Here is a 53,661-nt window from a genome sequence, read left to right on the forward strand (position 1 = left end):
CCGCCGTAGCCGCGGCTCCACATCACCGCCGGGGCGATCACATGCATCAGCGCCAGCAGAGCCCCGACGCTGACGACCATGAAGATCGCCAACCAGCGAAACTGGCGGCAGCGCTGGCGGAAGCGGTCGATATCGGCCTGGCTCAAGGTCGGTCTCCGAGGTTCGAAACGTGTCTCATCTTTAATCTTGACTTAAAGACGCGCCGTTCGCAACTTTATATCTGACTTAAACGAAACGCGAGCGCCCGCCATGTCCGCCGCCATCGAGACCCACCGCCTCACCCGTCGCTTCAAGCGCCATCTGGCCGTCGACGCCGTGTCGATGACCGTGCCCGAACGGGCCGTCTACGGCTTCCTCGGCCGCAACGGCGCGGGCAAGACGACGACGCTGAAGATGCTGCTCGGCCTGATCCGCCCGACCGAGGGCGCGGCCCTGGTGTGCGGCGTCGACGTCGCCCGGGACCGCCTCGCCGCGGCGCGGAACGTCGGGGCCCTGCTCGAGGCGCACGGCTTCTACGGCAACCTGTCGGGCCGCGAGAACCTGGACCTGACCCGAACCCTGCTCGGCCTGCCGGCCACCGAGATCGACCGGGTGCTGGAAGTGGTCGAGATGACCGCCCACGCGCGCCGCCGGGTCTCGGACTATTCCCTCGGCATGCGCCAGCGGCTCGGCTTGGCCCGCGCCATGCTCGGCGCGCCTCCGGTGCTGGTCCTCGACGAGCCGACCAACGGCCTGGATCCCGACGGCATCGCCGACATGCGCCGCTTCCTGCGCGCCCTGCCCGAGCGCACTGGCGCCACCGTCCTGCTCTCCAGCCACCTGCTTGGCGAGATCGAGCAGACCGCCACCCACGTCGGCATCCTGAGCCACGGCAAGCTGGTGCTGGAGGGCGCGCTCGACCGCCTCAAGGCCGACTTGGCGCCCGAGATCGCTTTCCAGACCGACGACAAGGTCCGCGCCTCGGCCCTCGCCGTGGCCCGCGGCTTCGAACTGGCGGAGACCGACGACGGCCTGGTCGCCCGGCTCCGGCCTGGCGAGGACGCCCGCACCGCCTCGGCGGCCCTCAACCGCGCCCTGATCGAGGCCGACATCGCCGTCTTCTCGATCGGTCCGCGCGCCCGCTCGCTGGAGGGCATCTACCGCGAGGTTTCAGCCCCGGCGCCCGCCGTCCAAGCCCAACCGGAGTACGCCTGATGCTCGCCGCCCTGACCGTCGAAGCCCGCAAGCTGAATCGCTCGCTGGCCGCCCTGCTGGCCATCGCCGCCCCCGCCCTGATCGCCGCCTTCACCTTCTTCAACATGCTGCGCGGCAAGGAAGGCCAGCCGTGGGAGATGTGGCTGATGAACGCCTCAGGCATCTGGGCCTTCTTCATGCTGCCGATGAGCGTCACCGCCCTCACCGCCCTGGTCGCCCACATGGAGCACGGTCCCCGGTCCTGGGACCACCTGCGCGCCCTGCCCCTGCCGCGGTGGAAGCTCTACGCCGCCAAGGCCGTCTGCGTTCTGGGCGTGATGGCGGTGATGAGCACGTCCGTCCTGCTGATGACCTGGGTCGCCGTCCACCTCGCCGCCGCCGTCAAGCCGGAGTTGACGCCCATCGGCCCCGTCGAGCTGGCCAAGCACGCCAAGGCGCTCGGCCTGATGTTCGTGGCCTCCCTGCTGCTGGTCGCCATCCAGCTGTGGACCGCCCTGCGCTACGCCAGCTTCGTGCCCGGCCTGGTGCTGGGCATCGGCGGCACCTTCTTCGCCGTGGTCGCCACCTCCGCCAAACAGGGCGTCTTCCTGCCCTGGCAGATGCCGGTGAATATCCTGATCAGCTCAGAGGCGTGGCGGGCCCAGACGGCGTTGGCCCTCGGCGGGGGCCTGGGCGCGGTCGCATTGGTCGCGATGATCCTCCACCTGTCGCGACGCGAGGTGCTGTGAAGCCGCGTCCATCCGCATAAGGCGAGCCAGGGAAGCGGGGCCGGTGGTCAACACGATCATCGGCTCGACTCCTGCAATTGCGAACCGTTAGCAGGTTCTCCCACTTGGCCGCGACTGGCAAGCCCCGATATGGTCCAGCCCTCAACGGAGTCTCCCAATGCGCACTGACGGCAAGCTGGACTATCTCGAACTGCCCGGCGGCGATCTGCCCGCCGCCAAGGCCTTCTACGCCGCGGCCTTCGGTTGGACGTTCCAGGACTACGGACCCGAGTACGCCGCCTTCGACGAGGGCATCGACGGCGGCTTCGACGCTCAGGCGGACGCCATCACCCAGCCCCTGCCCGTCCTGTTCGCCACCGACCTGGAGGCCATGCTGGCCCGGGTCGAGGCGGCGGGCGGCGTCGTCATCAAGCCGATCTTCGCCTTCCCCGGCGGGCGCCGCTTCCACTTCCGCGATCCCGCGGGCAACGAACTGGCGGCCTGGTCGGAGACCTGACGCCTTGCCCAAGTCGTGCGGCGACTGCGGCCTCTGCTGCAAGCTGATGGGGGTCGCCGCCCTCGACAAGCCGGCCGGCAAATGGTGCGCCCACTTCGGCAAGGCTCGCGGCTGCTCCGTCTATCAGGACCGGCCCTCGGACTGCCGCGTCTTCAACTGCCTGTGGCTGCTCACTGACGCGCTCGACGAGACGTGGAAGCCGAGCGTCGCGGGCTTCATCCTGCACAGCGAACAGGGCGGAAACCGACTGATCGTCGAATGCGATCCGGCCCGGCCGCACGACTGGCGGCGAGAGCCCTACCAGGCGACCCTGCGGCGTTGGGCCGAGGCTCCGGGCCAGGAGGTTCTGGTCTTCGCCGGCCGCCGCGGCGTCCGGCTGGACGCCGCCGACGAGCCGGTCAGGCGCGTCTAGGTCCCGGCGCCGCCCGTTATTGGATGTCGACGGACTGGGCGATGCGTTCGGCCAGAGCGCGGTCCGCCCCCTCCAGGCTCATCGTCCAGACGTGGATTTCACGCGGCGCGTCCGGCCGTTGGAAGAGGTGCTCCATGGCGCGGCGCTGGCCGTCCTCGTTGGCGATGACCGACGCCCGGCCGCCGGCCTCGACCACTTCGCCGCTGTAGATCGGGAACTGCGACGCCGGGCCGGCATAGACCATCACGAACGATCGCTCGCCCCGGCGGATCGTATAGATGCGGAAATCGGGCCCGGGACGGCCGGTGACGATCTCGAAGCCCTGCGGCAGATCGACAGAGAACGGCAGGTCCGCGCGCGCAACGGAATCGAGCACGGTCACGCCCGGGGCCGGCGGCGCGGCCGCGGCGGGCGCAGCCGTGGCCGGACGGACTGGAGCAGCCGGCGCCGTGGCGCGCGGCGCCGTCGAGGGCGCGGCGGCCGGCGGACGGGTGGTCGTTGCGGGGGCCGTAGTCGCGGGGGCCGCCGTCGGGGGCCGGGTCGTCGTCGCCGGGGCGCTGGCGGCCGGAGGCGTAGCGGCCGGACGCGTCGTGGTCGGCGCCGAGGTCGAGGGCCGGGTCGTGGCTGGGGCGCTGGCGGCCGGCGGCGTAACAGCCGGCCGGGTTGTCGACGGCGCCGTCGTCGTGGGAGCTACCGTCGTCGGCCGGGTCGTCGGAGCCGAAGTCGTCGGAGCGGTCGTCGAGGGGCGAGCCGGGGCCGGGGCCGGGGTCGCCGGCGCGGTCGCGGTCCGCGCAGCCGGGCGCGCGGGCGGGGCCTCGTCCTCATCCTCTTCGGGGGCCGGCGCGGGGGCCAGATACTCGGCCGGGCGCGGCGGGCCGCTGTTCAGGTTGCGGGTGAAATCGGCGCTCGGGGCCGCCGGCGCCGTGGTGCGCGGCGCGGTCTGGGTCGTGGCGGGCGGCGTCGTCTGGGGACGTGGCGCGGCCTGGGCGGCGTCTCCCGACAGGAGCAGAAGGGCGGCGGCGGATACGGCGATGCTCATGGCCGGCAGCTTCGCGCCTCAGCCCTTCGACGGCAAGGCCCTCAACGTAAAGGCGACCTCAACTGTAACCAGGATGGCGTCAGGCGACGGGCAGTTCGACCCAGAAGGTCGCGCCTTCGCCGGGCGTCGAGCTGACGCCGATCGTTCCGCCCTGCAGCTCGACGAGGCGCTTGGCCAGGGCCAGCCCGATGCCGTGGCCCTCGACGGTCGAGCGCTCGAGGCCCAGACGGTTGAAGGGCTCGAACAGCTGGGCCTGTTTCTCCGGCGACAGACCGGGGCCGCGGTCGGTGACCTCGATGCGCACGCCGTCGTAGATCTTGGTGGCGCGGAATACGACCGATCCGCCGGCGCCGCCGTATTTCACCGCATTCGAGGCGAAGTTGGCGATCACCTGGTTCAGACGTTGCGAGTCGGCCAGGGCCACCAGGCCGTCGCCTTCGCTGATCACCTGCAGGCGGATGCCCTCGGCCTCGGGGCGCAGGGCGGTGGCGCGACGCACGTCTTCCAGCACGCCGGGCACGTCGGTCGGCCGCAGCTCGACTTTCACGGCGCCGCTCTCGGCGCGGGCGACATCCAGCAGATCGTGGGCCAGGGCTTCGACCTGACGCGCGGTCTTGACCAGCATCTCGGCCATCTCGGCCTGGGTTTCATTGACCGGGCCGAGCTGGCCGGCGCGCCACAACTCGCCGATGCCGATGACGCCGCCGACCGGGCTCTTGATCTCATGGGCGACGTTGGCCAGCAGGCGCGACTTGGCGGCCGAGGCGCGCTCGGCGCGCAACTGGCCGGCCTTGGCGCGGTCCGACAGGCGGTCGCGCTCCTCCAGCAGGGAGGCGACGAGCAGGATGGGCATGCAGCCCAGCAGCACCATCAACTGCGCGAGCAGGGCCTGGTCGGCCAGGTTCGGCCCGGCCGAGACGAAGGGCCCCTCGCCCGCCATGGTACCGCCCACCGCTGTAACGGCGACGATGACCAGGCCGGTCGCCACGCCCAGCACGCGGAAGCGGGCCGCGAACAGGATCAGCAGCGGAATGACCACGAAGCCGACCTGCACTTCGGACTGGAAGAACACGATCAGGCAGACGGCGATCAACAGGCCCAGCAGGATGGCCGCCTCGGCCATGCGCAGCGGTTTGCGAAGCAGGACCAGTTGGCGGCGGCTCAGCGCCAGGCCGAAGGTCCCGATCACGGCGATGCCCAGGGCGTGGCCGAACCAGTAGGTCTGGAACGAGTTCAGGAAATTGGCCCCCTCCAGCGCGTACAGCGCGGCCGCCGACATGAGGGCCGCGGGCGCCGGCGCAAGCACAGCCGCGCTGAGCAGGAAGCGGCAGGCGCCGTCCACGCTGGCCAAGTTGAGGGTCGGCGCAAAGCGCCGCGCCAGCACCACTGCGGCCACGATCTCGAGCATGTTGGCGGCGGTGAAGACCGTCGTCAGCAGATAGGAATTGCCCGCCAGCAGCTCGCCCGCGGCGATGCCGGTGGCCAGCAGCCCCCCGAAACAGAGGTCATAGTAGACGCCCCGGCCGCTGCGCAGCCAGACCGCCACCGCCACGCCGCCGGCGCCCCACAGGGCCGCGACCAGGCCCGCGGTGCGGGCGAAATGCAGGGCGACGACCACCAGGATCATCACCGAAATGGCGGTGAAGATGGGCAGCAGCGGCTCGCGGAAGAAGGCCGCCGCACTGTTCGTATAGACCGGCGCCCCGGCGCGCGGAGGTGCGGACGCCGCGGGCGGCGCCGTCACCGGCTTGGTCGGGGCGAGCACGCGGCTCATGGTCATTTCGGCTTCCGGGGAGGCGAATGTCCCCTTCGTCCTAGCGCGCGCTTCCTAATATCCCCTGAAGTTTCAGGCGGCGGCCTCGGCCAGCACCCGGTCGAACTGTCGCACCGCGGCGGCCGCTCCGTCCGGGTGGCCCCAGACCGCCGAGCTGACGGCGACGAAGTCCGCCCCCGCCCGCGCCAGCAGCCCGGCGTTCTCGACCGTAATCCCGCCGATCGCCACGCAGGGGACTTCCACCGTCTCTTGCCAGATGCTCAGGATCTCCGGCTCGGGACGATGCGTCGTCTCCTTGGTCGCGGTCGGGAAGAAGGCCCCGAAGGCGACGTAGTCCGCCCCCGCCTCGGCTGCATCCATCGCCAGTTCGCGGCTGTCATGGCAGGTCACCCCGATCATGGCGTTCGGCCCCATCGTCCGGCGCGCTTCGGCGTAGGAGGCGTCCTCCTGTCCGACGTGCACCCCGTCGCAGCCCGACTGCTTGGCCAGATCGGGCCGGTCGTTGAGGATCAGCGCCACCCCATGCGCCTCGGCCACCGGTTTCAACGCCGCCACCGCCGCCAGGACGGCCGCATCATCCACGCCCTTCAGCCGGATCTGCAGCGCCGCCACATCCCCGGCGTCCAGCGCCTCGCCGAGAACCTTTGCGAACCCCTCCACATCCGGGATCGACGGCGGAGTGATCAGGTACAGCCGACAGGGCGGACGCTCGGGGATCTGGGGTTCTCTGGCCATGTCCCGGGGAGTGCGACGGCGCGGGGGCGGCGTCAATCCTTTGGCTTCACCGCCCCTTTGGCTTCACCGCCGACGGTGAAGCCATGGCGGCGGCTCTCGGCTTCTCGCAACGGTCCAACAGGCGCGCGCGGCCGCCAAGGGCGACGGTGAAGGCCGCCTCACCGTCAAGCTTTATGCGAACGACTTGCATTCGCCCCGACTGCTCTGATATGGAGAACCATTCTCAGTCTCAGGTCGAGTCCCGTCCTTGTACGTCTGTAACTGCAACGGCCTCCGCAAACGTGACGTCGCCTCGGCCATCGAGGCGGGCGCCACCCGTCCGCGCGACGTCTTCGCCAGCCACCAGTGCCAGGCGCAGTGCGCCAAATGCGTGTGCGAGATGCGCCAGATGATCCAGGAATCGCAGCAGGCCTTCGCCCTCGCCGCTGAATAGTCCTCGCGCCCCTGCGCAGGAAAATCATTCGCATTTTCAATATGCTGATAAGTGTTCGCAAGTGAACACAAGCCCGTTTTCCGTGGTATTGAACCGTATGCACGCGGGTGATCGCTAGATCGTCAGACGACGATCGCGCCCGTGTCGGAAGACGATCATGAAGGGCGATCCCGCAATCATCCGCACGCTCAACGCGGTGCTCACCAACGAGCTGACGGCGGTTAACCAGTACTTCCTGCACGCCCGGATGTTCGAGAGCTGGGGCCTCAAGCACCTCGGCGAGATCATCTACCAGGAATCGATCGGCGAGATGAAGCACGCCGACAAGCTGATCAAGCGCGTGCTCTTCCTCGACGGCCTGCCCAACCTGCAGGACCTGCACAAGCTGCGCATCGGCGAGAGCGCCCTGGAATGCCTCGGGGCCGACCTTGAGCTCGAGCTCGGCGGCCGCACCACTCTGCTGGCCGGCATCCAGCAGTGCGAAGCCGCCCAAGACTACATCAGCCGCCAGATTCTGACCGAGATATTGGCCGACACCGAGGAGCACATCGACTTCCTCGAGTCGCAGCACATCCTGATCAAGCAGCTGGGCGAACAGAACTACCTGCAGTCCGCCATGACCGAGATCGCGCCGGACAAGAGCGCCACCGGGAACTGAGCCGCGTCCACATCATTCCGGTCCCGACCACGGAAGGGACCCGGAATGACCAGCATTGACGACGCCTTCGACGACGCCCGCGACGCCGCGGCCGGCTTCCTCAACGCCGAAGAACGCGACATGCGGCACGTGGCGCTGGGCGTGGCGCTGACCGTCGGCTTCGCCATCGCCGCCACCGTCCTGGCCCGCCGCACGGTCACCCCGCGTCCGGACAAGCTGAGCGACGACGACGCCCCGATTACCGAACGTCCCCGCGGCCCGCTCAGCCTGGTGCTGCCGGCGGTCTTCTCGGCCACCACCCTCTCCGCGGTGCGGGTCTGGAACGCTCCGCCGGCGCGCGAACGCACCGCCGCCATGGGCCTGTGGGCCGCCGCCCAGGCGCTTAACGCCGTCTGGATCGCCATGCGCCCGGCCAGCCGCAGCCTGCAGATCGCCGCCGCCATGTCGTCGGCCGGCATGGCCGCCGCCTTCGCCCACGAGGCCCGCAAGCTCGACGCGCGCGCCGGCAAGCTGGCCGCCCCGACCGGCGGCGGCGTTCACCTCGCCAACCTGGTCCAGGGCAAGTCGCCGGACGCCAGGCCGACCGTGCACTGAGGCGCCCCACCTTGCCTGACGGCCCGCCTTCCTCTAGGGAGAGCGCCCGATTTCGCGCGCGCCGGACGGTCCGATGACGCGCGCTTCCAACCCTTCCGAGATTCCATGAAGATCAACGGCAACACCATCAAGCCCGGCATGGTCCTGCAAGTGAACGGCGGCCTGTGGGTCGTCACCAAGGCCAGCCACGTCAAGCCGGGCAAGGGCGGTGCCTTCGCCAACGTCGAGGCCAAGAACCTCGAGACCGGCAACAAGCTGAATGAGCGCTTCCGTTCGGAAGACAAGGTGGAGCGCGTCACGCTCGAACAGCGCGACTACTCCTACCTGTTCGACAACGGCGACAGCCTCGTCTTCATGAACGACGAGAACTACGAGCAGATCGAACTGCAGAAGGAATGGGTCGGCGAAGAGCGCATCCCCTACCTCCAGGAAGGCATGAAGGTCGTCATCGAGTCGCACGAAGACCGCCCGATCGGCCTCGAACTGCCGGAACAGGTCACCCTCGAAGTCGTCGAGACCGAGCCGACCGTGAAGGGCCAGACCGCCTCGTCGTCCTACAAGCCGGCCATCGCCAACAACGGCGTCCGCATCATGATCCCGCCGTACATGGGCGTGGGCGAGAAGATCGTCGTCGACACGACCACCGGCGAATACGTCCGCCGCGCGGACTGACCGCTGCGCGGAGTGGTTGGTGATTGGTGATTAGTGATTGGCCGCGTCTTCGATCGCGTCCCCGCTGTAGCCACTAATCACTAGCCACTCATCACTTCACCGGCTCCGTCGGGGCCGGCTAGCGTACTGAACTTCTCCGCACCTCCGGGCGACACGCCTTTTCAGGAGCTGCGGACCAGGAGATTCCCGATGGCCCTCGCCTCCGCCCTGCTGCAAGTGATGATGGACGCGGTCCGCAAGACCGCCCGCCCGATGCTGCGTGACTTCGGGGAGGTCTCGAACCTCCAGGTCTCGCGCAAGGGTCCGGGCGACTTCGTCACCGCCGCCGACATCAAGGCCGAACAGACCCTGTTCGAGCTGCTGACCAAGGCCCGTCCCGGCTACGGCTTCCTCGGCGAGGAGCGCGGCATGGTCGAGGGCACCGACAAGTCGCACACCTGGATCGTCGACCCGATCGACGGCACCACCAACTTCATGCACGCCATGCCGCACTTCGCCATCACGGTGGCGCTGGAGCGCAAGCACCCGGACGGCACGGCCGAGATCGTCGCCGGGGTGACCTACAACCCGGTCATGAACGAGATGTTCTGGGCCGAGAAGGGCAAGGGCTGCTACCTCAACGACGGCCGCATCCGCGTCGCCGGCCGCAAGGACCTTTCGGAGAGCCTGATCGCCACCGGCCTGCCCTTCATCGGCAAGACCGGCCACGCCCAGGCCATCAAGGACATCCACGCCGTAGGCCAGCGCGTCGCCGGCATCCGCCGCCTCGGCTCGGCCGCCCTGGACTTCGCCTGGGTCGCCGCCGGCCGGTACGACGCGTATTATGAGCGCAACCTCAACCCGTGGGACGTGGCCGCAGGCGTGCTGTTCGTCACCGAGGCGGGCGGCGTGGTGACCACGATCGACCAGGACGGCGACCCGGCCAAGGGCGCTCAGATCCTGGCCGCCAACCCGGACATCCACACGGCCCTCCGCAAGGTGCTGCAGGGGGGCTAAGCTCCCGCGATGCTGATCATCGCCCATCGCGGAGCCTGCGGCGAACGGCCGGAGCACACCCGGGCGGCCTATGAGCTGGCGATCGACCAGGGCGCGGACGTCATCGAACCGGACCTGGTGATGAGCCGCGACGGGGCGCTCATCGTGCGTCACGACGTGGAGATCGGCCAGACCACGGACGTCGCCGACCGTGCGGCGTTCCGGGAGCGTCGCACGACCCGCCCGGTCGACGGCCTGCCTCTCACCGGATGGTTCGCCGAGGACTTCACGCTCGCCGAGCTGCAAACCCTTCGCGCCCGCGAGCGCATGCCCCTGCTCCGCCCGGCCAACACGGCGTGGGACGGCCGCGAGCCGATCCTGACCTTCGAGGAGGTGATCGAGATCGCCCGCCGGGGCTCCGCGCGCACCGGCAGGACCGTCGCCGTCGCGCCCGAGCTGAAACACCCCACGCACCTGCGCGCCGCCGGGCTCGACCTCGAGGCGACCTTCGTCGCCGCCCTGGAGCGCCACGGCCTGACCGGCGCCGACGCCCCCGTCATCGTCCAGTGCTTCGAGCCGGGGACGTTGCAGCGCCTGCGCGCCCGCGTCGCGACGCCGCTGCTGCAACTGATCGCCGCCGTCGGTGCGCCGGCCGACCGGACGGGAGAGCCCTTCGCCGCCCTGACCACGCCGAAGGGCCTGGCCCGGGTGGCGACCTACGCCGACTGGATCGGCGTCGACCTGGCCCTGATCGAGCCGGAGCCTGACCTCCCCTCCTCCCTGATCGCCGACGCCCACGCGGCGGGTCTCAAGGTCGCGGGCTGGACCTTCCGGGCCGAGAACCTGGTCCTGCCGGAGCTGGACCGCCTCGGCGACGATCCCCTCGCCCACGGCCGCCACCCCGAGCGCTTGGCCCGCTTCGCCACCTACGGTCTGGATGCCGCGTTCACGGATCAAATCCCCTGATCCCTTCTCCCCTTGCGGGAGAAGGGATCAGAGCGCAGCGAGGTCGGATTAGGGGTCGAAAGGCGGAACCGCCGCGACAACCCCTCATCCCGTCAGCCCTTCGGGCTGACACCTTCTCCCGCAAGGGGAGAAGGGCGCTTACTAGGGCGTCACCACCTGCATCGTCGCGCCCTGCAGTTCCGGCAGGGCCTCCAGCTGCGGGCGAACCGTGGCCAGGTCGCCGACGACCACCAGGGTCATCTTGTCCAGCGGGAGATGGGCGGCTGCGGCGGCCTCCATCTCGGCCGGAGTCACCGCCAGCACGCCAGGGACGTATCCGTCCATCCAGCCCCGCGGCAGGCCCATCATGTCGCTGTAGGCCAGCTGTCCGACGATCCCCGGGGCGTTGGCGTTGCTGAGCACGAAGATGCCCGACAGGTAGGTCTTGGCCCCGGCGTTCTCGGCCGCGCTCGGCGCCTCGGTCTGCAGGCGGCGGATCTCGCCGAACACCTCCTTCAGCGACTCGCCGGTGACGGCGGTCGTGACGTCGGCGTTGAACACCCACGAGGTCTCCTGCGGGTCCTCGTACGCCAGGCCGCTGCCCGGCGAGTAGGTGTAGCCCTTGGCCTCGCGGATGTTCTTGGTGATCCGCGAGTTGAAGGAGCCGCCCAGCAGGGTGTTGGTCACCCGCATCTCCAGGTCGTCCTGGCCGCCGATGGCCGGGGCCGGGAAGGCCAGGCGCAGGGTCGACTGGGCGGCGCCCGGACGATCGACCAGCAACACCTGCATCGGGGTGTCCCGGGTCGCCGGCGCGGCGGTCGGGCCATCGCCGGGCGCCCAGTCGCCGAAGGCCTGCTCGATCGCCGCCTTCATCGCCGCCGTATCGAACTGACCGGCGACGTAGAGACGGGCGCCGCGCGCGCCGTAGTTGGCGGCGTGGAAGGCCTTGGCCTGCTCGACCGTGAAGCCGGCCAGCTGGGCGTCGGTCGGGAAGACCCGGCCATAGGGGTGATCGGCGCCGTACTGGGCCTGGGCCAGGGCGACATCGGCCTGGGAGCCCGGCGTCGAGCGGGCCACCGCCACCTGGCGGGCGCGACCGTCACGAACGCGGCCGAACTCGCTGGCCGGGAAGGTCGGACGGCGCGCCACGTCGGAGATCAGGCCGACGGCCGCCGGGCCGTGCTCGGACAGGACGTTGATGCTGACGCCGGTCTCGAACTGGTTGACCGAGGTCTGCAGCCCGCCGCCCATCGAGGCCGCGGCCTGGGCCAGTTGCGGACCGCTGCGCGAGCCCGCGCCCTCGCGCAGCATGTCGGCGGTCAGGTCGGCGATCCAGGTGTCGGCGCCGTCGTCGATATTGCCGGTCGGCACGCGCAGGCTGACCACCGTCTTGGGCGTCAGGCCGTACGGGATCAGCGTCACCTGCAGCCCGTTGCGCAGGGTGTAGGTCTCCATCTGCGGCAGGCTGAACGGTTTGGGCGCCCCCACCGCCGGCATCGGCGGATAGGCGCTCTGGGCCAGCACAGGGGCGGCCGAGGCCAGCAGGGCCGCCGACAGGACGCCGGCGAGGCCGAAGGTCAGACGGCGGGTCATTGGGCGCCTCCCTGGGCGTTGGCGGCCGGGGCGGCGCCCGGTTCGATGAGCAGGATGGTGCGATTGGTCGGCCGCAGATACTCGCGGGCGACCTGCTGGATCAGCTCGGGCGTCACCGCCGCGAAGCCGGCTTCCAGCTGGTTGATGTTGGACGGGTCGTTGTCGAACAGGGCCGAGGTGGCCAGCAGATCGACCAGGCCGAACCGCGTCGACTGGTCGACGATGCCGTACAGCTGCGAGCGGATCTTGGTCCGGGAGCGGTCCAGGTCGGCCTGGCTGACCGGCTCGTTCTGGATTTGCGCGATAACCTCGTCGACGGCCGCGGTGACCTCGTCGGCCGGGCGGTTGGCGTCATGCATCAGCGCCACGGTCCACTGCATCGGACCGTTGTAGTTGTACATGTTGCCCAGGCCGAAATTGATGCCGGACTGCACGCCCGACGTCAGCTGCTTCTCCTGCACCAGCTTCTGGTACAGCCGGCTGTCCGCCCCCTGCCCAAGCAGCTGGTCGATCATGCCCATGGCGAACCATTCCGGCGTGCCGCGTTCCGGCACATGCCAGCCAGCGCTCCAGGCCGGGCGCGGGGCCAGGGCGTCCTGGCGGACCACCTGCTTGGCCTCGGTCTGGCGGGGCTCCGAGATGTCCGGCAGCACCACCGGGGCGCCCTGCGGGATGACGCCGAAATAGCGGTTCACCCAGGCCTTGGTCTGGTCGATGTCGATGTCCCCGGCGACGACCAGCACGGCGTTATTCGGCCGGTAGAAGCTGTCGTGGAAGCTCTGGGCGTCGCCGACGGTGGCGTTCTCCAGGTCGGTCAACTCGCCGTAGAAATTGTGCGCGTTGTACCAGTTGGTGTTGGCCGCCTGCGGCAGCCACAGCCAGGGCCAGCCGCCGTAGGGCTGGTTGATGACGTTGACCTTGACCTCATTGGCCACGACGCCCTGCTGGTTGGTCAGGACCTCCTGGTTGATCACCGGCCGGGCCATGCGGTCGGCCTCGCCCCACAGCATCGCCTCCAGCGCGCCGGACGGAACCACCTCGTAGTAGTTGGTGAAGTCGAACCGGGTCGAGCCGTTCATGACCCCGCCCGAGTTGGTCACCAGGTCGATGAACACGCCCTTGCCGGCGTTCTCCGAGCCTTGGAACAGCAGGTGTTCGAACAGGTGGGCGAAGCCGGTGCGGTCGCGCGGCTCGATGCGGAAGCCGATGCCGTAGTAGACGCCCACGGTCGCGGTCGGCACCGACGGCTCGCGCAGCAGCACGACCTTCAGCCCGTTATCGAGCGTGTAGTAGACCGGATCGACGTGGAAGCCGCGCGAGGCGGCCTGCGTCGGCGGCGCGGCGGGGGTTTCGGCAAGCGCCGCGGCCGGGGCGGCCAGCCCCAGGGCTGCGGCCATGGCCAGGGCCGGCCAGGCGGCTGAGAGTCGTAGCGACATGATCCCTCCAGAGGTTTGAAGGGATGTCACGGCTTCACAGACCGACGGTCAAGCCGCGAGGCCTAACATGTCAGGATTGTAATCCCGTCGGTCTGCAATCCGATCGCGGGAGCCGCGCCCCGGAATGTACGTGTATTCTCCGCAATCACAACCGGCGGTTGACATCGGCCGCGCGACGGCGAACGGTGCCGACGTCCCCAGAACTGAGGGGACAGTCAGACACGACACTGGAGATCAACGATGAAGCTTCCGCGTATCCTGACGATCGCCGCCCTGGCGCTTTCGGTCGCCTCAGTGGCGTCCACCGCCTCGGCCCAGACCAACTACTACGTCGGCCCGCAGGGCTACGGGTTCATGTACACCTATTACATCGGCGGCCAGCTGGTCTCGACCCAGTACCTGGGGTGCAACGGCTGGGAGTCGTGGGACGGCTATAACGGCTGGCCGGACCTGACGATGGGCGACAGCTACGACTACGTCGAGTGGGAGTGCTGATTATCGCGTGAGCGGGACGGCGCGGCGACCGCGCCGTCCCAATGCGTCTAGCCTGCAATCTGGCCGAAGTCGGCGACGCGGCCCATGACGGCCCGGACCTGCCCCAGCAGCTTGAGACGGTTCTCGCGCTCGGCGGGCGCGTCGGAGTTGACCATCACCTTGTCGAAGAAGGCGTCGACCGGCGCGCGCAGGGCGGCCAGGGCCTTCATGGCGGCGGCGAAGTCCTCGGTCTCCAGCGCCGCGTCGACGGCCATCTGGGCCGCGGCGACGGCGAAGGCCAGCGTCGCCTCCTCCGCCGGCTGGCCCGGCAGGCCGGTCTGGACCATGCCGGTCGGCAGCGGTCCCTTCTTCTCCTCGGCGCGCAGGATGTTCGAGGCGCGCTTGTAGCCGGCCAGCAGATTGGCCCCGTCGTCCGTGGCCAGGAAGGCGTCCAGCGCCTCGACCCGGCGGACGATGCGGACCAGGTCGTCGTCGCCAAGAGCGAACACGGCGGCCACTAGGTCGTGCCGCTGGCCCTGGTCACGGAGCAGGACAGTCAGGCGGTCGGCGAAGAAGGAGCCGAGCTCGCTGACGAGCGACAGACCATCGACCTGACGTTGGACGTTCGCGGTCTTGGACAGCTGCGCCCTAGCCGGAGCGAAGGCGTCATCGGCCAGCCCCAGACGAACGTCGTTGTTGAGGATCAGGCGCAGAACCCCCAGAGCCGCGCGGCGCAGGGCGAACGGGTCCTTCGAGCCCGTGGGCTTCTCGTCGATGGCGAAGAAGCCGACCAGGGTGTCGAGCTTGTCGGCCAAGGACACGGCCACCGTCAGCGGCGCGGTCGGCACGGTGTCGGCGGGGCCCTGCGGCTTGTAGTGGTCGCGGACGGCGTCGGCGATGGCGTCCGGCTGGCCGGCGGCGCGGGCGTAGTAGCCGCCCATGACGCCCTGCAGTTCCGGGAACTCGCCGACCATGCCCGAGGCCAGGTCGGCCTTGGCCAGGCGGGCGGCCTGTTCGGCCTGATCCGGATCGGCGCCGACCAGCGGGGCGATCTCGCGGGCCAGGAAGGCGATGCGCTCGACGCGCTCGGCCATGGTGCCCAGCTTGGCGTGGAAGGTCACGCCGGACAGCTTCTTCAGCCAGGCGTCGAAGCCGACCTTCTGGTCCTCGTCCCAGAAGAAGCGGGCGTCGTTCAGGCGCGCGCTCAGAACCCGGGAATTGCCGGCGGCCAGGGCCTTGCCGCCGTCGGAGGCCTCGACGTTGGCCACGACCACGAAGTGCGGGGCCAGGCCGTGTTTGGCCGGATCGCGGACGGCGAAATACTTCTGGTGCACCTTCATCGACAGGCGCACCACCTCGGGCGGCAGGTCGAGGAACTGCGGGTCCATGTCGCCCAGGATCGGCGTCGGCCATTCGGCCAGGCCGGCGACCTCATCCAACAGGCCGTCGTCGTCGACCAGGGCCAGGCCCTTGTCCGAGCAGACCTTCTGCGCCGCCTCGAGGATGCGCAGCTTGCGGTCGGCGACGTCCAGCAGAACGAACTCGCGCTCCAGCTTGTGGCGGTAGTCGGCGAAATCCTTGACCGCGAACGGCTTGCCCGAGCCGAGGAAGCGGTGGCCCTCGGTGACGTCGCCCGAGGGCACGCCGTCGATCTCGAACGGAACCACCTGGCCGTCGAACAGGGCGACGATCCGCTTCAGCGGCCGCACCCAGCGCAGCGTGCCCGTGCCCCAGCGCATCGACTTGGGCCAGGGGAAGGTGCGCACGATCTGATCGACGATGGCCGGGATCAGGGCGGCGGTGGACTGGCCCTTCTGGCTGATGACGGCGAACAGCACCCCGTCGCGCTCGACGAGCTGTTCGCGGGTCAGGCCGGTCTTGCGCAGGAAGCCTTCCAGCGCCTGTTCCGGCGCTGAGGCCTTGGGCCCCTTCAGCTCTTCTTCGCGGTCCGGCGTCGCGGCCGGCAGGCCCTCGATGACCAGCGTCAGCCGGCGCGGCCCGGCGTAGGTGGTCAGCGCCTCCCAGCCCAGGCCGGCGGCCTTCAGCCGTTCCGTAACCATGCGCTCGAGATCGCGCGCCGCCCCGGCCTGCATGCGGGCCGGGATTTCTTCCGAGAAGAGTTCAAGCAGGAGCTGGGGCATCAGGCGGTCTTGTGTCGGATCGAAAGGCTGAGGACCGCGACGTCGCGATCCTTGGCTGAGAAGAGGATGTCGAGCTCGAGGTCGGCAGCGGACAGGGCGGCCGTCTGCAGGAGATCGAAATAGGGCTGTTCGAAATTGAGCGTGCCGGACAGGCCGAGCTCGTTCTCCACCAGGTCGCCCCAGCCCGGGTGCGACGCGAAGACGGCGCTGGCCAACAGGACGTCGAACGGCACGGGCTCCGATCGCCCCTCCAGGAAGGCGTGGGCGTCGCGGACCGACCATTCCGGCGAGGCCGGGTTGGTGATCTCGTGGCGCAGTTCCAGGGCGCGGTTGCTGAAGCTCACATGCCCCGCCAGCAGGGTGGCGGCCTTACCCCGGCGGTCGACCAGGCTGATGATGTGGTCGCTCACGCCGATTTCCGTTCCTGCTCGACGTAGGCGGTGGCGCAGGCCTTACACAGGTCGCGGATGCGGCCGATGTAGCTCTGGCGTTCGGCGACGGCGATGGCCCCGCGGGCGTCCATCAGGTTGAACAGGTGCGAGGCCTTGAGGACCTGGTCGTAGGCCGGCAGCACCAGCGGCTGGCCCTGCGGCCCGGTCATGGCCAGCAGGCGCGAGACCTCGGCGACCATGTCCTCGAACCGGCGCTTCAGGCCGTCGACGTCATAGCCGTGGAAGTTCGCCTCAGACTGCTGCCGCTCGTTCTCGAGGAAGACCTCGCCGTAGGTCGTGCCTTCCTTGGTGAACTTCAGGTCGTAGACGTTGTCGACGCCCTGGACGTACATCGCCAGACGCTCCAGGCCGTAGGTCAGCTCGCCCGAGACGACGTCGACCTCGATGCCGCCGACGCCCTGGAAATAGGTGAACTGGGTCACCTCCATGCCGTCGCACCAGACCTCCCAACCCAGGCCCCAGGCGCCCACGGTCGGGTTCTCCCAATCGTCCTCGACGAAGCGGATGTCGTGCAGCTTGGGATCGATGCCGATCGCCGCCAACGAGCCGAGGTACAGTTCCTGCAGATTGTCGGGGTTCGGCTTGAGAAGTACTTGAAATTGATAGTAATGCTGCAGCCGGTTGGGGTTCTCGCCATAGCGGCCGTCGCCCGGGCGACGGCTCGGCTGGACGTAGGCGGCCTTCCACGGCTTGGGCCCGAGCGCGCGCAGCACCGTGGCCGGATGCAGCGTCCCGGCGCCGACCTCGATGTCATACGGCTGAAGCAGGGCGCAGCCCTGTTCGCCCCAGTATTTCTGAAGCGTCAGGATCAGGTCCTGGAAGGCGAGCGGTTCGGTCGTCACGGGTGTTCGCAGTCGCAAAAAAGAGAGGCGCGGACCCTAGACGGGGCGCTATCCGCGGGCAAGGCAGCGGCGTCCCTTCTCCCCTTGCGGGAGAAGGTGGCAGCCGAAGGCTGACGGATGAGGGGTCGACGTAGCGGCCGCCGCATCCACCCCTCACCGACCTCCCCCGGGTCAGGCCCGGGGTCGGCCACCTTCTCCCGCGAGGGGAGAAGGAATTTTAAGGGCGGCCGACTACCTTCCCCCCATGAAGCAGATCGACCAGATGCGCCGGCGGGCCGCGCGCTATCTCGACGTGGAGCTGGTCTCCGTCGCCCCGGCGCGCGGGATCTTCTCGCTCAGCTTCGACGACTTCCCGGCCAGCGCCTGGACCGAGGCCGGGCCGATCCTGGCCGCCCACGGGGTCAAGGCGACCTACTATGTCTGCGGCGGGCTGGCCGACGGCGTGAACATGGACCGGGACCAGTTCCAGGTCCCGCACCTGCAGGCCCTGCACGGCGCCGGACACGAGGTCGGTTGCCACACCTTCGGCCACACCAGCGCCCTGCGCATGGACGCCGAAGCCCTGCGCATGAGCCTCGACGTCAACGCCGCATGGGTCGCCGAGCGGCTGGACGGCCACCGCATGACCACCTTCGCCTGGCCATTCGGCGACGCTACGGTCGGGGCCAAGGCCGTGGTTCGCCGCCGCTTCGACCTGGCTCGCGGCGTTCGCGACGGGATCAATGCCGCCCGCGAGGACCGGGCCCTGATCAAGTCCATCGGCCTGGAGAGCCGCCGCCTGCCCGGCTACGACGTCGAAGGCCTGATGGCCGAAGCCGCCGACCGCAAGGGCTGGCTCACCGCCTATGGCCACGACGTCTCGGACCGCCCCACGGACTACGGCTGCACGCCGGCGGATCTGGATCGGGTGCTGACGCTGGCCAAGGACGCGGGGCTGGAAATCCGGCCGATCGCCGAAGCGTGGAAGCTTGTCCGCCACTAACCTCTTTCGGAATGACGCAAGGATAGGCTTCCACGTCCGCCTCTGACGCAGGCGTATGCCAGCCTCCGACGTCGCCCAATCGGGGCGACCGAACGGGCAGGATTCGGACGATTCAGACTATTCAGACTCTGTTTTTTGCGCGCCCGCGGCGGGCCCGCTTCAGACTCTTCAGACTCTTCAGACTCGCTTTTCTGCGGGTCCGCGTCAGACGATTCAGACGATTCAGACTCTGTTTTTTGGGTCTGAGGCCGCTACGCCGCCTCGGCGGCCGACCCGGCTTTCCGCGCGTCCGCCCATCGGATCAGGGCCGCCCGCGGCCAGGCCACGATCCACGAACGGGCCGTGTATTCGCCCTTCTCGATCAAGGACTTGCGGGTCGGCGAGCTGGTCGCGGCGCGCTCGGTGTGGATCTCGCCCGGCCCCTGGTGGACCAGGAAGGCGCCGTGCTTGAGCGGGTTCACGCGCAGATAGGCCAGGCGCGGGCTGATCTGCTCCAGCGGCGGGTCATAGAACCAGGACGAGCCCAGCATGCCGGCCATATCGGGGCGGCGCTTGAGGATCTCGGCGGCCGTGGCCCAGGCGCGGTCCCAGCCGGCCTCGTTGAAGTCGCCCAGTTCGCGGCTCTCGGTATGCACCTCCAGCCACGGCTTCCAGGCCTGGGCGGCGGCGTAGGCCGGGATCACCGACCAGCCCCACCCTTCGCGGGCGTGGCGCAGCACCTGACCGGGCCCCATGGGCGAGCTGAGGTCGATCATCTGGGTCCGGGCGCCGGGCACGCTGAGCGCCAAGGCGATGCGCACGTCCTTGGCCCAGAAGTCCCGGTCATAGGGGTCGGCGGCGGCGCTCAGGAAGTCGGCCAGGCGGCCGATCCATTCGGGGTAGAGCTCAAGCGACGCCTGCGGCAGGTCGGCGGCGACGATCCGGGCCGGCAGCTCCAGCGCCCAGGAGGCCACCAGCGCCCGGCGATGGTCGTCGGTCAGGGCCGAGCCGAAGGCGGCGGCCAGGGCCTCCTCCGCGCGATGGCCTGGCTGGTCGAAATCCCAGTGCGGCGCCGAGGCGGCTGCGGCGGCGGCCGCTTCGTCCATCAGGACGGCGATCCGGTTTCGGGCGTCCATCGGGACCTTGGCCACAACGGCTTCGAACGCGGCGGCGTGGGCGGGCGTGAGCGTTTCCATGCCCCGACCCTAGCGCACGGCGGTTTTCCGACGGTTAAGCGCCAAAACGGCGGCGGACCGGGGTCCGCCGCCGCTTCAGTCGCCCTTAGGGCCGGATCAGTTCGGCTTGGGGGCCGGGGTCGGGGCGGCGGTCGGCGGGACCGGCAGTGTTCCCGAGGCGCCCGGGGTCGGGGTCGGGTTGCTGCGGTCTTCCTGGTCATCGACCTGACCGTCGGTCGGGTTGACCACCTCCGGCGAGGCCGTGGTCGTCACGCTCGTGGCCTGTTCGCCGCTAGGCGCGTTCTCGCCAGGCGCAGCGGGACGAGCCGCACCGTCCGGGAGCGGGGTTGCATCCGCTTCAGCCGGAGCCGCCGCAGCCGGCGGCGTGGTCTCGTCGGCCGGCGGGGTCACAGCCTCGGCCTCGGCTTCGGTCGAGACGTCGCCCTGGGCCGCAGCCGAGGGATTGAGGACGCGGTCGATGGCGAAGACGCCGCCGTTCGAGGCGTCGATCTCGGCCTGGGTCACGGTGGCCCCGCCGATCTTGAGACCGTCGCCTGAGCCGTCGAGCTCGATCTCGGCTCCACCGGCCGTCTCGACCGGACCCCGCGCGCCCTCGATCTGGGCAGTCGTCACGTCGGCGACGATCACGTGGTACAGGAGCAGGTTACGCAGTTCCTGGGCGTTGGCCGGATCCAGCAAGCGAGTGCGTTCCGCCTCCGGCATGGCCGCAAACGCCGCATCGGTCGGCGCGAAGATGGTGATCGCCGGACGCGACGAGAGCGTCTGGGTCAGTTGCGCCTGATCCAGCGCACTCAGCAGGGTGGTGAACTCGCCCTTGGCTTTGAGCACGTCGATGACGTTGTTGGCATGAGGCGTCGCCGCCTGGGCGGCCGGCGTCGCCGGCGTCGCCTTGGTGGCGGGCGTAGCGGGCGTCGCCGGAGTCGTGTCGGTCGGCGGCGTGGCGGGGGTCGCCGGGGTCGCGGGCGTGGCCGGGACCGTTTGGGCGAAGGCTGTCGGGGCGACAAACAGAGCCGTGGCGGCGACAGCAGTCAGAAGCTTGGCGCGAAACATGCGGAGTATCCCTTTCGTTGATCGAACAGCTGCTAGGGGAGGACAAGCGCAGCCATAAGACTCGAAGTCCGTGACAGTGAAATCGCGACGGACGGACGAGTTCCATTTCGGGATAAGATCAGCGAGATCGCCCAGATTGCTTGTTTACATCATGGCCGTTTCGAGAAATCGGCCGCTATCCAGGCTCATTGCCGCCACAAACCTTGATGTCGCTAAGCTTACGACAGTATTGTTGGAGCGACCCACCAACCGGGCCGAGCGACGGTCAACGTCGCGGCCGCAGCCTTCGCCTCAGCCGAAGATCCGAACAGGGCGAAGACAGTCGCGCCGGAACCGGACATGCGCGCGAGTTGGACGCCGGGCAGAGCCCTAACGGTAGCCAAAGCCTCGGCGATCTGGGGAGCCCCAGCGATGGCGGGGGCCTCCAAGTCGTTGCGCTGCCCTTTCAGCCAGGCGGCGACCCCGGTCGCGGACCAGTCGGCCGGCGGGTCCGGCCGGTCGGCGACGGCCACGGGACCGGCGTCATAGGCTCGATAGACCGCTCCCGTGGGCGACGGCACGCCCGGATTGACCAGCAGCGCCGCCAGGCGGGGCAGGCGGGGTTCGGCGGTCAGAACGTCTCCCCTGCCCTCGGCCCAGGCGGCTCGCGCGTGCAGGCACATGGGACCGTCGGCGCCGACCACCGCCGCGATATCGGCGAGCGCGTCGTCATCGAGTTTCAGCCCCAGCACGTCGCGGGCGAGCTTGAGAGCTGCACCGGCGTCGGAAGAGCCCCCGCCCAGCCCGGCGGCGATCGGCAGGCGCTTCTCGAGGCGAAGGGCCAGCGGCGGTTCGCCGACCCCGGCGACCTCGCCGAGGCGACGCACCGCGCGCAGGATCAGGTTGTCGCCGCCCTCAAGTGCGGCCGCAAAGGGCCCTTCGACCACCAGAGACAGGCGCTCAGCCGGCGCAACCTCGACCCGGTCGCCGACGTCGGCGAAGGCCACCAGGCTGGCGAGCGGGTGATAGCCCTCCGCGTCCACCGGGCCCACATGCAGGAAGAGATTGACCTTGGCGGGGGCCAGGCCCGAACGCGCGGCCATGCCTCAGGGCTGGCTGCCGGTGATCGGCGCAGCGGTCAGGCCGACCGCCAGCTTCTGCTCGACCTCGGCCCGCGTTTCAGCGTCCGGGTCGAGCGTCAGGACACGGTTCCACTGCCAGCTCGCCTCGCGATGGCGCCCGACCTGCCAGTAGGCGTCGCCGAGGTGGTCGTTGATCTCGGGATTGGCCGGCTGCTTGGCCACCGCCTCCTCGAGCGTCTGCACCGCGGTCTCGTACTGTCCGCGACGGTACTGCGCCCAACCGAGGGAGTCCTGGATGTTGGCGTTGCGCGGATCGGCGGCGTAGGCGCGGGCGATCATCTCCGCCCCCTGATCGACCCGGCGGCCGCTATCGACCCACATGTAGCCGAGGTGGTTGAGCATGGCCGGATCGTTGGGCGCCATCTGCAGGGCGGTCCACAGCTCGGCCTCGGCCTCGTCGATGCGGCCCACCCGCTCGAGGGTCGCGCCGCGCAGGAAGCGGACGTCGAGCGACTGGCGCGCTGTGTTGACGGTCGGCCGATTGAGGACGGCCAATGCCTCATCATAGCGCCCGAGGTCGAAATATTGGGCGGCGAGCATCCGCGCGACCACCGCCTGCTCCGGCGCCGCCGCATCGGCCCGACGGAAGGCCTCGAGCGCCTCATCGTCGCGCTCGTCGAGGCTGTAGTTCGAGCCAAGGCCGATCTGGGCGCTGGCGTAGACGATCGGGTTCTCGGGACTGACCCGGGCGAAGGCTTCGCGCGCGGCGTCGCGCTGACCGTAGGCGGCCAGGCTCTGGCCCAGACGCAGGGCGACCTCGTCGCTCGGCTTCAGAACCTCGGCGAGACGCAGATAGATGGCCGAAAAGTCGTGCGCTCCGGCCTGGCTCGCCTCGAGGGCGGCGAAGGCGAGCGCGTCGCCGGCGATCTGGCTGGGCTCTGACGCCGCGGGCGCACGGCCGCCGGCCTGCATCCGCTGCACGGCCCCCAGCGCGCGGGGGTCCGGCGTAGCGCTCGACAGCACCTGGGCGTAGGCGGCCAGGGCCTCCTCGCGGCGGCCGCGCCGCTCCAGGAAGGCGGCGTAGTGGATCTGATAGAGGCGCGGACCGTCGGGCAGCGCCATCAAGGTCTTGTACTCGGCCTCGGCGTCGCCGAACCGGCGGCGGGCTTCCAGCAGTTGCGCGCGCTGGTCGCGCAGCGCCAGCACGCCGGACGCCGAGGCCTCGACCGGACGCAGCGCCGTATCCCAATCGCCCGCCGCGGCTGAGACCGACGGCAGCAGATAGCGCCCGACCTGGGTGAAGGGCTCGGTCAGGGGCTTGGACTGAAGGTCGGCCAGGGCGGCGCGGCCCTCGCCGTCGCGCAGCCCCTGAACCACCGTCATCAGTCGCCCGGCGTCGGCCAGCAGCGGCGTCTCGGCGACGTAGGGCGTCAGGCGCACGACCGCGTCGATGTCACCCGACAGCAGGCTGGCGAAGAAGGCCTCGTTGCCGAGCTGGGGCTGCTCCGGCGTCAGGGTATGGCTGCGCACCAGCAGCGCCGCGCCTGCGTCCTGATCGCCGCGCAGGCTGGCGAGGCGGCCCGACAGATAGAGGCCGTAGGCGGACTGGCCGTCCGCGGCGATCGGCGGCGGCGCCCAGACCGCGGGGATGGCCGGGACCTCCGGCTCGCTCGGCGCTTCTGCGGCGGCGTCCGGCGCGACGGCCGGGACAGCGACCGGAACGGGAGCCGTTTCCGCGGGTCCGTTCAGCGGCGGATCGACGACGACCGGCGCCTCCTGGGCGGCGGCTGGAAGGGCCAGCGCCAGGGCGGCGCAACCGGAGAGGATCAGGCGCAGAGACGACGAACGCATGATTTGACCCTTCCCCGATTATGCGGCCGCGGCAAGGCCCTCCGCTTACAGAGCCGTCACATATTCGGGTAGTTCGGACCGCCGCCGCCCTCAGGGGTGGTCCAGACGATGTTCTGCGACGGATCCTTGATGTCGCAGGTTTTGCAGTGGACGCAGTTCTGGGCGTTGATCTGGAAGCGCGGGTTGGCCCCCTGCTCGTCGTACAGAACCTCATAGACCCCGGCCGGGCAGTACAGGCGCGCGGGCTCGCCGTATTCCGGCAGGTTGACGCGGATCGGCACCGACGGGTCGAGCAGCTTCAGGTGCGCCGGCTGGTCTTCCGAGTGATTGGTGTTGGAGATGAACACCGAGGACAGTTTGTCGAAGGACAGCTTTCCGTCCGGCTTCGGATAGGCGATCGGCTTGTGCTTGGAGGCCGGCTCGGTCGAGGCGGCGTCGGTCTTGCCGTGCTTCTGGGTGCCGAACAGCGACAGCCCGCCGAACAGCGTCCCGAACCACATGTCGAACAGACCGAGCGCGCCGCCGACGGTGGTGCCGTATTTCGACAGGAAGGGTTTGGCGTTCCGGACGGCCTTCAGCTCCCGGTAGACCCAGCTGTTCTCGTAGGCGGCCTGATACTCGACCAGTTCGTCGCCCGCGCGGCCGGCGATGACAGCGTCATAGGCGGCGTCGGCGGCCAGCATGCCGGTCTTCATGGCGTTGTGGCTGCCCTTGATGCGCGGGACGTTCACGAAGCCGGCCGAGCAGCCGATCAGGGCGCCGCCCGGGAAGGCCAGCTTGGGCACCGACTGGAAGCCGCCCTCGGTGATGGCGCGAGCGCCGTAGGAGATGCGCGTGCCGCCCTCCAGGTGCTCGCTGATCGCCGGATGGTGCTTGAAGCGCTGGAACTCATCGAACGGCGACAGGAAGGGGTTCTTGTAGTTCAGGTGCACCACGTAGCCGATCGACACGTAGCGGTCGCCGAAGTGGTACAGGAAGCTGCCGCCGCCGGTGAACTCGTCCAGCGGCCAGCCGGTCGAGTGCTGGACCAGGCCGGGCTGGTGCTTGTCGGCGGGGACCTGCCACAGCTCCTTGATGCCGATGCCGAACTTCTGGGGCTGGGCCGTGTCGCACAGGTTGTGGCGGGCCATGATGGTCTTGGCCAGCGAGCCGCGCACGCCCTCGGCGATGAAGACGTATTTGCCGTGCAGCTCGATGCCGGGCTGCAGGTCGTCGGTCGGCTTGCCCTCGCGGTCGATGCCGAAGACGCCGGCGACGACGCCCTTCACTCGGCCCGTCGGTTCATCCCAGACCACGTGGCTGGCGGCCATGCCGGGATAGACCTCGACGCCCAGGGCCTCGGCCTGCTCGCCCAGCCAGCGGGCCAGGTTGCCCAGCGAGCCGATGTAGCAGCCGTCGTTGTGCATCAGCGGCGGCAGGGCGAACATCGGCAGGGAGGCCTGGCCCATCGGGCCGAGGACTAGGAATTTGTCCTTGGTGACCGGGGTCTCCAGCGGCGCGCCGCGCGCCTTCCAGTCGGGGAACAGCTCGTTCAGCGCCTTCGGGTCGATGACTGCGCCGGACAGGATGTGGCCGCCGATCTCGGCCGACTTCTCCAGCACGGCGACGGAGATGTCCTTGCCGTCCTTTTCGGCGCGCTGCTTGAGGCGGATCGCCGCGGACAGGCCGGCCGGGCCGCCGCCGACGATGACCACGTCGTACTCCATGACCTCGCGCTCGACCCCGGCCAGCGCCTCGACGGCGGGCAGTTTGTCGATCACGGCTTCCTGCCAGGCATTGGCGGCGCCGCCCTCGATCGCTTCGGCCATGGTCGATTTCCTCGTCGTCGTCAGGGTCTTGTGGTGACGCCTTATCCGAAGGTGACGCGGCGGCGGTCAAGGACTATCCCTGTGCGCTGAACACCGATGACCATGCAGCCCCTCGACACCGCCACAGCCGAAAGCCTGCTCGCCTTCTGGCGGGAAGCGGGCGTCGACGCCTGCTACGAGGACGCGCCGGTCGATCGGACCCACGTCCTGCCCCCGCCCGCGCTGAAAGCGGTGGCCAAGGCGACGGCGGCGGTGACCCCGATCGTCGACCCCTCGGACGCCATCGGCGAGGCGCGGCGCCTGGCCGCGGGGGCTGACAGCCTCGAGGCCCTGGCGACCGCGGCGGCGACGTTCAAGGGCTGCCCGTTGCACGAGATGGGCGCCGGCGGGGCCGTGTTCGGCCGCGGCGCCGCGGACGCGAGGTTGCTCATCGTTGGCGAGGCTCCGTCGCTGGAGGACGATGCGCAGGGCGAGGCTTTCGTGGGACCGGCCGGGCGCCTGCTGGACCGAATGCTGGCCGAGGCAGAGCTCGCCGGGCAGGCCTATCTGGTCAACACCGTCTTCTGGCGGCCGCCGGGCGGACGTCCGCCCAGCCCTGCGGAACAGGCCGCCTGCGCGCCCTTCGTCGATCGCGCCTTCGCCCTGCTGCAGCCCAAGGCCGTGCTAGTGCTCGGAGCCGCGGCGGCGCGTTCGGTGCTGGGCGCCGAAGAAGGCATCATGCGGCTGCGCGGCCAGTGGCGCGACTGGCGTCTGGCCGAAGGCGGCCTGTCCGCGCCCGCAATCGCCACATTGCATCCAGCCTTCCTGCTGAAGCAGCCGATGGCCAAAAAGCAGGCCTGGGCGGACATGCTGGCCCTGGCGGCGAAGCTGAACGGTACCTCCCGTTAACTTCACAGACGCAAAACCGCCCCAAAATCAGGTCAAATCTTGACACAGGTCAGGGCGGCGGCGCCTTTCTGGCCTGACGACCGAACGAACAGCGCCCAACCGAACCGAATCGAGACGGTTCGGAGACGCTCTAAGGGGGGCCGCCTCAGTGCCGATATCCTTCCGCCGCGCGCTTCTGGCGCCGACGACCGCATTGGCTCTTGCGCTGGGTTTGGCCTTGGCCGTCCCGTCCGCGCACGCCGACGAGCTGCCGCAGGTCACGGCCCTGAGTCCAGCGGACCGCCTCAGCTACACCACCGCCTTCGACGCCCTGCGCCGCGGAGACCTGGAGGCCGCGCGCGCCTCGGCCCGCCAGGCCAATGACCGCGTCCTGCTGGGCCAGGTCGAGTTCGAGCGCCTGTTCCACGCCGACTATTCCGCCACCTACGAAGAGCTGGCCGCCTGGCTGGAGGAGTATTCCGACCTGCCCTGCGCCCCGCGCGCCTACCAGCTGGCCCTGCGTCGCCGTCCCGACGGCGCACCGGAGCCGAAGCGTCCTTCCAGCGTCAGCGGCCGGACCTGGTCCAGCGTGGTCGCCGCCGGCGGCGGGGCCGCCGAGGACGATCCGACCAAGGCCGCCCGCATCGCCCTGAACAACGACGACCTGACGGGCGCCGTGACCCTCGGCGAGCAGATCGGCGACTGGTGGGTCGTCGGCCTGGCGCAATACCGGCTCGGCGAATTCGGCAAGTCCAGCGTCGCCTTCCAGCGCGTGCTCGAGGATCCGACCGAGGATGGTTGGGTCCGCTCGGGCGCCGCCTTCTGGGCCGCCCGCGCCGCGGCCCGATCGGGTCAGCAGGACCGGGTTCAGCCGCTGCTGCGCCGCGCCGGGACCTGGCCGGCGACCTTCTACGGCCAGATCGCCCTGCGCCAACTGGGCGAAGAGCCGCAGATCGATAACCTCGGCCCCCAGCCCTACATGGCGTCGGGCGTCCAGCACGCCGTCTACCAGCCGGACGAGCCGCTCGGCGTCGACGCCCAGGAGCTGGAGGAATTCGTCCGCTCGGACGCCCGCGCCCGCCGCACCGTCGCCTATTACGAAGTCGGTCGCCGCACCGACGCCCGCGATGAGCTGCGCACCGGACTGCGCTCGGCGCTGACGGAAAAGGGTCGCCAGCTGTGGGCCGCCCTGGGCCGCGCCCTTGGGCCGCGCGTGACCGGCGCCGGCGAGGACACCCGGCGCATCGACGCCCAGCGCTATCCGCAGCCGATCATCGAGCCCGAGGGCGGCTTCACCATCGAGCGCTCGCTGGTCTATGCGATCGCCCGCAAGGAGACCGACTTCAACCCCCGCGCCCGCTCGGCGGTGGGAGCTTACGGCCTGATGCAGGTGATGCCGACCACGGCGGCCGAGCTGGCCAACGACCGCGGCTACGTCACCGATCCGGATCGGCTGTACGTCCCGGAAGTCAACGCCCGCCTCGGTCAGGCCTATGTGACCAAGGTGCTCGCCATGCCGGCCATCAACGGCGACCTGCTGCGCGTCTCGGCCTCGTACAATGCGGGCCCGGGCCCGATGGTCGCGGCGGTGCGCAAGCTCGGCCCGAACGCCGATCCGCTGCTGCTGATCGAAACGATCGACGTCCCCCAGGCCCGCGAATACGTGGAGAAGGTGGTCGCGGCCTACTGGATCTATCAGCGCCTCAACAACCGACCGCTGAACACCCTCGACGCTGTCGCCTCAGGCGCGGACCTGGTGCCGCTGAGCCTGGACTATGTGCCGCCGCCGCCCATGCCGATCAGCGCGCCGCCGCAGCCGGCCCAGCCGGTCGAGGTCGCCTCAGTCCCGACCACCGGCGGCGGGCGCTAGTTCAAACGATAGCGTCTACAGCCCCGCCAGCAGCAAGGCCGGCAGACAGCAGGCGACCACGATCACCAGGCCGTAGACCAGCAGGCTGGGACGGCGGGGTTCCGGCTGTGGGACAGGCATGGACATGACGACCCCCTAACGCGTGGTGCTGCGTACGGGTTCTGGGATACCGTCGTTGTCTTAACTCCCCGTTGGGGGACGTCCTTAATGCAAAGCTTGCCTAAAGCGTTTGCTCCCATAACAGGACCTTATCCCTTATCTCAGGAACACGCCTGCTTGCGTCTGCAGCTATGCAGCTGATCTGCGTGGTCGCTCCGGTGCAACTGTACCACATACTATAGGACGATCTGACGATCCGCCCCACCTCGCTGGGGTCGGCGCCTGGCTTGGCGCGGTAGGTAATCGTAATGGAGCGATGTGCGCAGCTGGCGCTTGACCGGTACGACACAGTCAGGGCGCGGGGACCATCCGTGCGAACTTCGTCGAGTATGTAGGCCGCCTCGTTCACAAGCCTCGACCCGCACCTAGGGCCCCCGGTGTCCAAGGCATACGGAGAGTCAAACGTGGCGGTGACGGGCCCGAGATCGATCGTCAGAGAACATCCCGCCGCTCGACAGTCCGACAGCATATTTTCGAGGCGGTAAGGGAAGCCGATGCCGTTGACGACCGTGGCCACGCGGGGGGGCGGGACTGGTTGGATCGGCTGGTGGATCGCGGAGGCACAGCCGCCCCCGCCGACAGCTAACGAAAGAGCTAGAGTTGGGGCTGCCAGTTGCAGTGGTCTTCTCATGTGCAACTAAGACCTTCCTGTGCAGCCCGAAAATCAGCCTCTCGCGAAGTGACCTTAACGCAAAGCTTCCGCCGACCATTCCAGGAAGTCGGGCTGGGTCAGCAGGGCGTCACGGTAGGCCGCGGCCGTGCCGTCGTCGCCATAGGCCGCCAGATCAACCTGGAAGTGCCGGAAGCGGGTCGCCACCGGGGTGAAGAAGGCGTCGGGCACCGACCATTCGCCGAACAGATAGGGGCCGCCCTCGCCGAAGCGGGCGCGCATCTCCTTCCACAGCGAGACGAGGCGACGGATGTCGCGGGCGACGGCCTCCCCCGTCGGCGTCGGCGAGCGGTCCGGGCCGACCATGGTGTGGTCCGGGCCCATGCCGCACTCGTTGCGCAGGGCCATGAAGCCGCCGTGCATCTCGCAGGCCGCCGAGCGGGCCAGCCAGCGGGCGTGGGGGTCGGCCGGCCAGAGGCGGACGTGCGGGAAATTCTCCGCGCACCACACCGAGATGGCCATGGAGTCCCAGACCGTCTCGCCGTCGACCTTGAGCAGGGGCACCAGCCGCGAGGGCGAGATCCGCTCCAGCTCTGCCTGGCCTTCAGGGGAATAGATGTCGATCTCTGTGACCGTGAACTCGGCCTTGCAGCGCTTCAGCACCAGCCACGGCCGCAGCGACCAGGTCGAGTACAGGCGGGGCCCGATGATCAGTTCCATGGCGGCGATTCCCTGATGTGAAGCGTGGCGGTTTGGTGCGCCAGCGGGCTTGCCGATGCAAGCCGCGCCTTGACTCCGCGCCCTCCCGGACCGACACGGCGCGTCCATGATCACGCGCTATTCCCGCCCCGCCGCCGTCGCCCTCTGGTCGCAAGAGACCAAGTACAAGATCTGGTTCGAGATCGAGGCCCACGCCGCCACCAAGATGGCCGAGCTGGGGGTGATCCCGCAGGACGCCGCGGACGCGATCTGGGCCAAGGGCAAGGACGCGACCTTCGACGCCGACCGCATCGACGAGATCGAGCGCACCACCAAGCACGACGTCATCGCCTTCCTGACCCACGTGGCCGAGATCGTCGGCGACGAGGCCCGCTTCCTGCACCAGGGCATGACCTCGTCGGACGTGCTGGACACCTGTTTCGCCGTGCAGCTGGCCCGCTCGACCGACCTGCTGGTCGAGGGCGTCGACCGTGTGCTGGCGGCGCTGGAGACCCGCGCCAAGGAGCATAAGTACACGCCGACCGTCGGCCGCTCGCACGGCATCCACGCGGAGCCGGTGACCTTCGGCCTCAAGCTGGCCGGCTATCACGCTGAATTCCAGCGCGCCAAGCGCCGCCTGCTGACGGCGCGGGAAGAGATCGCCACCTGCGCCATCTCGGGCGCGGTGGGCACCTTCGCCAACGTCGATCCGGCGGTGGAGCAGTACGTCGCCGACAAGATGGGCCTGCAGGTCGAGCCCGTCTCGACCCAGGTGATCCCGCGCGACCGCCACGCCGCCTTCTTCGCCGCCCTGGGCGTGGTCGCCTCGTCGGTCGAGCGTCTGGCGGTAGAGATCCGCCACCTGCAGCGCACCGAGGTCCTTGAAGCCGAGGAGTTCTTCGACAAGGGCCAGAAGGGCTCGTCGGCCATGCCGCACAAGCGCAACCCGATCCTGACCGAGAACCTGACCGGCCTGGCCCGTCTGGTCCGTTCGGCGGTGACCCCGGCGATGGAGAACGTGGCCCTCTGGCACGAGCGCGACATCAGCCACTCGTCGGTCGAGCGCGGCATCGGCCCGGACGCCACCATCCACCTGGACTTCGCCCTGCACCGGCTGGCGAACGTAGTCGAGCGGCTGAACGTCTATCCGGAGAACATGCAGAAGAACATCGACCGCCTCGGCGGCCTGGTGCACTCGCAGCGGGTCATGCTGGCCCTGACCCAGGCGGGCGTGTCGCGTGAGGACGCCTACGCCGCGGTGCAGGAGAACGCCATGAAGGTGTGGCGCGGCGAGGGAGCCTTCCTGGACTTCCTCAAGGCTGACGCCCGCGTGACCCTGCCGGACGACCGGCTCGCGGCCCTGTTCGACATCGGCTACCACACCAAGCACGTCGACACGGTCTTCCAGCGGGTGTTCGGGGCCTGATGAGCCGCAAGGTCGGATTCGACCCCGTCGTCGACGCCGACACCCGCGTCCTCATCCTCGGCAGCCTTCCCGGCGACGCTTCGCTGAAGGCCGGCCAGTACTACGGCCATCCGCAGAACACCTTCTGGCGGCTGATCGGCGGGGTGCTGGGCGTCGAGCTGGCCGCCCTGCCCTATGACGACCGTTTGGCCGCGCTGAAGGCCGGCGGCATCGGCCTGTGGGACGTCATCGCCAGCGCCGAGCGGCCGGGCAGCCTGGACGCCGCCATCCGCCTGCCCGAGGCGGCCGATCTGCGCGGCCTGGTAGCGACCCTGCCGGGCCTGCGGGCTGTCGCCTTCAACGGCGGTAAGGCGGCCAGGCTGGGCCGGGCGATGCTGGCGGATGCGGGCCCCGATCTGCTCGACCTGCCCTCCTCCAGCCCCGCGCACGCCCGCCCTCTGGCCGAGAAGGCCGCCGCCTGGGCAGCGCTGCGGCCGTATCTGGACGGCTGCGATCACGTGTCGCGCGAGAAAATGTGACCCGGACGCATCCTTTCGGCCGCTGATCTATTCGTCCTGGAGACCGCGGGTTGGCGGTTGTGTCCGGAGATGCGTCATGAAATTCGCCCGCAACGCCGCCCTGGCGACCACCGCCCTCGCGGCCCTGACCCTCGCCGCCTGCAATCCGCCCGAGAAGGCGCCGGACGCCGCAGACACAAAGACCGACGTCACCGTCATCACGCCGCCCGCCGCGACCCCTGCGCCGACCGGCACGGTCGTGACCACGGCGCAGGCCAATCCGGACTTCACCACCCTGGTCAGCGCGCTGCAGGCGGGCGGCTTGGTGGACACCCTGAACGGAGCCGGCCCCTTCACCATCTTCGCCCCCAACAACGCCGCCTTCGAGAAGGTGCCGGCGGCGACCCGCGACGCGCTGATGCAGCCGGCGGGCAAGGCCGACCTGACCAAGATCCTGACGTATCACGTGGTGCCGGGTCGCATCGATTCGGCGGCTCTGGCGCAACAGATCCAGGCCGGCGGCGGTTCGGCCAGCCTGACGACCGTGCAGGGCGGCAAGCTGACCGCGCGGGCCAATCCCGACGGCTCCATCAGCCTGACCGACGCCAAGGGCGGCACGAGCAAGGTGGTCCAGGCGGACGTGCCGGCGACCAACGGCGTCATCCACGCCATCGACACAGTGGCGATGCCCTAGCGCAGCGCCAAAGGGACCGGCGTCGCCCCCTCCCCCCCACACGACGCCGAGGCGGGTCGCCCAATCGGCCCGCAGAAAAGGCCGCAGCCCTGAAAGACTGCGGCCTTTTCGATGTATCGCGATCGGAGGGCCGGACAGTCCGGCCGCAGCCTTATTCGCCGGCGCGGATCTGTTCGCGGGCGACCGAGGACAGCTCGTCCATCTTGCGGCGGATTTCGCCTTCCGAGACGGTCAGGCCGGCGCCTTCGAAATCCTGGGCGATCTTGCGGAAGACGTCTTCCTCGCCCGGCTGTTCGAAATCGGCCTTCACGACGGCGCCGGCGTACTGATCGGCGCTGTCTGACGACAGGCCCATCTTCTCGGCGGCCCACAGGCCCAGCAGCTTGTTGCGCCGGGCGACCGCCTTGAATTCCTGTTCCTGATCGAGGGCGTATTTGGTCTCGAAGCCCTTTTCCCGATCGTCGAAGGTGGTCATGGGGTCTTCAGGCTCCGTAGGGCGGTCACACAGACGACCGCGTTCGAGGAGGTCTATAGTCCCCCCGGCGCCGAACGCAACGGAAACCGGCGCGGTTCATCTCACGCTGCCGTTTGTGTCGCAGGCGACGTTCCGCTAGTGTGCGCCGCGTCAATTTCCCCGCCCGCCCGATTCCGGATCGCGCCGTTCAGACCAGAGCTCCAGGCTCGGTTTGACCGCGCGTTTTTCGTTTTCAGGCCGGGCCCCGCAAGGCCGGATCGCATGAACGTCAAACGCAAGAAGCTCTACGAGGGCAAGGCCAAGATCCTGTATGAGGGCCCCGAGCCGGGCACCATCATCCAGTACTTCAAGGACGATGCGACGGCGTTCAACGCACAGAAGAAGGCGACCCTCGAGGGCAAGGGCGTCATCAACAACCGCATCAGCGAGTTCGTGATGACCCGCCTGAACGGCATCGGCGTCACCAACCACTTCATCAAGCGCCTGAATCTGCGCGAACAACTGATCCGCGAGTGCGAGATCATCCCGCTGGAAGTCGTGTGCCGCAACGTCGTGGCCGGCTCGATGAGCCAGCGCCTGGGCATCGAGGAAGGCACGCCGCTGCCGCGCTCGATCATCGAATTCTACTACAAGAAGGATGAGCTCAACGACCCGATGGTCACCGAAGAACACATCACGGCCTTCAACTGGGCCTCGACCCAGGAGTTGGACGACATCCTGGCCATGACGGTGCGGGTCAACGACTACCTGTCGGGCATGTTCGGCGCCGTCGGCATCACCCTGGTCGACTTCAAGATCGAATTCGGCCGCATCTGGGAGAACGACTTCAGCCGCGTGATCCTGGCCGACGAGATCAGCCCGGACTCCTGCCGCCTGTGGGATACGACGACCGGCGAGAAGCTGGACAAGGATCGCTTCCGTCGCGACCTGGGCAATGTGATCGAAAGCTACGCCGAGGTGGCGCGCCGCCTGGGCATCATGAAGGATATGCCGACCGTGATTCAGGGGGGACTGCACTAATGGCCAAGGTGAAGGTTCACGTGTTCCTGAAGCCCGGCGTTCTGGACGTTCAGGGCAAGGCCGTCGAAGGCGCCCTGCACGGCCTGGGCTGGCCCGCCGTGGCCAACGCCCGCGTCGGCAAGCTGATCGAGTTCGACCTCGAGGGCGCCGCCGACCCGGCCGCCGAAGCCAAGAAGATGTGCGAGACCCTGCTCGCCAATACGGTCATCGAAAGCTACCGCATCGAGGTGGCGTGAGCCGCCTGGCCAAGCTGCTGATCGCCCTGTTCATCGCGGCGGGGTGCATCATCTTCGCCACGGCCCTGGCCGGCGGTCTGATGGACGACAGCGCCTTCACGCCCGAAGCCAAGCAGGCGGCGCACTGACAGCGGCGGCGTTCGTGCGTTAGTGTCGTTCCACGACCACTGACGAGGACGCCCCGATGACCTTCACCCTGACCTCAGACGACATCGCCGACGGCGGCGTGCTGCCGGACGCGCATGTGAAGGCCAAAGGGGACGCGTCCCCGCACCTGAAATGGTCGGGCGCGCCCGAGGGCACCAAGAGCTACGCCGTCACCTGCTACGACCCGGACGCGCCGACGGGCTCCGGCTTCTGGCACTGGACCGTGGCCAACATCCCGGCCGACGTCACCGAGCTGAAGACCGGCGCCTCGCCCAACGACATGCCGCGCGGCGCGGTCGAGGGCCGCACGGACTACGGTCCGGCAGGGTTCGGCGGCGCCGCTCCCCCGCCGGGACATGGGCCGCACCGCTACATCTTCACCGTCTTCGCCGTGGACAAGGCGCATCTGGACGTGAACGCCGACAATTCGGGCGCTGTGTTCGGCTTCAACCTGCATTTCCACACCCTGGCCAAGGCCTCGATCACGGCGACCTACGAGAACACCGGCTCTGACTGAAACCGCCGTCGCAACTCTATGTGATCAACGATTACATTGAAGCCGGGCGGCCGGGAGGCCATGTTGCGGTGCAACATCCGCCTCCCCGGACACCGCCATGCCGCCTGCAGCCGACTGCGCCCTGCGCAGCGACGAACTCGTCGTTTCCGAAACGCCCCAACGCGGCCCCGCGGCCGTCGCCCTGATCCTGGGGGCCCTGGCCATGGGCGGCTTCGCGATCGGGGTGACCGAATTCGCCGCCATGAGCGTCCTGCCCGATTTCGCGCGCGGCCTGGGCGTCGACGAGCCGACCGCCGGTCACGCGATCAGCGCCTATGCGGCCGGGGTGGTGGTCGGCGCGCCCGTACTGGCCGCGTTCGGGGCGCGCTATCCGCGCTGGCTGCTGCTGATCGGGCTCATGGGCCTGTTCGCCGTCGCCAATACGTTGAGCGCCCTGTCGCCCAATTTCGAGACCATGCTGCTGTTCCGCTTCCTCAGCGGCCTGCCGCACGGGGCCTATTTCGGCGTCGCCGCCCTGGTGGCCGCCGAGACCGTGCCGCTGAAGTACCGCACACGGGCGGTGTCGACCCTGCTGATGGGTCTGACCCTGGCGACAGTGGCGGGCGTGCCGGTGGTCAATCTGATCAGCCAGACGCACGGCTGGCGCTGGACGTTCGGCATCGTCGGGGCGTTGGCGGTGCTGACCATGACCTTGGTCGCCCTGTTCGCGCCGCGTGATCCCGCCCACCCGGACGCCAGCCCCCTGCGTGAGCTCAAGGCGCTGAAGAACCGGCAGGTCTGGCTGACCCTCGGCGTCAGCGCCATCGGCTTCGGCGGCATGTTCGCAGTCTACGCCTTCCTGGCCTCGACCCTGCGCGAGGTGACCGGCGTCGGGCCCGAGGTCCTGCCCTGGGTGTTCGCCGTCTTCGGCATCGGCATGTTCAGCGGCAATCTGCTGGGCGCCTGGGCCGGCGACCGCTTCGGCTTCCGGGCTGCGGCGGGGCTGTTGATCTGGAGCGCGATCGCCCTGGCCTTCTATCCGCTGGCCTCGCAGAACCTTTGGTCGATGCTGGCCGTGGTGCTGTGCATCGGCGCCGGCGGCGGCCTCGGCTCGATCCTGCAGACGCGGCTGATGGACGTGGCCGGCGAGGCCCAGACCCTGGCGGCGGCCCTGAACCACTCGGCCTTCAACACCGCCAACGCCCTGGGCCCGCTCCTGGCGGGAACGGCGGTGGCCGCCGGTTTCGGCTGGGGCTCCACCGCCTGGGTGGCCGTGGCGCTGACCCTGGGTGGACTGGCGATCTGGCTCTGGGCGTGGCTGGACGCGCGCAAGTCGACCGACGGAGCGTCGCGGCGCCCTGACATCGCCTCCGAACGGTGCTAGAGGGCGCCGCCATGAGCGCAGCCGTCATCGTCTACCCGGGTTCCAACTGCGACCGCGACTGCAAGGTCGCCGTCGAACGCTCCACCGGCGAGAAGGTGGAAATGGTCTGGCACGGCGAGACCGAGCTGCCCAAGGGCCTCGACCTGATCGTCCTGCCGGGCGGCTTCTCCTACGGCGACTACCTGCGCTGCGGGGCCATGGCGGCTCAGTCGCCGATCATGCAGGCGGTCAAGAAGGCCGCCGACGACGGCGTGGCCGTGGTCGGCATCTGCAACGGCTTCCAGATCCTGTGCGAGGCCGGCATGCTGCCGGGCGCCCTGCTGCGCAACTCCGGCCTGAAGTACGTCTGCAAGCCGATCAGCCTGACCGTCGCCAACGGACAGACCCGCTTCACCTCGGGCTACCTGGGCCAGCGCGAGATCGTCATGACCCAGGGCAACGGCGACGGAAATTACTTCGCTGACGCCGAGACCCTGGCCCGCATCGAAGGCGAGGGCCAGGTCGTGTTCCGCTATGTCGACAACCCGAACGGATCGGTCGCCGACATCGCCGGCATCCAGAACGCTCGCGGCAATGTGCTGGGCATGATGCCCCACCCGGACCGCGCCTTCGAGGCCGAGCTGGGTTCGGCGGACGGCGCCATCCTGTTCCAGAGCATCTACAACGCCGCCTGACGCGGAGCCCCCAGGAGGGGCTTGACCGGCAACGCTTTTCCGGCGCGACTTCCGTCCAGACTGGAGGGCCGCCGATGTTCATGAGCGAACGGCAGAAAATGATCTCGGGGCTGCCGTACAGCCCCGGGGATCCGGAGTTGCAGGCCGACCAGGCCGCCGCCAAGCAGTGGATGGCCCGCTACAACGCCTCCATGGCCAGTTCGCCCACCGACCGCCGCGACCTGCTGCGTCAGCGCATGGGCGAGGTCGGCGAGGGTGCGGTGATCCGCCCGCCGTTCCACTGCGACTACGGCTACAACATTCGCCTGGGGCGCGACGTCTTCCTCAACTTCAACTGCGTCATCCTGGACGTCTGCGAGGTCGACATCGGCGACCAGACTCAGATCGGGCCGGGGGTGCAGATCCTCGCCGCCGACCATCCGCGCGATCCCGAGCAGCGCGCGCAGGGCATCGAGTTCGGCAAGCCAATCGTGATCGGCCGCAACGTCTGGATCGGCGGCGGGGCGCTGATCCTGCCGGGCGTGACCATCGGCGACGACGCCGTCATCGGCGCCGGCGCGGTCGTCACGCGCGACGTGCCCGCCGGCGCGACGGCCATGGGCAATCCCGCCCGCGTGAAGGAGGCCTAGGGCTCTTCGCGGCCCACGGTCTGGTCGAGGCCTTCCGGATCACGCGTCGAGGACGCGCCCGTCTCGTCGACGTCGGCGTCTTCGTCGGGCGTGCGTACGCCGCCCGGGTCGCGCTGCGCTTTCAGCTCGCGCTCGCCCAGGCCGAGGCCTTGCTCACGGGCACGGTCAGCCTGGACCGCATCGGTCTCGAAATGCGGCGCTTCCGCCGCGCGCTTGGGGTCTTCAGCCATCGGGGTCTCCTTCGAGGAGGATGAACCCGACGTTCCGGCAGCGGTTCCGCCCCCTCCCCGGTCTGTGAACCTTTGCCGCGCCCCGTGCGTACTGACGGTATCGATTCACCGTCGGAGGCCGTCATGACCGCCATCGAACGTCCCACGCCCGTGCAGATGACGCGTCGCGGCGTGGTCCTGGCTGCGGCGGTCTTCGCCGTCGTCATCGCCGAGGCCCAGATGCTGATGGGCTGGGGCCAGACCGCGGCCGAGTTCGCCGCCGACAGCGATGCGACCCTGAAGGTCGCCGGCTATGCCTTTTCCATCTGGGCGGTGATCTACGTCGCCATTCTGATCTACGCCGTCCGGCAGGCGATCACGAAGACGGCCGAAAGCACGATCCTGAACAAGCTGGGGTGGCCGTCGGCGATCGCCTTCGCCGGCATCGGTCTATGGATCGTCGCCGCGGCATTCGACTGGGAGGCGGCGACGATCGTACTGATTTTCGGGTCGGCCGCCGTGCTCCTGGCTCCGATGCTGATGAACGCACGGCATATCCGCGCCCTGCCCCGGCGAGACATGGACCGAATGACCGTGGTCTGGCCGCTGTCCCTGCTGGCGGGCTGGCTGACAATCGCTGCGCCAGTGAACCTGCTGACGGTGGCGACCGGCGACGGCGTCCTGCCTGCGGGCCTGTCGCCGACCACCTGGGCCATCCTTGCGGTCGTGCTGGTGACCTTGGCCGCCCTCGCGGTCACCTGGCGGCTGCGATCCCTCGTCTACGCCCTTCCCATCGCCTGGGGGCTCCTGGGCGTCTTCGTCGCCGAAACCGAGCGCAACACGCTGCTGGCCACCGCCGCCATCGCGGCGGCGGGCCTGGTGCTCGTCGGGGCGGTGATCCTGACGTTCAAGCTCCGCCCCTCGGTGGAGCGCTGACCTACGGCTGAGGCCGCGTCACCAGGTCGACGATGGATTCGTCCTCCGGGTGGTGATCGTCAGCTCCGACGTCGAAGGCGCCCGGGTCGTCGAAATCGACGCTGCCGACGCCGGTGGCTGAGCCGGTCAGTCGTTGGCGGCTGACCATGGCCAACTCGGCCGGGCTGCCCTCCGGGCCCGTCGGAAGAGTCGGATCCTCGGCGGGGACCGGGGCGGCGTCGTGCGGATCTCGGACCATCAGGCGTCCTCCTGTTCGGTGTGTTCGTCGTCATTGGCGGCTTCGCGAGCGGCGCGCTCGGCCAGTGCGGACGCACCGGCGTCGTCGGCGGCGATCTCGGGCGCGTCAGGATCCTCGGGCGTAGCGGCGGGGTCGATAGGCTTGTCAGGCATGGCGGCCTCCGTGACTTCGACCGATTCAATGACGAGGCGTCGACGATGTTCCGCCGGGAACGGCTGACAGACTCGCCATCTCCCGCTAGAAGGCCCGGCCATGAGCGCTCCCGAAAAGACCATGGCCGAACTGGCCGCCGAATACGGCCTGGCCCCCAACGAATATCAGGTCGTCCTCGACCGGCTGGGCCGAGAGCCCAACAACGTCGAGCTCGGCGTCTTCTCGGTGATGTGGTCCGAGCACTGCTCGTACAAGTCGTCGAAGATCCACCTCGGCAAGTTCCCGACCAAGGGACCGCGGGTGATCTGCGGGCCGGGTGAGAACGCCGGCGTGATCGACATCGACGACGGCGACGCCTGCATCTTCAAGATGGAGAGCCACAACCACCCGTCCTACATCGAGCCCTACCAGGGCGCGGCGACGGGCGTGGGCGGCATCATGCGCGACGTCTTCACCATGGGCGCGCGCCCGGTGGCCCTGCTGAACGCCCTGCGCTTCGGCGATCCGTCCCACGAGAAGTCCAAGCGCCTGGTCAAGGGCGTGGTCTCAGGCATCGGCGGCTACGGCAACTGCGTCGGCGTCCCGACCGTGGCCGGCGAGACCAATTTCCACGCCGGCTACAACGGCAACATCCTGGTCAACGCCATGTGCGTCGGGATCGCCAAGGCCGACAGCATCTTCTACTCGGCCGCGCCGGGCGGCGGCATGTCCGTCGTCTATTTCGGCTCCAAGACCGGCCGCGACGGCATCCACGGCGCGACCATGGCCTCCGCCGAGTTCGACGAGGATTCGGACGAGAAGCGCCCGACCGTCCAGGTCGGCGACCCCTTCGCCGAGAAGCTGCTCATCGAGGCGACCCTGGAGCTGATGGCCTCGGGCGCGGTCGCCGCCATCCAGGACATGGGCGCCGCAGGCCTGACCTCCTCCTCGGTCGAGATGGCCGGCAAGGGCGGCGTCGGCATCGAGCTGAACATGGACGCCGTGCCCCAGCGCGAAGAGGGCATGACCGCCTATGAGATGATGCTGTCGGAGAGCCAGGAGCGGATGCTGGCTGTGCTCAAGCCCGGCCGCGAGGAAGACGGCTACCGCATCTTCGAGAAGTGGGGCCTGGACGCCGCCGTCATCGGCAAGACCACCGACACCGGCCACCTGGTGCTGAAGCACCATGGCGAGATCGTCTGCGACGTGCCGCTGGCCCCGCTGTTCGACGACGCTCCGATGTACGACCGCCCCTGGGTCCAGCCGACGCTGCATCCGCGCCTGGCTCCGGCCGAGGTCCCGGCTCCGGAGAGCTGGGTCGATGCGGTGCTCAAGGTGCTGACCTGCCCGGACATGGCCTCCAAGCGCTGGATCTGGGAGCAGTACGACCGCCACGTCATGGCCGACACCCTGCACGACTCCTCGACCGGCGCGGACGCCGGCGTGGTGCGGGTGCACGGGACGGACAAGGGCCTGGCGGTGACCTCGGACTGCACCCCGCGCTACGTCCAGAACGACCCCTACGAGGGCGGCAAGCAGTGCGTGGCCGAGGCGTGGCGCAACCTCACGGCGGTGGGCTCGACCCCGATCGCCATCACCGACAACCTCAATTTCGGCAATCCGCAGCGCCCCGAGATCATGGGGCAGATCGTGCGCGCCATCGACGGCATGGCCGAGGCCTGCCGCGTGCTCGACTTCCCGGTCGTGAGCGGCAACGTCAGCCTCTACAACGAGACCAACGGCGCGGCCATTCCGCCGACCCCGACCGTCGGCGGCGTCGGCCTGCTGACCAACTATGACGTGGTCACCGGCTTCGGCGGCATGCACGAGGGCGACGTCCTGGTGCTGATCGGCGAGACCGTCGGCGAACTGGGCGCCTCCATCTATCTGCGCGAAGTGCTCGGCCGCGAGGACGGCGCCCCGCCGCCGGTCGACCTGGCGCTGGAGCGCAAGACCGGCGACTTCGTACGCGAGCTGATCCACGACGGCGTCCTGACCGTGGTGCACGACCTGTCGGACGGCGGCCTGATCGGCGCGGCGGCCGACCTGGCCCTGGCCTCGGACGTCGGCGTCGAGCTCGACGCGGACAGCAAGACCCACGCCCACATCCTGCTCTTCGGCGAAGACCAGGCTCGTTATCTGGTGGCGGTTCAGGACCCGACGGACGTCATCGCCAAAGCCCAGGCCGCCGGCCTGCACGCCTCGGTCGTGGGCCGGGCCAAGGGCCGGGACTTCGCCTCGACCGGCCCGAACGGAGACCTGTTCCGCCTGCCGGTCGACCACCTGCGCGAGATGCACGAGGCGTGGCTGCCGAACTGGATCGAGGGCTGATGCGCCGCGCGGCGCTGGCCCTCGGCCTGCTGGCCGCGCTGGCCGCCTGCGACGGTGAGGACCCGGTCGACGCCGCCCTGCGCGACGCGGCCGCAGCCAGGCAGGCGGAGGCGCTGAAGGTCACCGGCGAGTCCGAAGCCCCGAAGCCGGACCGGCCCGCGCTCTCGGCCGACCAGGTCTGGGTTGAGGCGACGATCCGCGACCATCGCAAGGCCATCGCGGAAGCTGAAGAAATGTTGGCCAAAACCGACAACGCCGCCGTGCGCGACACGGCCGAAGAGGTCATCGCCACGCGCAAGCGCGAGATCGCCCAGCTGGAGGCCTTGCGGCCCGGAGCGGGTCCCGCCGAGTGACGAACGTCACATTTCCGGGCTAGGTGGGCGGGCGTCGTCCAAGGGGCTCCTCATGAACCTGCCTGATTCCGTCTCCCGCCGGGGGTTGATGCTCGCGCTCGGCGCGGGCGGGGTGGCGCTGGGGTCGGGGCGACAGGCCCTGGCCGATCCGGTGTTCGCCGAGTACCCCTTCTCGCTGGGCATCGCCGCGGGCGATCCGGCCGCGGACGGCTTCGTCATCTGGACCCGGCTGGCTCCGCGCCCGCTGGAACTCGGCTACGGCATGCCCGCCGCTCCGGTACCGGTGAAGTGGGAGGTCGCCTCCGACCGCGGCTTCTCGACCGTGGTGCAAAAGGGCGAGGCCGTGGCCCGCCCCGAGCTGGGCCATGCAGTTCACGTCGAGATCACCGGCCTGGAGCCCGGCCGGGACTATTTCTACCGCTTCATCGCCGGCGCCGAGCGCACCCCGTACGGCCGGGCCAAGACGGCTCCGGCGGCAGGCGCTTCGCTGGCCAAGGCGCGCTTCGGCGTGCTCGGCTGCATGGCCTATGAGCAGGGTCTCTACACCGCCCATCGGAAGGCGTCGGAGGACGATCTCGATTTCATCTACTGCTACGGGGACTACATCTACGAAGGCCGCGGCAGCCGGACCTATACGGGCTCGGGGGGGACGATCGAGAACCCGCGGATCCATCTGGGCGGCGAGTGCTACAGCCTGGACGACTACCGGCGGCGCTACGCCCAGTACAAGCTGGATACGGACCTGCAGTCGAGCCATGCGGCGGCGGCCTGGTACGTCACCTGGGACGACCACGAGATTCAGAACAACTGGGTGTCCGACCAGGACCCGGACGGCGTGCCGCCGCATATCTTCAACCTGCGCCGGCAGGCGGCGGCCCAGGCCTTCTACGAGCACATGCCGCTGCGCCGCTCGGCCTTCCCGCGCGGGGCCGAGATGCAGCTCTACCGGCAGGCCAGCTGGGGCGACCTGCTGAACCTGAATTTCCTCGATACGCGCCAGTACCGCAGCAACCAGCCGTGCGACGACCGCTGGGCGACGACCTGCGAGGGCGTGCGCGACCCGGCGTCCCAGGTGCTGGGCGAGGCGCAGGAGCAGTGGCTGTATCGGAGCCTGGAACAGGGCGGCGCGCGCTGGAACGTGCTGGCGCAGCAGATCATGGTCATGGACCTGGACCGCAAGGAGGGGCCCGAGCCGGGCTTCAACCTCGACACCTGGGCCGGCTATGCGATCCCGCGCCAACGCCTGCTGGACCGGATCCGCGAGCGGCGCATCAGGAACGCCATCGTGCTGACCGGCGACGAACACCAGAACTATGCGGGCGAACTATTCCGCGACAGCCGCAACCCCGAGGGCGCGCCGCTGGCTTCGGAGTTCGTGGTCACCTCGATCAGCTCGTCGGGCGACGGCCAGGACCAGCGCCCGGACGGCCGGCGCTATCTGGCCGACAATCCGTTCCTGAAGTTCAACAACGCCCAGCGCGGCTACGCCGTCTGCGACGTGACGCCGGAGCGCTGGGTCACCGAGTTCAAGGTGCTGGACAAGGTTTCGGAACGCGGCGGGACCCTGACGACGCGGGCCAGGTTCGCAGTGGCGAACGGCGATCCGCGGGTGGTTTCGGCCTGACGAGATCATTCGCGGCGCTCAACGCGAAATACGCTGCCGCCGGGCCGCAGCCGTCGGAGCTTTGTCGACCGCTCACGCAAGCGCGACAGGCGCGACACGTCAGGCCCGCGGCAGGTAATCGACCGCTTCGACCAGTTCGAAACCCGGCGTGGTCTGCACGAAATGCCGCAGCCATGCTGCATGGCCGGCGCCGTAGATGACGACGACGCGGTCGCCGGGCTTCGCCACCTCCATCAGGCGGGCGAAGATGATGGCGTTGCGCGTGTACCAGCGGCCGTTCAGCTCGGCCCCGCGCTGCTCGTCGCCTGAGCCGAAGCCGAGCATGCCGTAGTAGTGGCGCTGTCCGCCGGCGACCATGGGATTGGCGGGGTCGTTGATCTGGGCCAGCAACTGACCGACGGACCGCTCGGACTGCAGCCGCTCGAGCTCGGCGAGATGGTCCTTCACGGTCGTGCTGAGAGCGTCGAACTCGGCCTGACGGTCGTGGGTCTGGATCCAGCCCATCATCTCGCCGAAGGGGAAGTAGCTCGGCTGGCCGGGGCGATCCGTCTCGTCGATGGCGTAGACCTGCTCGAGCCCGACGCGCCGCGCCAGCCGGTAGCCGATCTGCACCCGCTCGTCGGGATTGACGGCCAGGTCGGCGGGGGTGAACGCCGGATAGCCCGGGTCGACCAGGGCGCCCAGATCCGGCGCGACCCGCTCGATGGCGACCATGGTCGGCCGGAAGCGGGCCAGGCTCTCGGAGACCTCGGCTAGCTGGGCCTGTTTCTCTGGCGTGGTGACGGGGTCGATGCGGGCGTTGTGCACGTCCCGGCCCGGATTGTTCATGTGGTAGCTGGCCAGGATCATGACCCGGATCGGCTCGGGTCCAGCCGTCTCCTGAGCAAGCGCCGGGCGGACGGCGAACATCGCCGCGAGAAGCAGGACGCAGAGGGCCAGGGTGGCCTTGGCGAGGACACGAAACATGGAAGGGTCTCCGGCGAGGGTTCTGCTCGCTAGAGGCCGGCGGCGCGCCGTTCGGATGACGCCGAGCGCGTTAAATTTCGGTCAGGTCAGTCGACGATCGAAGGCCGCGCGAGGAAGGCCGCCAGAGCCGCCGGGTCGCGGTCGAAAAGCCGATCGACCAGGGCGCCGACTTCGCCGGCCACATAGGCGTCGCGCGACAGCTCAGCATGGTAGCGCTGGCGGCCGTCCTCCTTGACCGACTTCACCGCCCCCTTCTGCATGAGCCGATGCAGAAGGGTCTTGATGGTGGCGTCGCCCCAGGGATGCGCCGCCTTCACCTCTTCGATGAGTGAGACGAAGGACAACGGTCCGCGTCGCCACAGCGCGGCCAGGACCACGCTTTCGGCCTCGGTGACGGCGATGCGGGACGGCGTCAGGATTGCAGCACCGTGCGGTCGATGCGGGACTCGATGATCCAGTGGCAGATCACCCCGACGACGCCGGCGAAGAGGCCGAGGAAGAACAGCAACGCAGCCTCGGCGAAACCGGGCGCAAGGACCGGCATCGGCACCGGCTCGCCCACGTTGGCGATGCCGACGAAGCCCATGAGCAGGACGAAGCTGGCGCCCAGGAGGCCCAGCAAGGGCCCGCCCATTCGAAGCGCGGACACAAAGGCGGAGCCGCCCGTCAGCCGTCGGCCGGCCGCCAGCTTCAGGCCGGTGACGATCACAGCGGCGAGCGCGGCGGCGACGAGCAGGATCATCAGGCTCTTCATCGTCGGCGCCGCATCGCCGAAGACGCCGGACAGGGTCAGCCTGGGGCCGGCCATCGCCAGGCCGGGGACGAAGGCGAGCGCCGAGCCGACGCCGAGAATGTGAGACGCACGCATGTGAAACCTCCCGACTACGTTTGTAGTCAAGTTAGTTTACATGCGTAAACTTTGCCGTCAAGTGACGCTTGGAATCGCCTGGCTCAGACGCCCGCCGACCCGGATCGGCTCGACCCTCGTGGCCAGGCCGGTCTTGTCGTCGGTCTCGACATAGACGCCGCAGATGGTCGCCGGGCCATGGGCCGGGGTGTAGCGGCCGCCCGACAAGCGAGTGGTGAAGCGCCGCAGGGGCTCTTCCTTCTCGTTGCCGATGACCGAGTCATAGTCGCAGCAGCCGCCGGCGTCGGTCTGATAGGCGGTGCCGCCCGGCAGGATCTGGCAATCGGCGGTCGGGACGTGGGTGTGGGTCCCGACGACCAGCGAGGCGCGGCCGTCGCAGAAATGGCCCATGGCCATCTTCTCGGAAGTGGCCTCACAGTGCATGTCGACGATGATGGCGTCGGCGGCCATGCCCATCGGGCAGGCGGCGAGCTCTTTCTCGACGGCGCTGAAGGGGCAGTCCATCGGGTCCATGTGCACGCGGCCCAGCACGTTCATGACCAGGACGGTCTTGCCGCTGTGGGTCTCGAACAGATTGGCCCCGGCGCCCGGCGCGTCCATCAGGCGCGGATAGTTGGCGGGCCGGATCAGGCGCGGCTCGCGCACGATGTAGGTCAGGGCCTCGCGCTGGTCCCAGCTGTGATTGCCCAGGGTCAGGCAGTCGGCGCCGGCCATGAACAGCTCGTTGGCCGTGTTCTCGGTGATGCCGAAGCCGCCGGCGGCGTTCTCGGCGTTGACCACTACGAAATCGAGCTTCAGGTCGCGCTTGAGCCCGGGCAGGTGGTCGCTCAGGCCGTCACGGCCGGACTTGCCCACTACGTCGCCGAAAAACGCCAGTCTCATACGGTCTGCCTCATGGGAGCGCTCTATAGCCCTTCTCGGTCAGAACGCCATGCAAAGGCATGTCGTGCGGTTCGGCATGGACCCGCGGGACCTCCTGGCCGGCGTAGGCGCAGCCGACGCGGGTCGTCGCGGGCCGGGCGGCGAAGGTGCGGTCGTAGTAGCCGCCCCCCTGCCCCAGGCGCAGGCCCGAGGCGTCGAAGGCCAGAAGGGGCGTGAGGATCAGGTCTGGCTCGACCTCTTCGGCCAGCGACAGGGGCGCGGGCACGCCGGCCAAATCCAGCTCGAGGGGCTCGCCCGGCGACCAGCGGCGGAAAACCATGGGCGAGGCCAGCTCGACCACCACCGGCAGGCACAGGGTGCGACCCTGGGCGGCAAGAGCCAGCGACAGGGCGTCGAGATCGAGCTCCGATCCGATGGCGCGGTAGACGGCGACGAGGGCCCCCGCCGGCAGCTGGTCGGCATGCTCGGCGACCCGTGCGGCCGCCTCGGGATCGAGCCCGGCGAGACGCTTGCGCGTGGCGCGCATGGCGGCGCGGAGCTCGTGCTTGTCGGTCATGACGGAGAGGTAGCGCATTGGGCGGGCTGAAGTCGCCCCCTCCACCGCTTCGCAGTCCCCCTCCCCAGAGGGGGAGGAATGCGCTCAAGCAGCGAGCGACCGCGTCGCGAGCGATAGCGCCCCAAAAAGAAGGAAAGGGTGGCGGCGCCGCAAGAACCGTGAGGGACGGTTTTAATCCTCTCGGACCTGGGTAGCCAGGTGGGCTCCGTGTGCCCGGGCCCTCGAGCCCAAACAGGGACAGATCCCTTCGAGTGAATTAAGGTCGCGAGGATAAGTTGCCCTCGACGTGAGCCGCAGCAGGACCCGCCGTCGGACAAGATAGGCGCGACGCCTTCGCCCCACAAGCGTTAGGGTCGACAGATCACCGTCGGAGCACCCCATGAGTCTGCTGAACGCCCTGATGGGCAACGCCAACGTCGTCGACGCCGCCACCGTCCAGTCCGAGTTCGCCAGCGCCTTCATCGAGGGCGAGAAGGTCGAGCACGCCTACAAGCTGGTGCGCGACGTGATCATCTTCACCAACCTGCGCCTGCTGCTCGTCGACAAGCAGGGCATGAGCGGCAAGAAGACCGAGCTGCACTCGATCCCCTACGCCAAGATCAGCCATTTCAGCGTCGAGACAGCCGGGTCACTGGACCTGGACTCGGAGCTGAAGGTCGCCCTGGCGGGCGGCGTAGTGTTCAGCAAGACCTTCGGGCGCGGCGTGGACATCAACGACGTCCAGCGCGTCCTGGCCAACTATGTGCTGAAGGCGGCCTGACGCCACGACCGGGCGCGCGCCGACGATAGCTCGGAGCGCGCCGTCCAGGCTCGGATGACGGTAGCGGAAGCCCGTCGCCAGGGCCTTGGCGGGCAGGATGCGCTGTCCGCCCAGCAACAGTTCGTCGGCGAAATCGCCCAGGGCCAGCTGCAGCGGCAGGGCCGGCGCGACCAACAACGCGGGGCGACCGAGCGCCTTGCCGAGCGTGTGGGCGAACACCCTGCTTGTGACCGCCTCAGGCGCAACGGCGTTGAGCGGCCCCGCGACGCGCCTCTCGGCCACGGCGTGCAGGATCATCCGCACGCAGTCGTCCAGCGCGATCCAAGACATCCACTGACGTCCCGCCCCCATCGGCCCGCCGAGTCCGAACTCGAACGGGGTGAGCAGCCGGCTGAGCATGCCGCCCTCGACGCCCAGCACCAGGCCGATGCGCACGGTGACCACGCGGACGCCGAGCGCTTCGACCGGGGCGGCGGCCTTTTCCCAGGCGTGGCACAGGCGATGGCTGAAGCAGGGCCGGGAGTCGCCGGTCTCGTCGAGCGGCGCGTCGTCGCGCAGGCCGTACCAGCCGATCGCCGAGCCGCTGACCAGCACCTCGGGAGGGGTCTCCAGTCGGGCGATCAAGCGGCGCACCTCGCGGGTGACCTTGAGGCGCGACAGGAGGATGCGACGGCGCTTGGCAAGGGTCCAGAAGCCGTCGCTGATCGGCTCTCCGGCCAGGTTGATGACGCCGTCGATACGGGCGTCGTGGGCGATCTGGCTGAGGTCGGTGACGATGCGGACGGGCGCCGGCAGGCCCGCGGTCGCGGGACTGCGCACCAGGGCGGTGACCTCGTGCCCCGCGCCGGCGAGGGCGGCGACCAGGCGGCGGCCGATGAAGCCGGTGGCGCCGGTGATCAGGATGTGGCGGCGGCCGGGCAGTTCGCGGCCCATGGCCGCGGCCGGGGGTTGGACCAGCCGTTCCGACCGACCCGAGGCGGCGAGGTCGCGAAGGCCGAACAGGCAGACGCCGACCGCGGCGACGCTGGCCATCAGGCTCCACAGGCCGTGGCTGACTGTCGCCAACCCGGTCGGCTGTCCCGCCCACTCGATCAGGCGGGGGGCCAGCAGGGCCAGGATGGCGCCGTAGTTCAGCGCCAGCAGGGTGTGGGTGACCCGCTCGCTCGCGGGCAGGCGGCGGGTGCGGTCCTCCTCTACGAAGTCGGTCAGGGTGATGATCACCTCGACGACGAGCAGGCCCCCGATGGCTATGGCCAGCAGCCCCTTGGGCTCGGCCCAGGCGATGAGCAGGAACAAGGCCGCATAAATGAGGTTGCGGACCCCGTGCAGCCTGAGCTCGGCCTTCTGCGACGGCCGCCAGGCCAGGCGCTCGGTCAGCTCGTGGTGGAACAGGGTGTCGAAGCCGCCCATGACGATCTGGAGGGCGAGGAGGGTCCAGAGCACGTCGGTCATGTCAGTCGTCCTGGAAAACCGCTTCCTGGCCGAGGAGCCGGCCGAGCAGCGGGTGGTCGAGCGCCAGGGTGAAGGCGAAGCGGCCCTCGCCCAGGTCGCGGTGAGTGATGGTGAGGCGCCCGGGCTCGGCCCAGTGCGGCAGGCGGATGCGCAGGCTCAGGACGGTCGCGAAATAGAAGGCGCTGCGGAACACCAGGGCGCCGTCCTCGGCCCCGACGGTCAGGGCCATGCCGACCCCGGCGCCGACGTGCTCCTCGAGGCCGGTCGGGCCGGCGAAGCGCTTGGCGGAATGGATGACCTGCGGGAAGCCGCCGGGCCGGACGTACAGCCGGCTCCACACCTGACCCTGGCCGACCCGGTCCTCGGTGACGGCGACCACGCCCGGCCCGGGCTCGAACACCAGCGGCAGGGGCGCGCCGATCATTCGGGTGATCTGGGCCAGCAGCCGGCCCCAGACATTGGCGGTCACGGCGGTGACGGCCCCGCGGTAGACCACGGCCGCCCCGCCCGCCATCCGCTTGGAGAAGCGCCGGCGCACCGCGGCGGGCAGGCTGGCCCAGTCGGCGGCGGGGAGCAGGGCCCGGAAGCGAAGGTCGGCGAGATCGCCCTCCGGCCGGACGATCCCGTCGTCCTCGATGATCGCGACCGCAGCCCCCATGGTCCCCTCCCCCTCGCTCTACTTGCCGCCGGGGATGAGCGCCGCGATGCGGGCGCCCAGCTTCAGCAACGCCATCAGCTTGGGCCGGGCCACCGTGGTGATCTGCCCGTACCAGCGGTCGATGGTCTCGGTGAATTCCAGCATGTCCTTGAGCCGCTTGAGGGCCACGGGGGACACCTTCGGATCGGTCTCGGCCTCGGCGACGCAGGCGCGCAGGGTCTCGACCGCGGGGTCGATCTCCTTGGCCTTGCGCCCGGCGGCGATGCGCGAGGCGACCTCCCAGACGTCGGTCTCGGCCTCAAAATGATCGCGGCGATCGCCCTTGATCGGGACGCGTCGGATCAGGTTCCAGTTCTGCAACTCCTTGAGGGAGTTGGAGACGTTGGAGCGGGCCATCTCCAGGGCGTTGGCGATGTCCTCCGCGGTCATCGGCGCGTCGGCCGTCATCAGCAGGGCGTGGATCTGGGCGACGCTGCGGTTGACGCCCCAGTAAGCGCCCATGTCGCCCCAGTGGAGGACGAAGCGCTCGATGGATCCGGGAAGTTTCGTAATTTCTGTCATGACAGAAATATCAGACACAACGAGACGCGAGTCAAGCGGCGGTGAAGCTTGCGCAACAGGCCTGGGGTTGGGGCGATCGCCCGAGGCTCAGAGGCCCTGGGCGATCTTCTCGAGGCGCGCAGCCACGGCGTTGAGCGCCTCGGCGACGCCGTCGTTGGCGGCGCTCGCAGCCGGCGCGGGCTCGGCGGCGGGATTGGCCAGCCGGGCCTCGTGCAGTTCATCGGCCAGCAGCAGACCGGCCATCAGGAAGAGGCGGATGTCGCCGACGTGACCGACCTCGCCCGCGACCTGGCGGACGTGGCCGTCGAACTGTTTGGCCAGGATGCGGACCCGCTCCTCCTGCCCGTCGGCGCAACCCACGGCGTAGGGGCGGCCGTTGATCTCGACGGTGACCGTGGCCATCAGCGCCCCTCCTGCTCGGCCAGGGTCTGGCGGATGGCGTCGGCGGCGCGGGTCAGGGCGTCGGCGGCGTCGCGGCCGGCGGACTCGAGCTCGTGGATGCGGGCGCGGTCGGACTCGCTGGAGGGTCGCGGCGCGAACAGGTCGTCCTCGGACACACGCCCGGCGCCCGCGGCCTTGCTCTTCAAGTCGAGCAGGCGGCGTTCGAGCAGGGCGAGGGCGCGATCGACGCGATCCTTGGCGGCCGTTGCAGCATCCATACGGTCAGAACCTCCAGAATCCGTATAGAACCCGCGCGCGCGTCGGGGTAAAGCGGCGCGCCTCCCTTTTTCCGCCTCCCCACATAAAGGTCTCCCCGTGACCGACGCCAGCACCGTATCCGAAAAAGCCTCTCCGAAGCAGATGGCCGACGCGATCCGCGTCCTGGCCATGGACGGCGTCGAGAAGGCCAAGAGCGGCCACCCCGGCATGCCGATGGGCATGGCCGACGTGGCGACGGTGCTGTTCTCCAAATTCCTGAAGTTCGACGCGAGCCGCCCCGACTGGGCCGACCGCGACCGCTTCATCCTGTCGGCCGGCCACGGCTCGATGCTGATCTACGCCCTGCTGCACCTGACCGGCTACAAGGCGGCGACCAAGGAAGAGCTGTCGAACTTCCGCCAGTGGGGCTCCAAGACCGCCGGCCATCCCGAGTACGGCCACATGCCGGGCGTCGAGGTCACCACCGGCCCGCTGGGCCAGGGCCTGGCCACCTCGGTCGGCTTCGCCATGGCTGAGCGCCACCTGGCCGCCAAATACGGCGCCGACCTGGTCGACCACCGCACCTGGGTCGTCGCCGGCGACGGCTGCCTGATGGAAGGCGTCTCGCAGGAGGCCATCACCCTGGCCGGCCGCTATCAGCTGAACAAGCTGACCGTGCTGTGGGACGACAATGAGATCACCATCGACGGCAAGGTGTCGCTGTCGGACGCCACCGACCAGAAGGCGCGCTTCAAGGCCGCCGGCTGGGCCGTGAAGGCCGTCGACGGCCACGACATGAAGGCCGTCAAGTCGGCGCTGCAGTGGGCGACCCGCCAGGACAAGCCGACGCTGATCGCCTGCAAGACCAAGATCGGCAAGGGCGCCGCCACCATGGAAGGCAGCCACAAGACCCACGGCGCGGCGCTGGGCGCGGCCGAGATCGCCGCCACCCGCCTGGGCCTGGCCTGGGAGCACGAGCCCTTCGAACTGCCGCAGAACGTCGACAAGGCCTGGAAGAAGGTCGGTCGCCGCGGCGCCGCGGTGCGCAAGGCCTGGGAAGCCCGCCTGGCCGCCTCGCCGCAGGCCGCGGACTTCACCCGCGCCATGAACGGCGACCTGCCCGAGGGCGCCTTCGCCAAGCTCGACGCCAAGATCGCCGAACTGGTCGAGACCAAGCCGGCCCAGGCCACCCGCCAGTCGTCGGGCGCCGCCCTGGACGAGCTGTTCGGCGCCATCCCGGAACTGATCGGCGGCTCGGCCGACCTGACCGGCTCGAACAACACCTTCGTCAAGAACACCCCGATCTTCGACGCCCCGACCTATGAGGGCCGGTACATCAACTACGGCATCCGCGAGTTCGGCATGGCCGCCACGATGAACGGCCTGGCGCTGCACGGCGGGGTCATCCCCTACGGCGGCACGTTCATGGTGTTCGCCGACTACAGCCGCCCGGCCATCCGCCTCGGCGCCCTGATGGGGGTGCGCGCCATCCACGTGCTGACGCACGACTCCATCGGCCTGGGCGAGGACGGCCCGACCCACCAGCCGGTCGAGCACCTGGCCGCCCTGCGCGCCATCCCGAACCTGCTGGTCTTCCGCCCGGCCGACACGGTCGAGGCCATGGAGTGCTGGAAGCTGGCGCTGCAGCACAAGACCACGCCGTCGGCCCTGGCCCTGTCGCGGCAGAAGACCGCCGCCGTGCGCGTCACGGCCGCGACGGAGAACCTGTCGGCCAAGGGCGCCTATGAACTGCGCGCCGCCAACGGCGAAGCCAAGGTCACCCTGTTCGCCACCGGCACCGAAGTGCCCCTGGCGCTGGCCGCGGCGGATCAGCTGGAAGCCGACGGCGCCCCGACCCGGGTGGTCTCGGTCCCCTGCTTCGAGCTGTTCGAGCAGCAGGACGCCAAATACCAGGCCTCGGTGATCGGCCGCGGCACCGTCCGCGTCGCCGTCGAGGCCGCCCTCAAGCAGGGCTGGGAGCGCTTCATCGGCGAGGACGGCGCCTTCGTCGGCATGACCGGCTTCGGCGCCTCGGCCCCGGCCGAAGTCCTGTACGAGAAGTTCGGGATCACCACCGAGGCGGTGGTCGCGGCGGTCAAGGCGCGGCTTTGATCGGCGTGCGCCGACTGGCGGTCGCGGCGGGCGTGGCCCTGACGCTGGCGGGGGCTTCCCCCGCCCTCGCCCAGTCGGCGCCCGCAGAGACGCCGATCGTCATCGGCCAGTCCTACGCCCTGCCCTCGGCCCTCTACGGCGGGACGCGCGAGATCAACGTCTGGCTGCCGCCCGGCTACGCCGACAGCGGCAAGACCTATCCGGTGCTCTATGTGCTGGATGGGGGTCAGGATCAGGACTTCCACCACATCTCGGGCATCGCCCAGCTGGGCACGGTGGTCGGCACGACGCGGGACGTCATCGTCGTTGGCGTGGCTTCGAAGGACCGCCGCAACGAACTGGCCCTGCCCACCGAAGACCCGGAACTGATCGCCCGGTATCCCTCGCAGGGGCAGTCGGCCCGCTTCCGCGACTTCCTCTGGAAGGAGGTCGAGCCCTTCGTCGAGGGCCGCTTCCGCACCAGCGGCGAGACGGCGCTGATGGGCGAATCCCTGGCCGGCCTGTTCGTGGTCGAGACCTTCCTGAAAGAGCCGCAGATGTTCGACGCCTATGTCGCGGTCAGCCCCAGCCTGTGGTGGGACGGCGGGCGGCTGGCGCGGCAGGCGGGGGCGCACCTGCGCGACCATTCGAATGATCCGCGCACTGTGATCCTGACGATGGGCGAAGAAGGACCCGAAGCGGCGGCGCTGATGGATACGCTGACGTCGAACCTGCGCGACCACGCCCTGCCTGGCGTGACCTGGAGCTACGAGCCGCGTCCGCTCGAACGCCATTCGACGATCTATCACGGGGCGGCGCTCGACGCCTTCCGCTCCCTGTACGCGACGCCGCTCGAACCATGAGCCGGATCGCCGCCCTCAGCCTGCTGGTCCGCGATTATGACGAGGCGATCGCCTTCTACGTCGGGAAGCTCGGGTTCGCCCTCAGCGAGGACACCGACATGGGCGGCGGCAAGCGCTGGGTGCGGGTGACGCCGAAGGG

At 69.4% G+C, this 53,661-nt stretch carries 60 protein-coding genes, 1 other RNA gene and 1 pseudogene (2 of these 62 only partly in view); 32 read left to right on the forward strand and 30 right to left on the reverse strand.

Going from position 1 to position 53,661, the window contains the following annotated elements:
• Positions 1–146, reverse strand: partial view of a hypothetical protein gene (locus ASC65_RS16260; RefSeq protein ID WP_056455614.1) — the start only. It extends 352 nt beyond the left edge of the window; only the first 146 of its 498 coding nucleotides appear in the window; the start codon lies at positions 144–146; its stop codon lies beyond the left edge, outside the window.
• Positions 147–249: 103 nt separating this feature from the next.
• On the opposite strand from ASC65_RS16260, the gene ASC65_RS16265 reads away from it, so the two are divergent.
• The 4 genes from ASC65_RS16265 to ASC65_RS16280 all read left to right on the forward strand — a co-directional run bounded on the left by ASC65_RS16265 (position 250) and on the right by ASC65_RS16280 (position 2,830).
• Positions 250–1,194 carry an ABC transporter ATP-binding protein gene (locus ASC65_RS16265; protein WP_056455616.1) on the forward strand — a complete coding sequence of 315 codons (945 nt, stop codon included), beginning with the start codon at positions 250–252 and terminating at the stop codon, positions 1,192–1,194.
• Entirely contained in the window at positions 1,194–1,922 is a 729-nt protein-coding gene (locus ASC65_RS16270; RefSeq protein ID WP_056455618.1) for an ABC transporter permease, read from the forward strand. Before ASC65_RS16265 ends, ASC65_RS16270 begins: the two co-directional genes overlap by 1 nt.
• A gap of 157 nt (positions 1,923–2,079) precedes the next feature.
• Positions 2,080–2,418, forward strand: a complete 339-nt coding sequence (locus tag ASC65_RS16275) for a VOC family protein (RefSeq protein WP_056455620.1) — start codon at positions 2,080–2,082, stop codon at positions 2,416–2,418.
• A gap of 4 nt (positions 2,419–2,422) precedes the next feature.
• The gene (locus tag ASC65_RS16280; protein WP_235561526.1) at positions 2,423–2,830 is read left to right on the forward strand and encodes a YkgJ family cysteine cluster protein; all 408 of its coding nucleotides are present in this window, start codon (positions 2,423–2,425) and stop codon (positions 2,828–2,830) included.
• Between the two features lie 16 nt (positions 2,831–2,846).
• Here the strand turns inward: ASC65_RS16280 and ASC65_RS16285 are convergent, their stop codons facing one another.
• The 3 genes from ASC65_RS16285 to thiE form a co-directional block, all read right to left on the reverse strand.
• Complete coding sequence (locus tag ASC65_RS16285; RefSeq protein WP_056455623.1) at positions 2,847–3,869, reverse strand: hypothetical protein; 1,023 nt, start codon at positions 3,867–3,869, stop codon at positions 2,847–2,849.
• A gap of 79 nt (positions 3,870–3,948) precedes the next feature.
• Complete coding sequence (locus ASC65_RS16290) at positions 3,949–5,649, reverse strand: sensor histidine kinase (protein ID WP_056455625.1); 1,701 nt, start codon at positions 5,647–5,649, stop codon at positions 3,949–3,951.
• A 66-nt stretch (positions 5,650–5,715) separates the two neighbouring features.
• A complete protein-coding gene (thiE, locus tag ASC65_RS16295) occupies positions 5,716–6,378 on the reverse strand; it encodes a thiamine phosphate synthase (RefSeq protein WP_056455627.1) in 663 nt (220 codons plus the stop codon).
• 247 nt (positions 6,379–6,625) lie between these two features.
• Here thiE and ASC65_RS16300 point away from each other — a divergent pair, with 247 nt between their 5' ends.
• From ASC65_RS16300 to ASC65_RS16325, 6 genes are all read left to right on the forward strand, one after another.
• On the forward strand, positions 6,626–6,811 hold the full coding sequence (locus tag ASC65_RS16300) for a (2Fe-2S)-binding protein (RefSeq protein ID WP_056455628.1): 186 nt from the start codon (positions 6,626–6,628) through the stop codon (positions 6,809–6,811).
• Positions 6,812–6,968: 157 nt separating this feature from the next.
• Positions 6,969–7,469, forward strand: coding sequence for a bacterioferritin (gene bfr, locus ASC65_RS16305; protein WP_056455630.1), 501 nt, complete (start codon positions 6,969–6,971; stop codon positions 7,467–7,469).
• 45 nt (positions 7,470–7,514) lie between these two features.
• Positions 7,515–8,063, forward strand: coding sequence for a tryptophan-rich sensory protein (locus ASC65_RS16310; RefSeq protein WP_056455632.1), 549 nt, complete (start codon positions 7,515–7,517; stop codon positions 8,061–8,063).
• Positions 8,064–8,168: 105 nt separating this feature from the next.
• Positions 8,169–8,735, forward strand: coding sequence for an elongation factor P (gene efp, locus ASC65_RS16315; RefSeq protein ID WP_056455634.1), 567 nt, complete (start codon positions 8,169–8,171; stop codon positions 8,733–8,735).
• Positions 8,736–8,924: 189 nt separating this feature from the next.
• Entirely contained in the window at positions 8,925–9,731 is an 807-nt protein-coding gene (locus ASC65_RS16320; RefSeq protein WP_056455636.1) for an inositol monophosphatase family protein, read from the forward strand.
• A 9-nt stretch (positions 9,732–9,740) separates the two neighbouring features.
• Positions 9,741–10,676, forward strand: a complete 936-nt coding sequence (locus ASC65_RS16325; protein ID WP_056455638.1) for a glycerophosphodiester phosphodiesterase family protein — start codon at positions 9,741–9,743, stop codon at positions 10,674–10,676.
• 141 nt (positions 10,677–10,817) lie between these two features.
• Here the strand turns inward: ASC65_RS16325 and ASC65_RS16330 are convergent, their stop codons facing one another.
• Entirely contained in the window at positions 10,818–12,248 is a 1,431-nt protein-coding gene (locus ASC65_RS16330; RefSeq protein ID WP_056455640.1) for a M16 family metallopeptidase, read from the reverse strand.
• Positions 12,245–13,684: a M16 family metallopeptidase gene (locus ASC65_RS16335; protein ID WP_082526112.1), complete on the reverse strand. Its 1,440-nt coding sequence runs from the start codon at positions 13,682–13,684 to the stop codon at positions 12,245–12,247. The genes ASC65_RS16330 and ASC65_RS16335 overlap by 4 nt, the downstream gene beginning before the upstream one ends.
• A 240-nt stretch (positions 13,685–13,924) precedes the next feature.
• Between ASC65_RS16335 and ASC65_RS16340 the strand changes: the two genes are divergently transcribed.
• A complete protein-coding gene (locus ASC65_RS16340) occupies positions 13,925–14,179 on the forward strand; it encodes a hypothetical protein (RefSeq protein ID WP_056455642.1) in 255 nt (84 codons plus the stop codon).
• A 47-nt stretch (positions 14,180–14,226) separates the two neighbouring features.
• Here the strand turns inward: ASC65_RS16340 and glyS are convergent, their stop codons facing one another.
• From glyS to ASC65_RS16355, 3 genes are read right to left on the reverse strand one after another with little or no spacing between them, the layout of a single operon-like run.
• A complete protein-coding gene (gene glyS, locus ASC65_RS16345) occupies positions 14,227–16,299 on the reverse strand; it encodes a glycine--tRNA ligase subunit beta (protein ID WP_056455644.1) in 2,073 nt (690 codons plus the stop codon).
• Positions 16,299–16,709 (reverse strand): hypothetical protein, encoded by a 411-nt coding sequence (locus ASC65_RS16350; protein ID WP_056455646.1) that lies wholly within the window; start codon positions 16,707–16,709, stop codon positions 16,299–16,301. Before ASC65_RS16350 ends, glyS begins: the two co-directional genes overlap by 1 nt.
• Positions 16,706–17,593, reverse strand: a complete 888-nt coding sequence (locus ASC65_RS16355) for a glycine--tRNA ligase subunit alpha (protein ID WP_056455648.1) — start codon at positions 17,591–17,593, stop codon at positions 16,706–16,708. Before ASC65_RS16355 ends, ASC65_RS16350 begins: the two co-directional genes overlap by 4 nt.
• A 244-nt stretch (positions 17,594–17,837) precedes the next feature.
• Between ASC65_RS16355 and ASC65_RS16360 the strand changes: the two genes are divergently transcribed.
• The gene (locus tag ASC65_RS16360) at positions 17,838–18,575 is read left to right on the forward strand and encodes a polysaccharide deacetylase family protein (RefSeq protein WP_056455653.1); all 738 of its coding nucleotides are present in this window, start codon (positions 17,838–17,840) and stop codon (positions 18,573–18,575) included.
• Between the two features lie 251 nt (positions 18,576–18,826).
• Here the strand turns inward: ASC65_RS16360 and ASC65_RS16365 are convergent, their stop codons facing one another.
• From ASC65_RS16365 to ASC65_RS16385, 5 genes are all read right to left on the reverse strand, one after another.
• Positions 18,827–19,750 carry a hypothetical protein gene (locus ASC65_RS16365; RefSeq protein ID WP_056455655.1) on the reverse strand — a complete coding sequence of 308 codons (924 nt, stop codon included), beginning with the start codon at positions 19,748–19,750 and terminating at the stop codon, positions 18,827–18,829.
• A gap of 96 nt (positions 19,751–19,846) precedes the next feature.
• Entirely contained in the window at positions 19,847–20,800 is a 954-nt protein-coding gene (locus ASC65_RS16370) for a fasciclin domain-containing protein (protein WP_056455658.1), read from the reverse strand.
• A 218-nt stretch (positions 20,801–21,018) separates the two neighbouring features.
• Complete coding sequence (locus tag ASC65_RS16375; RefSeq protein WP_056455660.1) at positions 21,019–21,882, reverse strand: 4-(cytidine 5'-diphospho)-2-C-methyl-D-erythritol kinase; 864 nt, start codon at positions 21,880–21,882, stop codon at positions 21,019–21,021.
• A 3-nt stretch (positions 21,883–21,885) separates the two neighbouring features.
• Positions 21,886–23,712, reverse strand: a complete 1,827-nt coding sequence (locus ASC65_RS16380; protein WP_056455662.1) for a tetratricopeptide repeat protein — start codon at positions 23,710–23,712, stop codon at positions 21,886–21,888.
• Positions 23,713–23,768: 56 nt separating this feature from the next.
• Entirely contained in the window at positions 23,769–25,418 is a 1,650-nt protein-coding gene (locus tag ASC65_RS16385) for an electron transfer flavoprotein-ubiquinone oxidoreductase (protein WP_235561532.1), read from the reverse strand.
• Positions 25,419–25,616: 198 nt separating this feature from the next.
• Here ASC65_RS16385 and ASC65_RS16390 point away from each other — a divergent pair, with 198 nt between their 5' ends.
• Positions 25,617–26,408 carry a uracil-DNA glycosylase gene (locus ASC65_RS16390; RefSeq protein WP_056455666.1) on the forward strand — a complete coding sequence of 264 codons (792 nt, stop codon included), beginning with the start codon at positions 25,617–25,619 and terminating at the stop codon, positions 26,406–26,408.
• A gap of 217 nt (positions 26,409–26,625) precedes the next feature.
• Complete coding sequence (locus tag ASC65_RS16395) at positions 26,626–28,257, forward strand: lytic transglycosylase domain-containing protein (protein ID WP_235561527.1); 1,632 nt, start codon at positions 26,626–26,628, stop codon at positions 28,255–28,257.
• A gap of 844 nt (positions 28,258–29,101) precedes the next feature.
• On the opposite strand, the gene ASC65_RS16400 is transcribed toward ASC65_RS16395, so the two are convergent.
• Positions 29,102–29,746, reverse strand: a complete 645-nt coding sequence (locus tag ASC65_RS16400) for a glutathione S-transferase (RefSeq protein WP_056455667.1) — start codon at positions 29,744–29,746, stop codon at positions 29,102–29,104.
• Between the two features lie 106 nt (positions 29,747–29,852).
• Between ASC65_RS16400 and purB the strand changes: the two genes are divergently transcribed.
• The 3 genes from purB to ASC65_RS16415 all read left to right on the forward strand — a co-directional run bounded on the left by purB (position 29,853) and on the right by ASC65_RS16415 (position 32,342).
• Positions 29,853–31,151: an adenylosuccinate lyase gene (gene purB, locus ASC65_RS16405; protein WP_056455669.1), complete on the forward strand. Its 1,299-nt coding sequence runs from the start codon at positions 29,853–29,855 to the stop codon at positions 31,149–31,151.
• Positions 31,151–31,669 (forward strand): DNA-deoxyinosine glycosylase, encoded by a 519-nt coding sequence (locus tag ASC65_RS16410; RefSeq protein ID WP_056455670.1) that lies wholly within the window; start codon positions 31,151–31,153, stop codon positions 31,667–31,669. The genes purB and ASC65_RS16410 overlap by 1 nt, the downstream gene beginning before the upstream one ends.
• 76 nt (positions 31,670–31,745) lie before the next feature.
• Positions 31,746–32,342, forward strand: coding sequence for a fasciclin domain-containing protein (locus tag ASC65_RS16415; protein ID WP_056455671.1), 597 nt, complete (start codon positions 31,746–31,748; stop codon positions 32,340–32,342).
• A 151-nt stretch (positions 32,343–32,493) separates the two neighbouring features.
• On the opposite strand, the gene ASC65_RS16420 is transcribed toward ASC65_RS16415, so the two are convergent.
• The gene (locus ASC65_RS16420) at positions 32,494–32,817 is read right to left on the reverse strand and encodes a DUF1476 domain-containing protein (RefSeq protein ID WP_056455675.1); all 324 of its coding nucleotides are present in this window, start codon (positions 32,815–32,817) and stop codon (positions 32,494–32,496) included.
• A 261-nt stretch (positions 32,818–33,078) separates the two neighbouring features.
• On the opposite strand from ASC65_RS16420, the gene purC reads away from it, so the two are divergent.
• The 7 genes from purC (at position 33,079) to ASC65_RS16450 (ending at position 37,403) form a co-directional block, all read left to right on the forward strand.
• Entirely contained in the window at positions 33,079–33,837 is a 759-nt protein-coding gene (purC, locus tag ASC65_RS16425) for a phosphoribosylaminoimidazolesuccinocarboxamide synthase (RefSeq protein WP_056455678.1), read from the forward strand.
• Positions 33,837–34,073 carry a phosphoribosylformylglycinamidine synthase subunit PurS gene (purS, locus tag ASC65_RS16430; protein ID WP_056455682.1) on the forward strand — a complete coding sequence of 79 codons (237 nt, stop codon included), beginning with the start codon at positions 33,837–33,839 and terminating at the stop codon, positions 34,071–34,073. The genes purC and purS overlap by 1 nt, the downstream gene beginning before the upstream one ends.
• A complete protein-coding gene (locus tag ASC65_RS17770) occupies positions 34,070–34,201 on the forward strand; it encodes a hypothetical protein (protein ID WP_268750069.1) in 132 nt (43 codons plus the stop codon). The genes purS and ASC65_RS17770 overlap by 4 nt, the downstream gene beginning before the upstream one ends.
• 56 nt (positions 34,202–34,257) lie before the next feature.
• Positions 34,258–34,737 carry a YbhB/YbcL family Raf kinase inhibitor-like protein gene (locus tag ASC65_RS16435; protein ID WP_056455685.1) on the forward strand — a complete coding sequence of 160 codons (480 nt, stop codon included), beginning with the start codon at positions 34,258–34,260 and terminating at the stop codon, positions 34,735–34,737.
• A gap of 97 nt (positions 34,738–34,834) precedes the next feature.
• The gene (locus ASC65_RS16440; RefSeq protein WP_082526114.1) at positions 34,835–36,100 is read left to right on the forward strand and encodes an MFS transporter; all 1,266 of its coding nucleotides are present in this window, start codon (positions 34,835–34,837) and stop codon (positions 36,098–36,100) included.
• A gap of 11 nt (positions 36,101–36,111) precedes the next feature.
• Entirely contained in the window at positions 36,112–36,774 is a 663-nt protein-coding gene (gene purQ / locus ASC65_RS16445) for a phosphoribosylformylglycinamidine synthase subunit PurQ (RefSeq protein WP_056455687.1), read from the forward strand.
• Positions 36,775–36,854: 80 nt separating this feature from the next.
• A complete protein-coding gene (locus ASC65_RS16450) occupies positions 36,855–37,403 on the forward strand; it encodes a sugar O-acetyltransferase (RefSeq protein ID WP_327019510.1) in 549 nt (182 codons plus the stop codon).
• Here ASC65_RS16450 and ASC65_RS16455 read toward each other — a convergent pair.
• Entirely contained in the window at positions 37,400–37,633 is a 234-nt protein-coding gene (locus tag ASC65_RS16455) for a hypothetical protein (protein WP_056455690.1), read from the reverse strand. The genes ASC65_RS16450 and ASC65_RS16455 overlap by 4 nt on opposite strands.
• Positions 37,634–37,756: 123 nt before the next feature.
• Between ASC65_RS16455 and ASC65_RS16460 the strand changes: the two genes are divergently transcribed.
• The gene (locus tag ASC65_RS16460; protein ID WP_056455691.1) at positions 37,757–38,548 is read left to right on the forward strand and encodes a hypothetical protein; all 792 of its coding nucleotides are present in this window, start codon (positions 37,757–37,759) and stop codon (positions 38,546–38,548) included.
• Position 38,549: 1 nt separating this feature from the next.
• Here the strand turns inward: ASC65_RS16460 and ASC65_RS16465 are convergent, their stop codons facing one another.
• Complete coding sequence (locus tag ASC65_RS16465; protein ID WP_056455692.1) at positions 38,550–38,786, reverse strand: hypothetical protein; 237 nt, start codon at positions 38,784–38,786, stop codon at positions 38,550–38,552.
• A complete protein-coding gene (locus ASC65_RS17290) occupies positions 38,786–38,938 on the reverse strand; it encodes a hypothetical protein (RefSeq protein WP_156459722.1) in 153 nt (50 codons plus the stop codon). The genes ASC65_RS16465 and ASC65_RS17290 overlap by 1 nt, the downstream gene beginning before the upstream one ends.
• Before the next feature lie 100 nt (positions 38,939–39,038).
• On the opposite strand from ASC65_RS17290, the gene purL reads away from it, so the two are divergent.
• The 3 genes from purL (at position 39,039) to ASC65_RS16480 (ending at position 43,226) form a co-directional block, all read left to right on the forward strand.
• Positions 39,039–41,249 carry a phosphoribosylformylglycinamidine synthase subunit PurL gene (purL, locus tag ASC65_RS16470; RefSeq protein WP_056455693.1) on the forward strand — a complete coding sequence of 737 codons (2,211 nt, stop codon included), beginning with the start codon at positions 39,039–39,041 and terminating at the stop codon, positions 41,247–41,249.
• Positions 41,222–41,602 carry a DUF305 domain-containing protein gene (locus ASC65_RS16475; protein WP_156459723.1) on the forward strand — a complete coding sequence of 127 codons (381 nt, stop codon included), beginning with the start codon at positions 41,222–41,224 and terminating at the stop codon, positions 41,600–41,602. The genes purL and ASC65_RS16475 overlap by 28 nt, the downstream gene beginning before the upstream one ends.
• Positions 41,603–41,690: 88 nt before the next feature.
• Positions 41,691–43,226, forward strand: a complete 1,536-nt coding sequence (locus ASC65_RS16480) for an alkaline phosphatase D family protein (RefSeq protein ID WP_442854131.1) — start codon at positions 41,691–41,693, stop codon at positions 43,224–43,226.
• A gap of 99 nt (positions 43,227–43,325) precedes the next feature.
• On the opposite strand, the gene ASC65_RS16485 is transcribed toward ASC65_RS16480, so the two are convergent.
• From ASC65_RS16485 to ssrS, 6 genes are all read right to left on the reverse strand, one after another.
• The gene (locus ASC65_RS16485) at positions 43,326–44,192 is read right to left on the reverse strand and encodes a DUF5694 domain-containing protein (protein ID WP_056455701.1); all 867 of its coding nucleotides are present in this window, start codon (positions 44,190–44,192) and stop codon (positions 43,326–43,328) included.
• 86 nt (positions 44,193–44,278) lie between these two features.
• Entirely contained in the window at positions 44,279–44,656 is a 378-nt protein-coding gene (locus tag ASC65_RS16490) for a BlaI/MecI/CopY family transcriptional regulator (protein WP_082526115.1), read from the reverse strand.
• Entirely contained in the window at positions 44,605–45,060 is a 456-nt protein-coding gene (locus tag ASC65_RS16495) for a MotA/TolQ/ExbB proton channel family protein (RefSeq protein ID WP_056455705.1), read from the reverse strand. The genes ASC65_RS16490 and ASC65_RS16495 overlap by 52 nt, the downstream gene beginning before the upstream one ends.
• 57 nt (positions 45,061–45,117) lie before the next feature.
• A complete protein-coding gene (locus ASC65_RS16500) occupies positions 45,118–45,942 on the reverse strand; it encodes a TIGR00282 family metallophosphoesterase (RefSeq protein WP_056455706.1) in 825 nt (274 codons plus the stop codon).
• 10 nt (positions 45,943–45,952) lie between these two features.
• Positions 45,953–46,516, reverse strand: coding sequence for a 5-formyltetrahydrofolate cyclo-ligase (locus ASC65_RS16505; protein ID WP_235561528.1), 564 nt, complete (start codon positions 46,514–46,516; stop codon positions 45,953–45,955).
• A gap of 122 nt (positions 46,517–46,638) precedes the next feature.
• Positions 46,639–46,801: non-coding RNA, 6S RNA (gene ssrS / locus ASC65_RS17860), on the reverse strand.
• 76 nt (positions 46,802–46,877) lie between these two features.
• On the opposite strand from ssrS, the gene ASC65_RS16510 reads away from it, so the two are divergent.
• Entirely contained in the window at positions 46,878–47,258 is a 381-nt protein-coding gene (locus ASC65_RS16510) for a PH domain-containing protein (protein WP_056455708.1), read from the forward strand.
• A gap of 36 nt (positions 47,259–47,294) precedes the next feature.
• On the opposite strand, the pseudogene ASC65_RS17790 reads toward ASC65_RS16510, so the two are convergent.
• The 5 genes and pseudogenes from ASC65_RS17790 to ASC65_RS16535 form a co-directional block, all read right to left on the reverse strand.
• A pseudogene (locus ASC65_RS17790) lies at positions 47,295–48,710 on the reverse strand (TIGR01777 family oxidoreductase); the annotation flags it as partial.
• A 1-nt stretch (position 48,711) separates the two neighbouring features.
• Positions 48,712–49,368, reverse strand: coding sequence for a DUF4166 domain-containing protein (locus tag ASC65_RS16520; RefSeq protein WP_056455713.1), 657 nt, complete (start codon positions 49,366–49,368; stop codon positions 48,712–48,714).
• An 18-nt stretch (positions 49,369–49,386) separates the two neighbouring features.
• A complete protein-coding gene (locus ASC65_RS16525) occupies positions 49,387–49,929 on the reverse strand; it encodes a GbsR/MarR family transcriptional regulator (protein ID WP_056455715.1) in 543 nt (180 codons plus the stop codon).
• A gap of 87 nt (positions 49,930–50,016) precedes the next feature.
• Positions 50,017–50,331, reverse strand: coding sequence for a cell division protein ZapA (locus tag ASC65_RS16530; RefSeq protein ID WP_056455717.1), 315 nt, complete (start codon positions 50,329–50,331; stop codon positions 50,017–50,019).
• Positions 50,331–50,588 carry a hypothetical protein gene (locus ASC65_RS16535; protein WP_056455719.1) on the reverse strand — a complete coding sequence of 86 codons (258 nt, stop codon included), beginning with the start codon at positions 50,586–50,588 and terminating at the stop codon, positions 50,331–50,333. Before ASC65_RS16535 ends, ASC65_RS16530 begins: the two co-directional genes overlap by 1 nt.
• A 142-nt stretch (positions 50,589–50,730) precedes the next feature.
• Here ASC65_RS16535 and tkt point away from each other — a divergent pair, with 142 nt between their 5' ends.
• The 3 genes in view from tkt to ASC65_RS16550 are tightly spaced (at most 5 nt apart) and all read left to right on the forward strand, a layout consistent with a single transcriptional unit that may run on beyond the window.
• Positions 50,731–52,680: a transketolase gene (tkt, locus tag ASC65_RS16540; protein ID WP_056455722.1), complete on the forward strand. Its 1,950-nt coding sequence runs from the start codon at positions 50,731–50,733 to the stop codon at positions 52,678–52,680.
• A gap of 5 nt (positions 52,681–52,685) precedes the next feature.
• Positions 52,686–53,522, forward strand: a complete 837-nt coding sequence (locus tag ASC65_RS16545; protein ID WP_056455758.1) for an alpha/beta hydrolase — start codon at positions 52,686–52,688, stop codon at positions 53,520–53,522.
• Positions 53,519–53,661, forward strand: partial view of a VOC family protein gene (locus ASC65_RS16550; RefSeq protein ID WP_056455723.1) — the 5' portion only. It continues 226 nt past the right edge of the window; only the first 143 of its 369 coding nucleotides appear in the window; it begins with the start codon at positions 53,519–53,521; the stop codon falls past the right edge of the window. Before ASC65_RS16545 ends, ASC65_RS16550 begins: the two co-directional genes overlap by 4 nt.

Origin of the sequence: Brevundimonas sp. Root1279 (assembly GCF_001425945.1) — a bacterium.
Lineage (GTDB): Bacteria > Pseudomonadota > Alphaproteobacteria > Caulobacterales > Caulobacteraceae > Brevundimonas.

Coding starts and splice junctions, on each gene's coding strand:
- ASC65_RS16265 (WP_056455616.1), top strand. CDS start 250: ATGTCCGCCGCCATCGAGACCCACCGCCTCACCCGTCGCTTCAAGCGC.
- ASC65_RS16270 (WP_056455618.1), top strand. CDS start 1,194: ATGCTCGCCGCCCTGACCGTCGAAGCCCGCAAGCTGAATCGCTCGCTG.
- ASC65_RS16275 (WP_056455620.1), top strand. CDS start 2,080: ATGCGCACTGACGGCAAGCTGGACTATCTCGAACTGCCCGGCGGCGAT.
- ASC65_RS16285 (WP_056455623.1), bottom strand. CDS start 3,869: ATGAGCATCGCCGTATCCGCCGCCGCCCTTCTGCTCCTGTCGGGAGAC.
- ASC65_RS16290 (WP_056455625.1), bottom strand. CDS start 5,649: ATGACCATGAGCCGCGTGCTCGCCCCGACCAAGCCGGTGACGGCGCCG.
- thiE (WP_056455627.1), bottom strand. CDS start 6,378: ATGGCCAGAGAACCCCAGATCCCCGAGCGTCCGCCCTGTCGGCTGTAC.
- bfr (WP_056455630.1), top strand. CDS start 6,969: ATGAAGGGCGATCCCGCAATCATCCGCACGCTCAACGCGGTGCTCACC.
- ASC65_RS16310 (WP_056455632.1), top strand. CDS start 7,515: ATGACCAGCATTGACGACGCCTTCGACGACGCCCGCGACGCCGCGGCC.
- efp (WP_056455634.1), top strand. CDS start 8,169: ATGAAGATCAACGGCAACACCATCAAGCCCGGCATGGTCCTGCAAGTG.
- ASC65_RS16320 (WP_056455636.1), top strand. CDS start 8,925: ATGGCCCTCGCCTCCGCCCTGCTGCAAGTGATGATGGACGCGGTCCGC.
- ASC65_RS16325 (WP_056455638.1), top strand. CDS start 9,741: ATGCTGATCATCGCCCATCGCGGAGCCTGCGGCGAACGGCCGGAGCAC.
- ASC65_RS16330 (WP_056455640.1), bottom strand. CDS start 12,248: ATGACCCGCCGTCTGACCTTCGGCCTCGCCGGCGTCCTGTCGGCGGCC.
- ASC65_RS16335 (WP_082526112.1), bottom strand. CDS start 13,684: ATGTCGCTACGACTCTCAGCCGCCTGGCCGGCCCTGGCCATGGCCGCA.
- ASC65_RS16340 (WP_056455642.1), top strand. CDS start 13,925: ATGAAGCTTCCGCGTATCCTGACGATCGCCGCCCTGGCGCTTTCGGTC.
- glyS (WP_056455644.1), bottom strand. CDS start 16,299: ATGCCCCAGCTCCTGCTTGAACTCTTCTCGGAAGAAATCCCGGCCCGC.
- ASC65_RS16360 (WP_056455653.1), top strand. CDS start 17,838: ATGAAGCAGATCGACCAGATGCGCCGGCGGGCCGCGCGCTATCTCGAC.
- ASC65_RS16365 (WP_056455655.1), bottom strand. CDS start 19,750: ATGGAAACGCTCACGCCCGCCCACGCCGCCGCGTTCGAAGCCGTTGTG.
- ASC65_RS16370 (WP_056455658.1), bottom strand. CDS start 20,800: ATGTTTCGCGCCAAGCTTCTGACTGCTGTCGCCGCCACGGCTCTGTTT.
- ASC65_RS16375 (WP_056455660.1), bottom strand. CDS start 21,882: ATGGCCGCGCGTTCGGGCCTGGCCCCCGCCAAGGTCAATCTCTTCCTG.
- ASC65_RS16380 (WP_056455662.1), bottom strand. CDS start 23,712: ATGCGTTCGTCGTCTCTGCGCCTGATCCTCTCCGGTTGCGCCGCCCTG.
- ASC65_RS16385 (WP_235561532.1), bottom strand. CDS start 25,418: ATGGAGTACGACGTGGTCATCGTCGGCGGCGGCCCGGCCGGCCTGTCC.
- ASC65_RS16390 (WP_056455666.1), top strand. CDS start 25,617: ATGACCATGCAGCCCCTCGACACCGCCACAGCCGAAAGCCTGCTCGCC.
- ASC65_RS16400 (WP_056455667.1), bottom strand. CDS start 29,746: ATGGAACTGATCATCGGGCCCCGCCTGTACTCGACCTGGTCGCTGCGG.
- purB (WP_056455669.1), top strand. CDS start 29,853: ATGATCACGCGCTATTCCCGCCCCGCCGCCGTCGCCCTCTGGTCGCAA.
- ASC65_RS16410 (WP_056455670.1), top strand. CDS start 31,151: ATGAGCCGCAAGGTCGGATTCGACCCCGTCGTCGACGCCGACACCCGC.
- ASC65_RS16415 (WP_056455671.1), top strand. CDS start 31,746: ATGAAATTCGCCCGCAACGCCGCCCTGGCGACCACCGCCCTCGCGGCC.
- ASC65_RS16420 (WP_056455675.1), bottom strand. CDS start 32,817: ATGACCACCTTCGACGATCGGGAAAAGGGCTTCGAGACCAAATACGCC.
- purC (WP_056455678.1), top strand. CDS start 33,079: ATGAACGTCAAACGCAAGAAGCTCTACGAGGGCAAGGCCAAGATCCTG.
- purS (WP_056455682.1), top strand. CDS start 33,837: ATGGCCAAGGTGAAGGTTCACGTGTTCCTGAAGCCCGGCGTTCTGGAC.
- ASC65_RS16435 (WP_056455685.1), top strand. CDS start 34,258: ATGACCTTCACCCTGACCTCAGACGACATCGCCGACGGCGGCGTGCTG.
- ASC65_RS16440 (WP_082526114.1), top strand. CDS start 34,835: ATGCCGCCTGCAGCCGACTGCGCCCTGCGCAGCGACGAACTCGTCGTT.
- purQ (WP_056455687.1), top strand. CDS start 36,112: ATGAGCGCAGCCGTCATCGTCTACCCGGGTTCCAACTGCGACCGCGAC.
- ASC65_RS16450 (WP_327019510.1), top strand. CDS start 36,855: ATGAGCGAACGGCAGAAAATGATCTCGGGGCTGCCGTACAGCCCCGGG.
- ASC65_RS16455 (WP_056455690.1), bottom strand. CDS start 37,633: ATGGCTGAAGACCCCAAGCGCGCGGCGGAAGCGCCGCATTTCGAGACC.
- ASC65_RS16460 (WP_056455691.1), top strand. CDS start 37,757: ATGACCGCCATCGAACGTCCCACGCCCGTGCAGATGACGCGTCGCGGC.
- ASC65_RS16465 (WP_056455692.1), bottom strand. CDS start 38,786: ATGGTCCGAGATCCGCACGACGCCGCCCCGGTCCCCGCCGAGGATCCG.
- ASC65_RS17290 (WP_156459722.1), bottom strand. CDS start 38,938: ATGCCTGACAAGCCTATCGACCCCGCCGCTACGCCCGAGGATCCTGAC.
- purL (WP_056455693.1), top strand. CDS start 39,039: ATGAGCGCTCCCGAAAAGACCATGGCCGAACTGGCCGCCGAATACGGC.
- ASC65_RS16480 (WP_442854131.1), top strand. CDS start 41,691: ATGCTCGCGCTCGGCGCGGGCGGGGTGGCGCTGGGGTCGGGGCGACAG.
- ASC65_RS16485 (WP_056455701.1), bottom strand. CDS start 44,192: ATGTTTCGTGTCCTCGCCAAGGCCACCCTGGCCCTCTGCGTCCTGCTT.
- ASC65_RS16495 (WP_056455705.1), bottom strand. CDS start 45,060: ATGCGTGCGTCTCACATTCTCGGCGTCGGCTCGGCGCTCGCCTTCGTC.
- ASC65_RS16500 (WP_056455706.1), bottom strand. CDS start 45,942: ATGAGACTGGCGTTTTTCGGCGACGTAGTGGGCAAGTCCGGCCGTGAC.
- ASC65_RS16505 (WP_235561528.1), bottom strand. CDS start 46,516: ATGCGCTACCTCTCCGTCATGACCGACAAGCACGAGCTCCGCGCCGCC.
- ASC65_RS16510 (WP_056455708.1), top strand. CDS start 46,878: ATGAGTCTGCTGAACGCCCTGATGGGCAACGCCAACGTCGTCGACGCC.
- ASC65_RS16520 (WP_056455713.1), bottom strand. CDS start 49,368: ATGGGGGCTGCGGTCGCGATCATCGAGGACGACGGGATCGTCCGGCCG.
- ASC65_RS16525 (WP_056455715.1), bottom strand. CDS start 49,929: ATGACAGAAATTACGAAACTTCCCGGATCCATCGAGCGCTTCGTCCTC.
- ASC65_RS16530 (WP_056455717.1), bottom strand. CDS start 50,331: ATGGCCACGGTCACCGTCGAGATCAACGGCCGCCCCTACGCCGTGGGT.
- ASC65_RS16535 (WP_056455719.1), bottom strand. CDS start 50,588: ATGGATGCTGCAACGGCCGCCAAGGATCGCGTCGATCGCGCCCTCGCC.
- tkt (WP_056455722.1), top strand. CDS start 50,731: ATGGCCGACGCGATCCGCGTCCTGGCCATGGACGGCGTCGAGAAGGCC.